This window comes from Shewanella morhuae (assembly GCF_003028295.1).
Taxonomy (GTDB): Bacteria; Pseudomonadota; Gammaproteobacteria; order Enterobacterales; family Shewanellaceae; genus Shewanella; species Shewanella morhuae.
The window spans coordinates 1,326,447-1,384,117 of sequence record NZ_PYSG01000002.1 but is presented as its reverse complement, the minus strand read 5'-3'; the positions used below and the strand labels follow the sequence as shown (position 1 = coordinate 1,384,117).

The following is a 57,671-nucleotide window of genomic DNA, read 5'->3' as shown; positions in this document are numbered from 1 at the left end:
CATTAGTACCCAAGGTAAAGATGAAATCGCTCACCTCGCCCGCGCTTTTAATCTATTTGCCCAAAAAATTGGTGATATGGTGGGCCAGTTACAACCTTTGGGACAAGCATTAGATTCCGATGCCAAGCAATTATTAATTGCAGTTGAAGAGTCAAATCAAAGTACCGACCACATACACAGAGAAACCAGTAGTGTGGCCACCGCAATCAATCAAATGCTCTCAACTACGCATGAAATGGCGAGTAATACACAGCAAGCAGCTGATGCCGCCAATAGCGTGAAAGATCAAGCGCAGCAAAGCCAAATCGTTATCGATAACACAGTTAATAACACTGAAAAGCTGGTGGCAGAATTAAAAGCCTCTGAAGTCATTACTCAAAAATTGGCTGTGGCTTCTCAGCAAATCGGTAACATACTCGATGTGATCCGCAGTATTGCCGAACAAACAAATTTGCTAGCCCTTAACGCCGCGATTGAAGCCGCGCGCGCGGGTACTCATGGCCGAGGTTTTGCGGTGGTGGCCGATGAAGTTCGCGCCCTAGCGACTCGCACACAAGATTCGACGAATGAGATCCAAAAAATCATCAGTGAAATCCAATCGGGTGTAAGTTCCGTGATGAATAGTAATAATCAGACTCAACGTCAATCTGATGAATTACAAGCGCAAGCCTATGAAGCGGGTAAAGCGATGGCAGCGATACTACAATTAATCGCACATATTAGTGATATGAATACTCAACTGGCCAGCGCCACTGAAGAGCAATCCCTTGTTACAGAGGAGATTAATCGCAATATTTGTAATATTTCCGAATTAACGGAAGTTTCTGTTAAAGCGAATGAGACTAACCGCCATGCAGCGCAGTCATTGCAAGACATTAGCCAAGGTATGTCAGGTACCCTAGGGCAGTTTAAAATCTAGCACTCCACCGATACAATTAATCAGGGAGCGATTACAATAAAGCTCCCTGATTATTCACTTTCACCCACCTTTTAAAAATAATGCTGGGATAGCACCAGTAACAGCTCAGAACAAATTCTCTGTCACTCCGGATCAGATATACGGTATGCTTTAGTTACAATACCCTTGCGAGTAACTGCCATGCGAATGACCTTAGCTGTTCATCCCGAACAATATACCATCCATAGCTTTAGCCCGAATGCCGTATTACCCAACGAAGTTTTTGCTCAAGATATTTATTTTATCGGTAAAACGCCTGAAGGCTTATCTTTAGTTATTTCTAGCGATATTATGCTCGATAGCTTAGAGCAAGAACCCGGTTGGCGCTGTTTTGAAGCGCTAGGCCCACTTGGATTTTTGACGACAGGACTTTTATCTAAAGTGTCCAGTACCCTAGCAGATGAAAATATCAGTATTTTTGCCATGTCGACCTTCGATACTGATTACATTTTGGTGAAATATAATCGACTTGACCTTGCTATTGAAGCCTTAAAAAAACAGGGCTACCACATCATAGAATCAAAAGACGAAGCGTAATACCTTCTTTAAATATGAGTTCAATTATTATGTACGAAAAAACGGTCACCATTATTGCTAAACATGGGATTCATACTCGCCCAGCGGCACTATTAGTTAAAGAAGCAAAAACCTTTGATTGCGATGTACTTGTCGAATGCAATGGTAAACAAGCTAGCGCTAAGAGCTTGTTTAAACTACAAACCTTAGGCTTATACTATGGCGTAACGGTTAAAGTATTTGCCGAAGGTGAGCAAGCACAACTTGCGGTAGATAAAGTATCCGAACTCCTTATTACCCTAAGTTAGTCCGATTATTTTCATGCTGTAATGTATTTATCCCTACTCTTTACAAACTCAACTGCACTCAATTAGACTCTCCACCGTAAAAGAGTAGTTAATTCAACGGTTAATTTAGGAATGAATATGTCAATTACGGGGATTATCGTGTCATCGGGAATCGCTTTTGGTCAAGCGCTTCACCTTATTCATGCCGAACACCATCTTGATTATCGTCCTATTCCTCTGTCTAACATTCCTCAGCAACAGGGTAAGTTTGTTAAAGCATTAACCGAGTTACAAGCACAGCTGACATTTATCCAAGCAACATTAAACTGTGACTCAGATAACTATCAATTAATTGAGGCCGACTTACTCCTATTGCAAGATGACGAGTTAATTGAGCAAGTTAATGACGCTATTCGAACACTACAATTATCAGCCAGTGTGGCGGTCGAGCGTATATTCGCTCATCAAGCTAATGAGTTAGCGTCATTAGATGACCCTTATCTTGCTAATAGAGCGCAAGATGTACGCGCATTGGGCCAAAGGGTTGTTGCGGCGATTAATGGCCACTTAGATCAAGGTTTTAAAAAATTCGATACCCCGACGATATTATTAGCCCAAGACTTAACCCCAGCCGAGTTTGCGTTACTTCCCCGAGAAAATCTTTGTGGGATAGTGCTTAAAACCGGTGGCCTAACCAGCCATACCGCCATTTTAGCAAGAGCGGCAGGTATTCCGGCCATGTTAGGTTGCCAATTTGATACCGACCTCATTCCTAACGGCATGCCCTTAGTTCTCGATGCACTTAATGGCGAACTCTGTCTTAACCCAAACCCAGAACAACAAGCAAAACTTACCGTCACCTTTCACCATGAACAGCTGCGCCGCGCTGCACTACAAGCCTATAAAAATGTTCCTGCACAAACTCTAGACGGCCATCAAGTGGGATTAATGGCCAACGTGGGCAACCTCAACGACATCATCCATGTGAGTGATGTCGGTGCAGATGGCATCGGTTTGTTTCGTACCGAATTCATGTTGATGAACGTGAGTACCCTACCCGACGAAAAAGCCCAATACAGTTTATATTGCGAAGCTCTGCACGCGCTAGGCGGTAAAACCTTCACGATTAGAACGTTAGATATCGGTGCAGATAAAAAGCTGCCCTGCCTATATCAAGAACAAGAAGATAATCCCGCTCTAGGTCTGCGCGGTATTCGCTATACCTTGGCCCATACCGACTTATTCAAAACCCAATTAAGAGCTATTTTGCGCGCCGCCAACCATGGTCCTATCCGCTTAATGTTTCCTATGGTGAATCAAGTTGAAGAATTAGATGAGGTGTTTACATTAATCGCCCAGTGCCAAGATGCCTTAGAAGAGGAAGAAAAAGGCTACGGTGAACTCAGTTATGGCATCGTTGTAGAAACCCCAGCAGCTGTATTGAATTTACGCGCTATGCTAGCCAGACTTGATTTTGTCAGCATCGGCACGAATGATTTAACGCAATATGTTATGGCCGCAGATAGAGCTAATCCGCAATTAACCCGTGATTATCCTTCATTATCCCCTGCCGTTTTAGCGTTAATTAATATGACAATACTCCAAGCTAAAAGCGCCAACGTTAAAGTTTCACTTTGCGGTGAACTCGCCAGCTCACCGCACATAACGCCGCTACTTATAGGCATGGGGCTTGATGAGCTCAGTGTTAACTTAAACTCACTCTTGGAGGTAAAAGCCGCGATTTGCCAAGGCAATATGCAACAATTTGCCACACTGGCACACACAGCATTACAACAAGATAGAATTTCAGATCTGCAGCAGTGTATAACAAGCTATAAATAGAGACATTTATTCGTTATGCTGCATCCATAGAAGAAAAACAATGACCAAAACAAGTATAAGAGGCGTGACATTATGGGATTTTTAAGCCGAATTAGGCGCTTGGTATCGGGTCAGTCTCAATTAGCTGGCGGTATCATGGTATATGCTCCTGTATCAGGCGATATTGTGGCAATCGAAAAAGTCCCTGATGTGGTTTTTGCCGAAAAAATTGTTGGTGATGGCATCGCTATCGCTCCCAAAGGTGAATTAATTCTTGCACCTATCGACGGCACTATTGGTAAAATTTTCGAGACTAATCACGCATTCAGCATTGAATCCCCCCAAGGTTTAGAGCTATTTGTCCACTTTGGTGTGGGCACTGTGGAACTTAGGGGCAGAGGTTTTACACGCTTGGCCGAAGAAGGCCAAGAAGTGAAAGTTGGCGATCCTATTTTGTCGTTTGATATTGATTACCTCAAAGATCAGGTCGACAGCTTACTGACGCCAGTTGTGCTTGCGAATATGGAAGACATTAAATATCTCGACAAAGCCCAAGGCAGTGTTGTTGCCGGTAAAGACGTGATTTTTACAGTTCAGCTTTAGCTTAAGCTTAAGCTTAATGATTGCAATACATTCTTTACCAGACGATATGATTTACCGGAAAATATTATTTATCAGACAATATCGTCGGGGCGATTTCTACGAGAAGCTCCCTTTATGTTTTTAGGATAAATAAGCGATATGGTGATAAGTGTCTGAAAAACTGAGAACAAATTGTGCTGTCTTTTGATCGCATATTGCACTGGTTACATGTGATACATATTGCCACAATGTCTACAAAATCAATGCTTGCTAGCCAAGCGTCCATCCACACTGGAGCATCATTTTGACCCTCTACGGTATTAAGAATTGCGATACAGTGCGTAAAGCACGCAAATGGATTGAAAATCATCAACTAGCGGTTAATTTTCACGATTTTAGAGATGATGGTTTACGTCAAGAAGACCTCGAATTCTGGTGCAACACCTTAGGTTGGGAAACCGTATTCAATAAGCGCAGCACCAGCTTTCGCGCACTTAGTGACGCAGATAAAGCCGATATAGATCAAGCCAAAGCCATTAAACTCATGTTAGCGCAGCCAACACTCATCAAACGTCCCGTCCTTGTAGCTGGTGAACACGTATTAGTGGGTTTTAATGAAGCCGATTATAAAAGAGTATTCTCGCTATGATATCAGCTGATAATTACCCCGTGACTGAGCTCACTAAAGCATTAATCGCTCGCCCTTCGGTGACACCACTTGATGAAGGCTGCCAAACCTTAATGGCAGAACGATTAAGTACACTCGGCTTTAATATTGAAGCGATGATATTTGAAGACACCACTAATATGTGGGCACGTCGTGGCAATGAAGGTCCATTATTTTGTTTTGCTGGCCACACAGATGTGGTTCCGACAGGCGATGTAAATCGTTGGCACACGCCGCCTTTTGTGCCCACCATTATCGATGGTTATTTATATGGCCGCGGCGCGGCAGATATGAAAGGTTCATTGGCAGCAATGGTGATTGCCACCGAACGCTTTGTCGTAAAACACCCCGATCATCATGGCTCTATCGCCTTTTTGATTACCAGCGATGAAGAAGGCCCATTTATCAACGGCACAACACGGGTCATTGATACCTTAGAGGCCCGCAACGAGAAGATTACTTGGGCACTTGTCGGTGAACCGTCATCAACCCTAAAACTGGGTGATGTTGTTAAAAATGGGCGCCGTGGTAGCTTAACCGGCAACCTAACCGTTAACGGGATTCAAGGTCACGTGGCCTATCCGCACCTTGCCGATAATCCGATTCATAAAGCGGCGCCTTTTTTAGCTGAACTTAGCCAAATGCACTGGGACAACGGCAATGAGTTTTTTCCGCCTACCAGCTTTCAAATCGCCAATATCAATGGCGGTACTGGCGCATCAAATGTGATCCCTGGCGCACTAGAGGTGATGTTTAACTTTCGCTATTCTACCGAAGTGACCGCCGAAATTTTGATTGAGCGCGTTGAAGCATTATTGAAAGCCCATGAGCTTGATTATAATATCAGCTGGATTTTCAATGGCTTGCCATTTTTAACCGGTGATGGTCCATTACTTGATGCAACCCGTATCGCGATTCGCCAAGTCACAGGCTATGAAACCGACCCTCAGACCACTGGTGGCACATCAGACGGACGCTTTATCGCGCCAACGGGTGCCAAAGTGCTAGAACTGGGCCCCGTTAACGCCACTATTCACAAAGTAAATGAATGCGTTAAAGTGGACGACCTTGAGCAGTTAGCCCTGTGTTATGAAATCATCTTGGAACAACTGCTGTGTTAGCGCATCTTGATATTCGCCCCGAACATGCACGGCTTTATGGCTTAACCTCCTCAGACTTAGTGGAGTATTTAAGCCCACATCACCGTGGGTATCATAGCTTTTGGTTAGAGGCCAACACTGCCATTGCCTTTAATGCGATGGCAGCAAAAGCTAACGAAGCGGGTATAAAACTGGCTATCTGCTCCGCCCACAGACCATTTGAAAGGCAACTCGCTATTTGGAATGCTAAGGCCAGTGGCAAACGTGCGGTGTTGGATATTAATGAACAAACGGTAAATATTCAGGGCTTGAGTGAAGACGCCATTGTCGATTTGATTCTACTTTGGTCGGCGCTTCCGGGTGCATCCCGTCATCACTGGGGCACTGATCTTGATGTATTCGATGCGGCGACAATTGATATCAAAGCGCTGCGTCTTATTGAAGCAGAATATGTCGAAAATGGCCCCTGCGCCAAACTGCATGCTTGGTTGCTGGAAAATGCCTATGATTTTGGCTTTTATTTTCCCTTCCAACGCGGACAAAGTGCGGTGAGCCCAGAACCTTGGCATATCAGCTATTTCCCTGTGTCACAATTATTATTGCCTCAATTTGATCGCTCTGAATTGGCTATCTTGTTAGCCAACAGTGATATGTTGCTCAAACATGCCGTACTCACCCGTTTAGATGCGCTCATAGATGAATACGTGTTGCGTATTGCTCAGCCCTAGTCACGAGTATTAGTCAAGGTTAAGGCCAATGACATCGCTAAGGTTGGGACTTAACATAATGATATATTTGATTAAGTAGGTTTTATGGATTTTTCTTCACACTATCAACAGTGCACGATTGCCGAGCGTAATCTAAGTTATCTCGATATCGGCACTGGCCCTGTATTGTTGTTCGGTCACAGCTATTTATGGGACAGCGCCATGTGGGCGCCACAAATCGCCGCCTTAAGTGGCCATTACCGCTGCATAGTTCCGGAACTTTGGGGCCATGGTCAGTCTGATTTACTCCCCGATAACTGCACGACCCTACTTGATATTGCCGATCATATGTTGGCCTTAATGGATGCCCTCGAAATTGATAACTTTAGCATCATTGGGCTTTCTGTTGGCGCGATGTGGGGTGCTGAACTGGTACTCAAAGCGCCGGCAAGAGTTAACGCTTTAGTCATGCTAAATAGCTTTATTGGTTTTGAACCGGAAGTGACTCGTACTAAATATTATTCCATGCTGGATACTATCGCTGCGGCGAACGCTATACCTGCGGCGCTTATCAGCACCATTTCACCCTTGTTTTTCGCTAATCATACCATCGATAACGCACCTGAGCGTATGACCGCTTTTGAGCGTTCTCTTGCAAATATCACCGTGGAAAAAATTCCGACAATTGTTAAACTAGGACGGATGATTTTTGGTCGCCGCGATACGATGGAATATGCTGAGCAGTTTACGCTACCTTGCCTTATCATGGCGGGGGTTGAGGATAAGATACATAGTGTATTAGAAAGCTATTTGATGAGTGACAGCATTGATGGTAGCCAACTGGTGCATATTCCGTCAGCAGGACACATTTCAACGCTTGAGCAAGCTGAGTTTATCAATCAGCATTTAGTCGCCTTTTTGGCGCGTTATCTATAAAACCGTCCCATTAAGGGACTGCATTATAAAATGTGCACAGAGTCAAAAATAGCAAACATCATTAACATTCAATCCGCTAATGTTGTCACGCATTGGATAGACCAGCACAGAATATTTTACTGTTATACTCTTGTTTAAAGAGTGCTGCCTGCAAGAGCTAGAGCATTAGAAAGTCATTTTACATGTTAACAAAACAATAGGTTACAATGAAACTACTTAAACCTCTATTCGACAATAATCGCCGTTGGGCCGGACGCATACGCCAAGAAACTCCTGATTTCTTTGAACAATTAGCTAAACAGCAACATCCTGAATACCTGTGGATTGGTTGCTCTGATAGTCGCGTACCGTCTAACCAAATCATCGATCTTATGCCTGGTGAAGTCTTTGTTCACCGTAATATCGCTAACATGGTGATTCACACCGATCTTAACTGCTTATCTGTGCTGCAATATGCCGTTGATGTCCTTAAAGTAAAACACATAATGGTTGTCGGCCATTACGGCTGTGGTGGCGTGCGGGCAGCTATGGGTCAGCAACGCTTAGGGCTTATCGATAACTGGCTTGGACATTTACGGGACATCTACCGTATCTATCAAGAAGAATTGTTACAAATGGATGAAGCTAAACGTTTTGATCGCCTGTGCGAACTTAACGTAATTGAGCAAGTTGCTAATGTAACCAGTTCAACCATAGTACAAGAGGCATGGGATCGCGGCCAAGAAGTGGCTGTGCACGGCTGGATTTACGGTATTGATAACGGCTTACTCACAGATTTAGATGTCACGGTTGACCGCGAACATGGATTAGCCCATCCACGCTAATGATTCGCTTTTGGGCGGGTGGCATCATGCTAAGTTCGCGTAAAAATTAAATAAAACCTGCCTCTGTGCAGGTTTTATTCTTACATGGCTGTTTTTAACAATTAAACATCGCAAGGGGCTTTTACCCCAGTTATAATCCGCCTATACGTTATCAACATTAAAGAGACGCACAACATACTCTGCTACCAATGCTAGAGTCATGGGCGTAGGAAATCATCGCTAACATGTTGATGACTTTTTCTGTCGTATCTAACCGCTATTACATATCAACAGTGCTCATAGCGAGCCCTTTTGTAGTCTAAACAGTATGTGCCTGATAAAAATAGGATAATTTGATGAATGTCACTCTTTTAATCCCCGCTCGTTATGCTTCAAGCCGCTTTCCGGGTAAACCCTTAGCACTGATTAATGGCAAACCGATGATCCAGCATGTGTATGAACGCGCATCGTTAGCCAAAGGTCTGACTAACATTTATGTCGCGACCGATGATGATCGCATTAAGGCGGTTGTTGAAGGTTTTGGCGGCAATGTTGTTATGACCAGCCCAGATGCAGCATCAGGTACAGATCGTATCAATGAAGCGATAAGCCTCTTAGGGCTAAAAGATGATGATTTAGTCATCAACCTGCAAGGCGACCAGCCGCTGATTAATCCCACTTCTATTGAACAGTTAATCAATCTATTTAAAGATCACCCAGGTGAGTTTGAAATGGCCACTTTAGGTTTAGTGATTGATAATAAAGCCGAGCTTGATGACCCAATGCATGTGAAGATGGTGTTTGATAACAACAACTTTGCCCTGTATTTCTCCCGTGCTCGCATTCCCTTTGGTCGCGATACGCAAGATTACCCTGTTTATAAGCATTTAGGCGTTTACGCTTATACCCGCAAATTCGTACAAGCTTTTGCCGCGCTGCCATTAGGTCGCCTAGAAGAACTAGAAAAACTTGAACAATTACGCGCCCTAGAACATGGTTATAAGATCAAAATAGCGATTAGTGATTTTGATTCCGTCGAAGTCGATGTGCCAGATGACATTCGTAAATGTGAGCAAAGATTAGCGGCTAAGTAATTGCATTGTTGGTCTTTTTGAAATAGGAGCTGAGTATGTCAACCTTAGAAGTTTGGATCCTGATTATTTTGATCCTTGGTGTCATTGCCAGTAATCTTGCCGCACTAAAATACAGTGCTAAGTTTAAGCTGCCGCAATTTGGTCAGCATGGTAAAGATAAACAGATAAAGACAAGCGATGACGATCCTGATAAAACGCCTAGTGAAGCAGATAATGACACATCATTACAGCCAACCTCAGCAACAGAGACGAGTTCAGAGCCTAATACAAAGGATCGCAAAGAGTAATCAGTGCTTAAGCGTGTTTATTTTATGGTTTTTAAAAAGGCGCTAAATGCGCTTTTTTAATAAAATAATTCAACCTAAACGCTTTAAAGCCAATTGTTAGATTTGTCTTTTCGCGCAAGCACACAATAAATAATGAAAAAATAGCCCGAACAAGTCGGGCCATAATGCACATTATATTAGTGACTCACACTGCATGTTTTATAACACTGGTGATTTTTTCGCGTTATTTTTCTCGGCGGCGAGTCGACGCTGTGCTTCTTTCTGCTCGCGGCGCGCTTCAATCACTTGATTTACATCGCTGCCGATGTGCGCTTCATTACGGGCTTTGGCTAGATTCACTTGGCGTTCACGCTCAACAAAACGTTTGCGCTGCTCGTCAGAAATTTTATCAATACAATGTGGACAGCTCACGCCTTGCACATAGGCTGGGCTCTGTTTTTCAACTTCAGTGATAGGCATACGGCAAGCATTACATTGATCGTATTGGCCTTTCTTTAAATCATGATTTACCGCAACACGATTATCGAATACGAAACACTCGCCTTCCCATAGGCTTTCTTCGGTTTTGACTTCTTCAAGATATTTAAGAATGCCGCCCTCAAGATGGTAGACCTCTTCAAAACCTTGCTCTTTCAAATAGGCGGTTGATTTTTCACAACGAATACCACCAGTGCAGAACATAGCCACTTTTTTATGTTTGGCAGGATCAAGATTCTGCTTCACATATTCAGGGAATTCTCTGAAGGTTTCGGTTACTGGGTTAACCGCATTTTTAAAGGTGCCGATTTGAACCTCATAGTCATTGCGAGTATCGACTAAAATCACATCGGGATCTGAGATTAGCGCGTTCCAATCTTGTGGCTTAACGTAAGTACCAACGACTTTTAAAGGGTCAATCCCTTCAATGCCCATAGTCACGATTTCGTTTTTCAATTTAACTTTAGTGCGATAGAACGGCATTTCATCGTCAAATGACAGTTTATGAACAATATTATCCAGACTATTTTGGCTATTGAGCCAAACTAATAGTGCTTCGATAGCTTGTTCAGTACCTGCGACGGTACCATTAATCCCCTCATTTGCCAGTAGTAAAGTACCTTTGATTTCGGCCTGTTCCATCATTTCGAGCAATGGTGCTCGAATCGATTCAAAATGCGGTAACGACACAAATTTATATAACGCACACACGACAACTTTAGCCATAACACCCTCTTTGCTGGCTGGAACTTCATTTCCAGTGCATAAACACATTAACCATCTGTAGGTTTGCTACAGATCCCAAAATAGCGCAGAATTTTACCTGAGTCACAGCCAGATAAACACAGATAAAATGCTGGGTCTGTTATTCTTTACGTATATGAGTGATAAAAACAATGTGTTGAATACAAATTAAACACAAATATATGTATTAACACGGTACTATCTGCGCCTTTCATAAGCCGCATTCCTGCCAAGGCTTTTTCAAACTAATAACACAAGTGAGGAGTCCTGTATGGCTTTAGCCGTTCTGTATACTTTCCGCCGCTGCCCCTATGCCATACGGGCGCGTCTTGGATTATTACTCGCTCAATGTAATGTAGAAATCCGCGAAATTACACTTAAAGCCAAACCGCTAGAGATGCTGGCCGTGTCACCTAAAGGCACAGTGCCCGTGCTAGTGTTACCGAACGGCGATGTCATAGCCCAGAGCCTTGATATTATGCGCTGGGCACTCATGCAGCGCGATCCATTAGATTTGTTATGCCATAAAAATCCTGCTGCCGATAAAATGGCCTTACTTATCGAACAAAATGATGTGCAATTTAAACCATGGCTTGATCGCTATAAATATAGCGATCGTTACCCTGAGCAAACGCAAGCAGATTATTACCGACAGGCGAGCTGTTTTCTCATACAACTGGAACATTGCCTTAGTGAAACGCCATTTTTAGTGAGCCATACACCTCGCCTCGCCGACTATGCCATCGCACCTTTTATACGCCAATTTGCCGCAGTAGAAACTAAACGTGTGCTGAGTGATGACTTTCCTGCTGTAGCCACATGGTTAGAGCGATTAATGTCTAGCGAAATATTTATTAGCGCCATGCATAAACATGTGATCTGGAATGCTAGTCATGCGCCGATTTACTTGTTAGGAGATTGGTAAGCCAATAAATTAAAAGGATTATTGTGATTTTATGTTATGGATATTAATCCGCCGTTCGAGTAAAGTGCTGATTACTGGGCAACATAGCTAAATAAAAAGCCACCGCTCTTAATGTCTCAAGAGCGTGAATGAGAAAATACAAGGATACGTGCGTTGGAACATATGGATATCAACATCATAATTATGCTGACAGGATTGCTGTTATTACATTGTCTATTCGCCTTTAGAGCCTTCAACAGTAGAGTCAACCTCAGCACAAATAAGAAATGCTTCTGGTGTTTACTCAGCCTGATACTTGGCCCTATGGGTTACTATGCTTACCACGGTTTTATTCCACTAGATAGAATTCTTAAAGACTAAACGGGAACAAAACCTAAGCCCCATTCTATTGATAAGTTACTGGCGAAAAAAATAGCGCAACCTTAGTTACGCTATTTCTAGAATATTTTTTACGAAAGATATCATTATAAAATTAAGCACTACCGCCTATAAACGCCAAGCGTTAACTATAAATGGCTGTGTAGTAATACTGAGTCATCCGGAATCTTTTGAATAACAGGTGCTTGCCCTTCGGCCAAAGCCTGTTTGTAACTCTGATTCATTTTAAGAGCAAGGTATAAATCAGGCCGGATCAAAATCCCTCCTTCACCCGTATGCATACCCGCTTGCTCGAACCATCCCAGCATCTGCCGCTTGCGACCCGCTAACACTAAACGTACTCCACGCTTTTTAAGTAACTGATGTAAATCAGCTAACATCGCCATCACACTTAAATCTAGATGTGTAAAACAAGGTACCGCATCAATAATTATGCAATCAACCGGCTCCGACTCACGTACAAATCGCTCTAACAAACGGCGCTTAAAATAGGCTGCATTGAAGTAGGTTAATGGAGAATTAAAACGGTAGATAAACACACCTGGAACTGACTTTGCTTTATCCGAATCATCAATACTACGAATAACGCCCTTATGATCCAATCCAAGTACTTGATCTGTTGGGCGCATAACCGTCGCCAAGAATTGGAATAAACCCAGTAATACCGCCAAGGTTATCCCTGGGATGACCCCAATAAACAATACCGAGAACAACGTAATTGAGGCTAATAAAAAAGCAGAACGATCCCTTATGCGCAGGTTCCATAACGACTTTAAATCAATAAGTGAAATAGAAGCAATCACCAGTACCACACCCAAGGCGGCACTCGGAATATACTTTAGCGGCTCGGTAAAAAAGAGTGCTACGATGCCAATTAACACCGCAGCAATAATGGATACTAATTGACTTTTACCGCCATTGGCATCGTTAACGGCGGTACGAGAATCGGCACCGCTCACAGCAAAACCTTGGGATAATGCCGAGGCTATATTCGCTAAACCTAGCGCCCTAAATTCTTTATCGGCATCGATATCATAACCATTTTTTGCTGCAAAGCTTCGCGCTGTCAGCATCATACTGACAAAGCTTACCATGGCCAAGTTAAGTGCGGGGATCACAAGCTCACGGGTAATACCTAAATCAAAAGCAGGGACTTGAAAAGTAGGTAACCCTGCGGCAACCTCCCCCACAACGCTAATATCCAGACTTGTTAGGTTAAACATCCAAACCAGAAAAGCCGCCATTGCCATTGCACACATTGAAGCTGGCCATTGGGGACGAAAATGTTTGAGTAAGGCGTAGGTTGCCAGCGTTACAATTCCCATAGACAATGTTGGCCAATGGGTTTTTGATAAATAAGAAGGGGTAAGGCTGAGGCGTTCAATGAGATAACGCTCATCAAAGGTAAAACCAAAAATTTTTGAAAATTGACCAACAATAATGGTAATCGCGACCCCGTTAAGTAATCCCATCAAAATCGGTTTTGAAAGAAAATCAGCAAATACACCGAGCTTAAAACGACTCGCAATAAGGCACCAAAAACCCGTCATAGCCGTCATGGTCATGACTAACTGCCAATGTTTCATACTGTCGCCCGCTGCAAGCGGCGTAACAACAGCTGCAATCACTGCGCAAGTTGCCGCATCAGGCCCTACAATGAGCTGCCTGGAGGTACCAAAAAAGGCGTACACCAACATAGGTAAAACACAAGAATACAAGCCAACAGCAGCATTCACACCGGTCAATTGGGCATAAGCAATTGCAACGGGTAACGCCACCGCAGCAACAGATAAGCCAGCACGGACATCGTCCCTTAACCATTGTTTTTCATACTGCAGCATTTGCGCTAAACCTGGCATAAATGAAACTAAACTGGGAAACTTCACGCGATAACCTCCATATATTCACTCCCAAGTTAACTGACCGAGCTTGGAATAAGCTCTGAGTCTCTACAGCTTATCTTCTCTTTCTCTGCGTTAACCTTACGGCTAATAGCCCGTGATTCGGTATGCAAACTCACCTTGATAACGAAAAAACTACCTCTGTAGAATGAGTTTTGTAAATAACGTAATAAGATTAATCCGTTATAACAGCCACTATACCCAGTTAAGATTAAATAATACTTGAAATACCTTAGGCTGAGTACAACTACCCCAAAAATGATGACCTTTAGACCTCCTTAGTCAAAAAGTCACCAATACTAATATTGCTTATGGCATAAAGCCAATCATTACCCAAGTTTGTTTGGTGCTAACTTTCTATAAACGATAATCTTAGTGGTATTAAACGCCATTAACGCAAAATCATCGGCAGTGATATTAATAGCAAACTGCCCATAAACCAGTTGAAATGGCGTTTACGTCTATCGGTATTAAGCTTTTTACTGATCGCCGCCCCGACAAATACCCAAGTGAATGAGGCGGGAAACCCCACTAAGTTAAACACTAAGACTCCCAGAAAAGCACTTAACCAGAAACTATCACCGCCTAATGTAAAAGCGCTGCACAAAGTAATCGTCGACATCCAAGACTTGGGGTTAATCCATTGGAATAATGCGGCTTCAATCAGCGTCATCGGTTTTCGACCGTCATCTAAATTCGTATTATGTACTGGCAATGTCACTAATTTGTAGGCTAGATAAAGCAAATACACTAAAGCAAAATACTTTAATATTTGATGAAATATAGGCATTGCTTCGAACAAAGCGCCGAGTCCGAATAATACCGAAAGATGTAAAGAGGTTGAACCTAAGCGTATCCCTGCAATATGCGGTACGGTACGTAGCACACCAAAGTGCGCCCCTGAACTGGCCAGTAACACATTATTAGGCCCTGGAGTCATTGTCATCGTGGCGCAAAATAGCGCTGTTGACGCCATCAACGTCCATAGTTGTGGATCGTGGAGTAATGCGGTATTCATAATCGCCCTAGTATTGTATGCATACATTTATTGACATAAACAGATGCAATAAATAATATACAGACAGTATTAGAGATCAATGGATTTATTGTCATGGGTACAATCTGGACACCGGATCTAACCGAATTTTCAGGCCCTAAATATCAGCGCTTAGTCAGCGCCATAGAACAAGGCATATTACACAAGGTGTTACCCCAAGGCAGTAAACTGCCACCACAGCGCCGTTTAGCCGATATTTTAGGAATTACTATTGGCACAGTAACCCGCGCCTATGCGCTGGCTGAGCAACGCGGTTATGTGCAAGCACGTGTCGGAGATGGTACTTATGTTAATACTGCCCCAATACCTGAACTTGGTAACGTACAGCTGAATATGGCAACCTGCCAGCAGCCTCTGACAGATCAAATCAGCACCCTAAGCGATTGCCTCAGCCAATTGGCGAAAGACCCAACTAAACTCAGTCAGTTACTGGGTTATCGTGCTGGCCCATTAGATCAACACCAGCAAGTATTTCATCAATGGCTTAACCAACGCGGTATACAACAAACTCCTGAGCAACTCATTTTCACCCATGGCGGACAGCAAGCCATTTTTGCCTGTTTGAATGCTTTTTTATCGACGGGTGATGTACTGCTACACGAACAATACAGCTATCCTGGGGTGAGAATTTGCGCTAAACAACTCGGCATAACCAGCATTGGCGTACCGCTCACCCATGAAGGGGTCGATCTCACCCGCTTTGAGGTGTTATTACAAACTCACCATCCAAAAATTGTTTATCTCACCCTAAATAACCAAAATCCCACTTGCATTCAATACAGTGAGTCGCAGCGACAAAAAATTCTCGAACTGGCAGAGCAGTACCAGTTCTATATTATTGAAGATGATGTGAATTATTGTTTGCCCGAAGAATGGCATTCTCCCCTGTGGCAATTAGCAAAACAGCTGGCTATTCCACGGGTCATTTATATTTCTAGCTTATCGAAATTATTTTCTGGTGGTTTAAGGCAAGGTTTCATTCTGGTCCCAGAAGCCCTTATCGCCCAAGTACGCCTCGCGATTCATAGCCAATGTTGGATGGTGTCACCACTCAATATTGAAATTGCATGTCAGTTAATTAAGAAAGGACAAATCACTGCAGATAGAGATGCCATTGTGCGCCAGCGCCAAAACCTCTGTGTTGCTATGGGTGAAAGGTTAGAATTAACCCAAACTTGGCGAGGACTCAACGGTTGGTTACAACTACCCGAAGATATTAAGGCGCATCATCTTGTAACCGCTCTGGCCGCAAAAGGTATATTAATTCGTAATGGCGATGATTTTAATTGCCATGATAATTTTATCCGCTTGAGCCTGGGCGGCGCTGAAAATAATGCACAATTTCAGCAAGCAATTGACTGTATTGAAGCTACTATTCATTCTTTGGTGCAAAATGCCTATTCCGTGGTATAAAAAAGACTTAATAGCTTGTAAATAAATTATTTTACTCATCGTGGCTGAGATGAAATTAATTCACACATAATGAGGCGCTGCAGATAATTAATATTGAGGACGACCCCTGTGCACAAGGTTTCTTAAAAAACGCGTAAACACGAGAGACAACTTAGTTACAATTTAATCGACAAAACAATGTAAAAAAATTACCGCAAAGATTGGTTTATTTAGCAGAGCACTTTACTATGCTATGAGTTTGCGCCTAACAATATGGGTGAGTAACACCATTCATTTTTTACTCTAAATTCTACTAATTATCTTAACCATAGCTTTCATATTGATGCAAAGCGCTAGCTGATAGTGATTGTAACAACAGCGTATTGTCATAGAACAATGTTATTAAACTAGCGTCAGTCCGCTAAAACCATTTTCATTTTTTCACAAGAGGTAACCGTGGACCCACAATCACAACCTTCTGCTTATAACAGTAGATCTATACCAAATTTAGCTTTGCTTATTCCTATGCTTGCGGCAATTGTCGCTATCACCCCACTAGCCATCGACATGTACTTACCAGCAATGTCGACATTGGCGCTCAATTTTCAAACTGATGTCACCACGGTGCAACAATCCCTAAGTATTTATCTAGCAGGTTATGCCCTTGGCATGTTGTGTTTTGGCCCTTTAGCTGACCGTATTGGCCGTCGCCCTATGGTGATCATGGGGCTGAGTGGATTTATGTTAACCAGTTTGCTGATTGGTTTTGCTGGTCAGGTCGAAGTCTTTCTAGGACTGCGTTTTTTGCAAGCTTTTATCGGCGCCGCCGCAACTGTGGTAGTACCGGGATACATAAAGGAGGTTTATGGTGACAATACCGCTAAGGGTATGTCATATGTGAGTTTAATCATGATGTTGGCACCATTATTGGCCCCAAGCATTGGCAGTGTGATCCTCGAACTCGGTGATTGGCATTTAATCTTCTTTGTCCAATCAGCCTATGCCGTAACCTTACTGCTACTCGTACTGTTTGCACTGAAAATGCCCAGTGATAAAGATATGGATACTCGCAGCCAAAAGTCATTCTTTGGTGCCTACGCAACGGTATTAACTCGCCAAGGTGTTAAGTTAAATATTGCCAGTGGCGTATTAACCTCCTTTGCTTTTTTCTGTTATCTCACCGCATCACCCTTCGTTTATATGGAGGTTTTTTCCCTAGATAAATCCTATTTCGCCATCTTATTTAGCACTAACGTTGGTGCCTTGATGCTAGCAAATATCATCAATACTCGTATTGTGGGTCTTTACGGCTCGCTGCGTATGTTGCATGTATCGACTTTTTTTGGCGCCATTGCGGGAGTCGGTTTATTAACCGTCAACTTACTCGACTTGAGCTATCATTTTACCGTGATGATGCTTATTCCTTTGATGGGTTGCCTCGGGGTGATGTCAGTGAATGCCGATGCGATCGTGCTGATGAAGTTCAAACAAGAAACAGGCACAGCAACGGCGGTTATTGGGACTTTAAGATTTGGTTGTGGGGCTTTAGCTGGGCCATTATTAGCGATGTTTTATGATGGTACCGCTGTCCCCTTCGCCGCGCTCATGTTAACGGCTATTTTGTTAGTCGGGATTTGTCAGTTGAATCGCCCAAAGCATCAAATACCGCCAACCGTTTAATCATTATCAGCTAACGATAATTTATTCATTTGCGTATCGTATTGCATAGAAAAGTAATTTTCATATGCACACATGTAGCAAATTAATAACATTGGTTAAGAGCCTCCTTATTTAGCACTTCACACCGGAATGGCACTTTATAGTGCCTTTTTATTAATAACACATATAACCAATTGAAAATAAACAATAAAAATATCATTCACTTAACTTCACTTGTCTCTTCCTGCCCATTATCGAGCCATTCAAACATGAAATTGTTTCAAGTTAGTTAATTTTTGGATAAAAGACTTGAGTTGTGGCTATTTTTGAATAAGATGAAATTCTGTTCATTGCAACAGTTGCTGCCCCTAAGGGGGAATCACGGGTCTTCAACGAAGTCAGTGCGGCAATTTGTAGTCTGGATTACCGTTCAGGCTTAATTTTAGAGCGATTACCGTCGCTGTAACAAGATACTGTTTACCGTAACGGTACTATGCAATAGGAGTTTCACATGGAGATGTTATCCGGCGCCAGCATGATAGTGCGTTCTTTGATTGATGAAGGCGTACAACATATATTCGGTTATCCTGGCGGTTCAGTTTTAGATATCTATGATGCCCTGCACGTTATCCCCGGTATTGAACATATTCTCGTCCGTCACGAACAAGCTGCGGTACACATGGCCGATGGCTATGCCCGCGCAACGGGAAAAGTCGGCGTGGTATTAGTCACCTCAGGTCCAGGCGCCACCAACGCAATTACCGGTATTGCTACCGCCTATATGGATTCAGTTCCACTGGTGGTGTTATCGGGCCAAGTCCCAAGTAATCTTATCGGCAATGATGCTTTTCAAGAATGCGATATGATTGGTATTTCACGCCCCGTGGTAAAACACAGTTTTCTAGTCACTGATCCAACTGAAATTCCTGAAATTATTAAAAAAGCCTTTTATATTGCTTCCACGGGGCGTCCTGGTCCTGTCGTTGTCGACCTTCCCAAAGATTGTTTAAATCCGGCATTATTGCATGAATACTGTTACCCCAAGAGCGTCAAAATGCGCTCGTATAATCCAACCACCGTTGGCCATAAAGGCCAAATTCGTCGTGGTCTACAAGCCCTATTAGCGGCTAAAAAACCGGTACTTTATGTTGGTGGTGGTGCAATTATCTCAGGCTGTGATAAACAGATTTTGCAGTTGGCTGAGAGACTGAATATTCCCGTAGTTAGCACGTTAATGGGGCTTGGCGCCTTTCCAAGTACCCACAAAAACAGTTTAGGCATGCTAGGAATGCATGGTCGCTATGAAGCTAACATGGCGATGCATAACTGCGATTTAATTTTTGGTATCGGCGTACGTTTTGATGATAGAACCACCAATAATGTGGAAAAATATTGTCCGAATGCGACCATTTTGCACATCGATATTGACCCATCATCTATTTCTAAAACTATCCAGGTGGATATTCCTATTGTAGGCTCAGCCGACAGCATCTTAGACAGCATGCTAATGCTGTTAAATGAATCGAACGAACACAACGACAGCGAAGCGATTGCGACTTGGTGGACTGACATTGAGCAATGGCGTAGCCGCGATTGCCTGGCATACGACAAAAAAAGCGGACGCATTAAGCCACAACAAGTGATTGAAACCCTATACAAGCTGACCAATGGCGATGCCTATGTTGCCTCTGATGTTGGCCAGCATCAGATGTTTGCCGCTTTGTATTATCCGTTCGATAAGCCGCGTCGCTGGATAAACTCTGGTGGTTTAGGCACGATGGGATTTGGCCTACCCGCGGCAATGGGCGTAAAAATGGCGATGCCCGATGCCACCGTGGTATGTGTCACCGGCGATGGCTCAATCCAGATGAATATTCAAGAATTATCTACTGCGCTGCAATATGATACCCCGGTTAAAATTATCAACTTAAACAATCGCTTTCTTGGTATGGTTAAACAGTGGCAGGACATGATTTACTCAGGTCGTCACTCACATTCCTATATGGATTCAGTGCCAAACTTCGCCAAAATTGCCGAAGCATATGGCCACGTAGGCATGACGATCAGCGATCCAGCCGAACTTGAATCAAAAATGGCTGAAGCACTGGCAATGAAAGACAAATTAGTCTTTATCGACATCATGGTGGATGAAACTGAGCACGTATACCCTATGCTGATCCGCGGTGGTGCGATGAATGAAATGTGGCTAACTAAGACGGAGAAATGCTAATGCGTCGAATTATATCTGTATTATTAGAAAACCAATCCGGCGCCCTTTCACGTGTGGTCGGTTTGTTTTCACAGCGCGGCTATAACATTGAAAGTTTAACCGTAGCACCTACGGATGATATCACCCTATCGCGCCTTAACATCACCGTTGTTGCCGATGAGACGGTACTAGAACAAATCGAAAAGCAGCTACATAAGTTAATTGATGTCTTAAAGGTATCAAATATCACCGAGTCTGCTTATATTGAGCGCGAATTAGCGCTGGTTAAAGTCCGTGCACCAGGTGAATTAAGGGAAGAAGTCAAACGCATGGCGGACATCTTCCGTGGTCAGATTGTTGATGTGACAGCCAATTTATATACCATCCAAATGGTAGGTACCTCAGAAAAACTCGATGCCTTTATTCATGCATTAGCTGAAGTCACAAAATTAGTTGAGGTTTCTCGCTCCGGTGTGGTGGGTCTCGCTCGCGGCGAAAAAGCAATGAAAGCATAACTTTAAAACGTATTTTCTAAAACTATCTTTTTAACGTAAACACTAAAAAATCAAGGGGAGCATAATGCTCCCCTTGATTTTACACGGCTATTACTGCGTCAATTATGACTGACTATCTAATAAGCGCGATGAGCTGATCTCAATCTTGCGTGGTTTTAATGCTTCAGGGATTTCACGTACAAGATCGATATTCAATAAACCATTTTCTAAACTTGCACCTAATACAGTCACATAATCAGCAAGTTGGAAGGTACGCTCAAAACCACGCTCAGCAATACCTTGGTACAAGTATTTACGTTCTGATTGGATTTCGGCTTTATTACCTTTGACTAATAATTTCTCCCCTTCACTACTAATCTCAAGTTCATCCATAGAGAATCCAGCTACGGCCATCGTTATCCTATAACGATTTTCACCTAATAATTCAATATTATATGGAGGATAACCTGTGTTGCCATTATTAGCGGCAGCATGCTCTGCCAATTGTGCTAAACGATCAAAACCAATGGCGCTGCGGTAAAGCGGAGTTAAATCATAGTTACGCATATTCATATCCTTGTCTTAAGCAATATGGAAGTTTGGCGGACAGTTTTCACAATGAAAATATATTAGGTCTCGCCGAGTTAAAGAGTCTGTCCTTGCGGCACAGACTTGATACTAAGATCCTCATAGAGCGATCCTGCAATAGATATAGGGACGGGAAATCACATTTCAAGCTATAAAATTAAAAATTTTCAATAAAAAAGGAGCCTAAAGGCTCCTTTTTTAATCTTAGTGTTAAATTAACGTGTGCGTGGGCACAGTTCTTCAGCACTAAAGAAGTAAGCAATTTCGCGTGCTGCAGATTCAACCGCATCAGAACCGTGAGCAGCGTTTTCGTCAATGCTTTCAGCAAAATCAGCACGGATAGTACCAGGTGCTGCTTGAGCTGGGTTAGTTGCACCTAAAATTTCACGGTGAGCTAAAACAGCATTTTCGCCTTCTAACACTTGGACCATGATTGGACCAGAAGTCATGAATGCAACAAGATCACCAAAGAAACCGCGCTCGCTATGCTCAGCATAGAAACCTTCAGCTTGTTCTTTTGTTAGGTGAAGCATTTTTGCTGCAACGATCTGTAGACCTGCAGTTTCAAAACGATTGTAGATAGCACCAATGTGGTTTTTTGCAACAGCATCTGGCTTAATTATAGAAAATGTGCGTTCGATCGCCATGAAGAGCTTCCTTTAGTGAGCAAGTTTAAAAAATTCGCGCGGATTATACGAAATTTAAACGCTAAATCCTATCTTTATAGCCAATTAGTCTGAGATTTTATGTTCATTTGCCTTATTGATAATCAGTTTACGCATACACATGACCCTCACTAGGATTAAAAAACCTTAGCGAGGAATACAAACTCATTAAAAATAAGCTTATTTTCTATTCTTGGCCCACATACCCGCCCACACAACCAGAGCCACTAAGATGACTGCGGGAGCAAGATCTAGCAAGTGATGGAATAAACCTACACCGCCATGGCCTGGGTGAGCCCAAACCATGGAGGGAGCAAGTGCGCATAACAATATCAGCAAAATTTTCATGTGGACATCCTTGAGTTTGCGACAGCGATAATAACGTAAATAATCTAAAATACTTAACCTAGTTATAACAAGGTACAAGATCCACTGACAGTGAACATGACAGTGATCAAATTATTACTATATATCGATTGCGGCTCCGCAAAATCGTGAGATGCATCACTTCAAATAATCTTCTAAAAGACACTTTGACTCATCTTAAAATATGCCCACCAATGAAGTTAGACTATGTTGCTTCAACCCTATTGGCATAACTGAACAATAAAGCGCTCCATCAGAAAATGCATCAGTGTTGATATGACATAATCAATACTCAAGGACAAAATATCACCCCTGCGCTTGAGTGACTTTTTTCACTTTAATTGCATTTTTTTCCACAAAATCAATGATAGCATCCGCCACATCTTTCGTGGTCGCGCCTTCTATGCCCTCAAGCCCTGGAGATGAGTTAACTTCCATAATCACAGGTCCGTGGTTTGAACGCAGTAAATCAACACCTGCCACATTCAATCCCATGGTCTTAGCCGCACGGATAGCGACTGAGCGTTCTTCTGGGGTTAATTTAACTAAACTTGCCGTGCCACCACGATGCAAATTAGAGCGAAATTCACCGGGCATCGCTTGGCGTTTCATGGCGGCAATGACTTTATCACCAAGCACAAAACAACGAATATCGGCACCATTGGCTTCTTTGATATATTCCTGCACCATGATGTTGGCTTTAAGGCCCATAAAGGCTTCAATAACACTCTCTGCCGCTTTACGTGTCTCAGCTAATACCACACCAATCCCTTGGGTGCCTTCGAGTAGCTTGATGACTAACGGCGCCCCACCCACCATATCAATTAAGTCTGGGATATCACTCGGCTTATTCGCAAAACCTGTGATGGGTAAACCAATGCCGCGACGTGACATCAGCTGCATAGATCGCAATTTGTCACGTGAGCGCGAGATCCCAACCGAATCATTTAGGGCATACACACCCATCATCTCAAACTGGCGCAATACTGCGGAGCCATAAAAAGTAATTGATGCGCCAATACGAGGAATAACCGCATCAAATGCAGGTAGCTCGCGCCCACCGATATGGATACTCGATTGCCGCATGTTGATATTCATATAACATTCTAAGGGATTAATTACATGTACTTCATGACCACGTAATTGAGCAGCTTCAACGAGTCGCTTTGTTGAATATAACTCAGGCCCTTGCGATAAGATCGCTATTCTCATTCAGGTCTCCGGCAACCATTAATTTTGAGCGCATAATACGCCTGCGCAGGGATAAATCAAACATCTATACCCATAGACAAGATTAGTTGCGCAAATGCTCAACGCCAAAAGTAAAAAACCAGTCGCTTGGACTGGTTTTCATCATACTACAACACAATTAATTGCCTTCGCTGACCATATTAACTGTGTATTTAGGAATTTCAATCACCATGTCACTATCAACTACTTTAGCCTGGCAAGATAGACGGCTTTCGGGCTCTAACCCCCATGCTTTATCAAGCATGTCATCTTCAAGTTCATCACTTGGCTCAAGATCGTTAAAACCTTCACGGACGATACAGTGGCAAGTAGTGCAAGCGCAGGACTTTTCACACGCATGCTCGATATTAATGCCGTTACGCAGCGCTACATCGAGAATTGTCTCACCAACGTTTGCCTCAAGTACTGCACCATCAGGGCACAATTCAGCATGGGGAAGAAAGACTAACTGGGGCATCGTATCACCTATATATTGTCGATCGATTGGCCTTTAAATGCCACTCGAATAGAATTGTCCATACGTCTGGCAGCAAAATCTTGGGTTTGCTCATCCAGTGTTTCAATTGCGTGTTTAATCGCATCGGCATCATCACCCGTGGCAACTTGTGCTACATGAGTCATGGTAGCCTCAATCAGCTCACGCTCATCGGCATTAAGCAAATCACCATCTTTGGCTAATGCAGCCTGTAAAGATTCGAGCACTCTGGCTGCTTCAACCTGCTGCTCGGCAAGCATACGACGGCCAATATCATCCTTGGCATACTTCATCGAATCTTTCAGCATTGTGGCGATTTCGGTGTCGGATAAGCCAAAAGACGGCTTAACTTGGATACTAGATTGCACGCCTGTAGATTTTTCCATCGCAGTAACGCTCAGTAAACCATCGGCATCCACTTGAAACGTGACCCGAATATGTGCAGCACCTGCAGCCAATGGCGGAATACCTTTTAGGGTAAAACGCGCTAGCGAGCGGCAATCATCAACGAGTTCACGTTCGCCCTGCACGACATGGAATGCCATCGCGGTTTGACCATCTTTAAAAGTGGTAAACTCCTGCGCGCGTGCAACCGGAATAGTGGTATTACGCGACACCACTTTTTCCACTAAACCGCCCATAGTCTCAATGCCTAACGACAGCGGGATCACATCGAGCAATAGCAAATCAGATTCAGGTTTATTACCAACTAAAATATCAGCTTGAATTGCTGCACCAATCGCCACAACACGATCGGGATCGATTGACGTTAGCGGCGGTTTACCAAAGAAAGCTTCAACTTGTTCACGCACTAATGGCACCCGCGTTGAACCGCCAACCATTACCGTTTCAAGCACTTCATCTGCGCTCACGCCCGCATCACGCAGCGTACGGCGACAGCAGGCGATGGTTTTTTTCACTAACGCCGCAATCAAAGCATCAAACTCAGCTTTAGTGACAGTTTGCGCCAGCACTTTGCCATCGGCGAGCGTCACTTTCGCTTCAGTTTGAGCCGCATCAGTTAAAGCTTCTTTCACTCGGCGCGACTCAATCAACAGTTGACGGCTTAATTGCGGATCTATGTTTTTAAGCTGCCAAACTTGTTGCATATGGGCTTGCAGTAAATGATCAAAATCATCGCCGCCAAGGGCTGAATCGCCGCCAGTGGCCAATACTTCAAACACACCACGATTTAAACGTAAAATCGAAATATCAAAAGTACCACCACCCAAGTCATAGATGGCAATCACACCCTCTTGCTTAGAGTCTAAACCGTAGGCAATGGCAGCAGCGGTTGGCTCATTTAATAGGCGTAACACTTTAACACCCAGTAAAGCTGCAGCATCTTTAGTGCCTTGGCGCTGGGCGTCATCAAAATAAGCCGGTACTGTGATCACCACGCCTTGCAGCTCGCCACCTAAGGTTTTTTCAGCACGGGCGATGAGTGGACGCAGAATTTCCGCAGACACTTGCACCGGATTAACTTGGCCTTGAGGGGTCACAAATAAAGGTAAGCCGTTTTCGCTAGCGGCAAATTCATAGGGGAGTGATTGTTCGCCTGCTTGAATATCCGCAAGGCTACGTCCCATAAAACGCTTAACCGAAACAATCGTATTTTGTGGATCTTGCGCCGAGCTCTGAGCCGCAAGGGCGCCAACTTCAACGGTATCTTGGGTATAACGCACGATAGAAGGTAATGAATGCTGTCCAAATTCGTCCGGCAGGGTTGCCGTCTCACCACTTCGAACCGCTGCCACTAAAGAATTAGTGGTACCTAAGTCGATGCCAACGGCAAGTCTATGTTGGTGCGGCGCGGCACTCTGTCCGGGCTCAGCTATCTGCAAAAGGGCCATATATATCCAACTTAGTAATGCCGACCCAAGCACGCTTGAGTCAGCAAGATAACGTAAACACGTAAAATTAATCTAACAGCGCGTCTTCAACTCTAGTTAATTCATCGTGTAATTTTGCCATAAATTTAAGTTTGCGAACTTGATCCGCCGCTAACAATGCATCTTCAGGCTGCTCGCTGCTTAACAATTGTGTCAATTGCTGAGTCAGTTGCGCGCGGTATTGTGCAAAAGATTGATATAGCTCATCGATGCTGGCTTGAGGATCGGCACTGTCGCGTATGTCTTCTAACGCTTCACGCCATTCCATCTGCTGCATTAAAAAAGCCGTATCTTTCACCGTGGTGGTTTCATGGCTTAATTCAATGCCGCGAAGGGACAACATGTGCTCGGCACGGCGAATAGGATCTTTTAAGGTTTGAAAACCATCATTGACTTGCGCAGTGCGTTGTACTGACAGCAATTTTTGCTGATCAGTATCATTAGCAAACTTATCGGGATGAACCGCCCGTTGCAGTTCGCGATAGCGTTCTGCAAGTAAGGCGGTATCAATATCGAAGGCAGGAGAGAATTTAAATAACTCGAAATAATTCATGCGTTAACTTTAGCAGTTAAACAGTGAAACTTTCACCGCAACCACACTCACCTTTTGCGTTAGGGTTGTTAAATTGAAAGCCTTCGTTCAGCCCTTCTTTAACAAAATCCAGCTCAATCCCTTGAAGATAAATCAGGCTCTTAGCATCAATAATGATTTTCACACCTTCGATATCAAAAACTTCATCGTCATCATTCAAAGAATCAACGAACTCAAGTACATATGCCATACCTGAACAGCCTGATGTTCTTAAGCCGAGACGCAGGCCTACGCCCTTGCCTCGGTTGACTAAGAAAGATCTGACACGATCGGCTGCCGCTGGGGTCATTGTAATCGCCATCTTAACTCCAGATGTTACTTAGCTTGTTTCGATTTATACTCGTCAATAGCTGCTTTAATGGCATCTTCCGCCAAAATTGAACAGTGGATTTTTACCGGTGGCAGTGCTAATTCTTCAGCGATATCAGTGTTCTTAATCGCCGCTGCTTGTTCGATAGTTTTGCCTTTTACCCATTCAGTCACCAGTGAGCTAGACGCAATGGCGCTACCACAACCGTAGGTTTTGAACTTAGCATCTTGAATAATGCCATCGGCACCGATTTTCAACTGCAATTTCATCACATCACCGCAAGCAGGTGCGCCTACCATACCGGTTACGACTGAAGGATCGTTTTTATCGAAAGAACCAACGTTACGTGGGTTCTCATAATGGTCTATCACTTTTTCACTGTAAGCCATGGTACTGCTCCAAAATTATCTATTGTAAAAGCCAGAATTAATGATGTGCCCACTGAACTTGGTTCAGATCGATTCCATCTTTAAACATTTCCCACAAAGGAGACATTTCTCTTAATTTATCAATAGATTGAGTAATAACTTCGATAGCGTGATCGATTTCTTCTTCCGTTGTGAAACGGCCAAGTGAGAAACGAATTGAGCTATGTGCCATTTCATCATTTAAACCAAGTGCACGTAATACGTAGCTAGGCTCTAAGCTGGCTGAAGTACAAGCCGAGCCCGATGAAACCGCTAAATCTTTCAGTGCCATCATTAACGACTCACCTTCAACATAATTGAAACTGACGTTGAGGCTACCGCAATGGCGTTGAGTCAAGTCACCGTTGATATAGGTTTCTTCAATGTGCTTGATGCCATTCCATAATTTGTCACGTAATAAGCCAATACGTGCGTTATCAGAGGCCATTTCTACTTTTGCAATAGCAGCCGCTTCACCTAAACCGACGATTTGATGCGTTGGTAATGTACCACTACGCATACCACGCTCATGACCACCACCGTGCATTTGCGCTTCTAAGCGAATGCGAGGTTTGCGGCGGACATATAGCGCACCAATTCCTTTAGGGCCATACATTTTGTGGCCAGAAATTGAGATCAAATCTACTTTAGTGGCTTGCACATCGATAGGCAGTTTACCTGCACTTTGCGCCGCATCCATATGGAAGATAATGCCTTTTGAACGACATAACTCACCGATGGCATCGATATCGTGGATCACGCCGATTTCATTGTTCACATGCATAATGCTGACAAGAATAGTGTCATCACGCATTGCCGCTTTTAAACGTTCCATTGGAATGATGCCGTTTGGTGCTGGCTCTAAGTAAGTGACTTCAAAACCTTCGCGCTCTAATTGACGGCAGGTATCGAGCACCGCTTTATGTTCAGTCTTGCTGGTAATGATGTGCTTACCTTTCTTGTTATAGAAATGAGCAACACCTTTAATCGCTAAGTTGTTAGATTCAGTCGCGCCAGAAGTAAACACAATTTCACGGTGATCAGCGTTAATTAACTCGGCAACTTGGTTGCGAGCAATATCTACCGCTTCTTCAGCTTGCCAGCCGTAACGGTGCGAACGTGAGGCGGGATTACCAAAAATGCCGTCCATTGTCATACATTGGAACATCTTTTCCGCGACTCTTGGATCAACAGGCGTGGTGGCGGCATAATCTAAATAGATAGGAAGCTTCATAACACACTCCGTACTGAGCAGTCTCTGGTGGAGGCTACATACAACGTACAAAAATTATTTTTATATATAACAAATCGTCTTTACAAACTGACTCTTTGTTCCTTTTGTATACTGTCCTGCTTAAGAGAGATAAATTGTACATCTCGCTTCTGCATCAAGCCGGCAAGACTGATACCATCTAAAAAATCTGAAATTTGTTTGCTTAAATCGCCCCAAAGTGAATGGGTTAAGCAGCGAGTTCCACTTTGACAATTGCCAAGTCCTTGGCAACGAGTCGCATCGACAGACTCATCAACAGCATGGACAACCATACCAACTGAAATATTACTAGCTTCTAAGCCTAAGCGATAACCACCGCCGGGCCCTCGTACACTGGCGACTAAGCCATGTTTTCTAAGCTTAGCAAAGAGTTGTTCAAGATAAGAAAGCGAAATGCCTTGTCTTTCAGAGATATCCGCTAAGGGAACGGGTCCCGATGCTGAGTGGATTGCCACATCTAGCATAGCGGTTACTGCATAACGACCTTTTGATGTCAGTTTCATAACTACTATCATAGCTCCCGAAAAGGTATGCTTCATTTCAAACAAGTATGCATTATTTCAACATACCCGAGTAAATCAGTCAAGTATTAAACCTACTAAAACACTCAGGTATTAAGCTTGTATTAATACCCTTTCATCTTGGTGGGGTATTTAACCTTTTTCCGGCCTAAGATTCAATGCTGAAAAGGCAATTTCTCGACATCCAGCACGATATCAACAACAACAAAAAGCGTGCAGAATGCGATGCAAGCTCTTAAAACACTAATCGAAACTGAGTTGGCTGTTACTTTATCTTGATCGAATCTTAACTAAACTTAGATAAACCTAAGCCAAAACTACGTCAAATTTGAGCTTGATAGCATTAGTTATAAACCCAGCTATATCACTTTAAATACTTGGGTCAAACTCATCTAAAGTATTTTCGCGCTTTTCGGCGGCCGCTTTTTCAGCATCATTAAACTCCCCCATATCAAGCTCAGGCAACCTCTCTGTGCAAACATTGCCACCCAGCCCTTGAATGGCTTGGCACAACTCTTGAACTTTAGAGTCCATTAAATGCATATGATCCAGCATCTGCCCTATCGCATTAGCAACCGGATCTGGGTTATCCGGTGATACTGCATACGCATCAAAGCCGTATTTCTTCGCCATTGCGCTGCGACGTTCAGTTTTCTCTTTCGATTGCGCTGACGGTGTTGCCACCACGCGCCCTGGAATACCGACAACAGTGGTATCTTTAGGCACATCTTTTACGATAACTGAGTTAGAACCGACACGGGCACCATCATGCATAGTAATAGGCCCGAGGATTTTTGCCCCCGCGCCGATGACCACGTTATTGGCTAGTGTTGGGTGGCGTTTACCCGCTTGCCATGTGGTACCGCCAAGCGTTACACCGTGATAAAGCGTGCAATCATCACCAATCTCAGCGGTTTCACCGATGACTACGCCCATACCATGGTCGATAAAAAAGCGATGACCAATGGTTGCACCAGGATGAATTTCAACCCCTGTTAGCCAACGGGAAAAAGTCGATAAACAACGTGCCGTTAAGCGCCAATCACGCTTCCATAGCTTATGGCTTATCCGATGCAACCAAATAGCATGCATGCCTGGATAGTTAACCAAGATCTCAAAGGCGCTGCGCGCCGCAGGATCACGGTGATATATAGATTCAATGTCTTCTTTTAGCCTAGCTATCACGCCCATTATTTATCCTTTGCGGTCATTCTGTACGGTAATTATTGATGATTAGGATTTGGCTATTTATCTTTAGAATTAGTGACCTTCTCAATTGACGTCAAAATACCCCTAAGGATATTCATTTCAGGGCTCTCAATCCGTGCGCGGCTAAATAAACGACGCAGTTTCATCATCACTTGTCCAGGATGATTCTTGATGATAAATCCAGTCGCTAGTAAGGTCGATTCAAGGTGGGCAAAAAAACGTTCCTGATCAGCGGCCAGCGGATACTCTGTTGGCTCCTCTTCTATCACTTCTTTTTGTGCCAGATGGGCAACGCGGGTTTCATAACAAATAATTTGTACCGCTTGCGCCAAATTGAGCGAGCTGTATTCAGGATTGGCCGGAATAGCTACATGATAAGTGCATTGTTGCAATTCTTCATTGCTTAACCCGTGGTTTTCACGGCCAAACACAATAGCAACAGGGCCGCTAAGTGCCTCGGTAGCTAACTTTACGCCCGCTTCTCTTGGCTCTAACATCGGCCAATCTAAGGTGCGGCTGCGCGCGCTGGTTGCAATAACTAAGCTGCAATCGGCTATCGCTTCAGCGAGTGAATCGACTTTTACAAGATGTTTAAGAATATCCGATGCACCCGCGGCTAAAGCGATGGAATGCCCATCAGGTTCAACACGCGGTTCGGCAAGATACAAATTAGACAAACCCATAGTCTTCATCGCTCTGGCGGTGGAACCAATATTGCCGGGGTGCGATGTCCCCACTAAAACCACTCGAATATTACTTAGCATGGAATAACTTAATTTAATTCATAAAACGTTGGGGACGAATATTATCACAGCCATTGCCGAATGCTTATATGAAAATCGGTATTTGATATAACTATCAAATCGAGTATAATGCCGCCCGCTATTTAACGTTCTTTAACATCCAGGGGATTGCAATGCATCCAATGCTGACGATTGCTGTACGCGCTGCCCGCGCGGCCGGCCAAAATATTATGCGCGCCTATACCGAACTTGATCGTATTGAAGTGAGTTCAAAAGGTATCAACGATTTTGTTACCAGTGTAGACAAGGAAGCAGAAGCGACAATTACTTACCAAATTCGTAAATCTTACCCTGATCACACTATTGTGGGTGAAGAGAAAGGCGAAAACCGCGGTAGTAATAACGACTATGTTTGGATAGTTGACCCTCTGGATGGCACTAACAACTTTGTTAGAGGCATTCCCCACTTCGCAATTTCTATCGCTCTGCAACACAAAGGTAAAACTGAAGTTGCGGTTGTTTACGATCCCGTTCGCGAAGAACTCTTTACCGCAGTCCGTGGTAAAGGCGCAAAGCTCAATGATTTCCGTCTGCGTGTGACCAATGTGAATGAACTTACCTCTACCATGATTGGTACAGGCTTCCCATTCAAGGCTCGTCAACACACTGAAACCTATATGGCTATTTTCGGCGAAGTCTTCGGCCAATGTGCCGATTTGCGTCGTGCAGGTTCTGCCGCATTAGATTTAGCCTATGTTGCCGCCGGTCGTTTAGATGGTTTCTTCGAAATTGGCTTAAAGCCATGGGACATCGCAGCTGGCGATCTTATTTGCCGTGAAGCGGGCGGTACTGTGACTGATTTTACTGGCAACCATAATTATTTGGTTTCTGGTAATATCGTTGCTGGCTCACCTAAAGTGACCACAGAATTAGTTAAAATCATGCGTCCATTATTGAACGAAGGTTTAAAGCGTTAATCTCTATCAACGCTTATCTTTAGATATCGCATAGATACTGATTAAACACGAAAAAGGCCAGTGGCAGTCTCTTCTAAGAGTGCTCACTGGCCTTTTTTTTTCTATCGCTTTAATGCCAAATCATTATCCAAACAGGAGGAGTACGTTACCGTAAATCAGCACTCTGATAGCCCCCTAATGATTGCCCCTGATTACACTTTGATTGCACTTTGATTGCACATTGAAAGCTTGTGCACTCAATTTAACACTCGTCTGTTAACAGGAACATTAACTCATTATCTTAAGTGTTACCTACCCGCTAATGCTTGTGCTGGCGCAATTTGACTGGCCTTCCAAGCAGGATAAAGCGTCGCGATTAAACTCATTATAAATGCCATCGCAATGACTAATACCGCATCAGAGCTATGTAACTCTGACGGCAAAAAGTCGACAAAGTACACATCGGCTGATAGTAGTTGAATACCCAATAACTGTTCAATCGTACTGGCAATCACACTTAAATTTAGCGCCACGCTAATCCCGATAATGCCGCCAAGACCGCAACCAAGCAGACCATTTAAGGCACCCTGCACCATAAAAATACCCATCACAGCAACACGGCTTAAGCCCATCGTCATCAAAATCGCAATCTCGGATGCTTTATCGCGCACTGCCATCACTAAGGTGGAGACGATATTAAAGCAGGCAACACCAATCACCAGCACTAACACTAAGTACATTACAGTACGAACTAACTGAATATCCTGATATAAATGCCCTTGGGTACGGGTCCAGTCACTGATATATACCGACTGTTTTTGTGCGTAACCGAGTTCGCGCACTTTAGCTGGCGCATCAAATACCTTATCAACACTAATACGCACGCCCGTGACGCCACTGTTTAAATTTAAAATTTGCGCTGCGTACTGCAGTGGAATATAAGCTGTAGTCAGTTCAAGCTCACCGCCGAGATGATAGGCACCAGACACTACAAAACGATGGCTTTTGGCCGCACGTAAACTGCCTGCAGTTTCTGGATCCATATCCTGCACATATAAAGCCAGCGTATCGCCAATCTCAAGCCCTAACTTAGTCAATAAACTCTGGCCAAGTACAATATTATTGCCATCTTGGCTCAGACTCTGCCAGCTGGTATCGCTCATAAATTGTGACAGAGTTGAAACCTTCATTTCCTCTTTCGGAAAGATCCCCACCACAGCTAAGCCTTGAAACCCACCAGGTTTTTGCACTAAACCTTGCATGCGGATAAAGGGCGCCGCGCCGCGAATACCTTCAATCTGTAGCGCGCCGTCAGCCACCTCTTGCCAGTTAGTAATCGGCTCATTCACCCCAACAATATCCGCCTGTGGCACTACGCCAAGTAATCTTTGCTCTAATTCGCGCTCAAAACCGTTCATCGCCGACAAAACGATGATTAATACCGCTACACCTAAAGCGATACCCGCAGTCGATGCGAAGGAAATAAAGCTGATAAAACTGTTGGCTTGGCGAGCGCGATAAAAACGCCAACCAATGGATAAGGCTAACGGGCCGTTCATACTTGGGTTTCCGCCGCTAATTGCAGAAAACCATTTTTCATCATCAATTGGCGATCCATGCGGGCAGCCAATTTATGATCATGAGTCACCACCACAAAGGCAGTTCCCAGCTGGTCGGCAAGCTCACGGATAAGCTCATACACCGCATCGCCACTATTTGCATCTAAGTTACCCGTTGGTTCATCGGCCAACACTAATTTAGGTTTATTAATCAAGGCTCTTGCAATAGCCACTCGTTGACGTTCGCCGCCCGATAACTCGGCAGGAATGTGCGTCAGGCGATGCCCCAGCCCAACGCGCTCCAGTAAGGCTTTCGCATCGGCAAGTGCCTGTTTGCGATCTTTCCCTTGAATAAACGCTGGCATTGCTACGTTTTCTAACGCGGTAAATTCAGGTAACAAATGGTGGAACTGATAGATAAAACCTAAATCCTGATTACGGATCTGTGCTTGGCGCGCACTCGATACTTGATATAAATCTTCGCCTAACAGCAACACTTTACCCGCGGTTGGCTCATCCAACGTGCCCATAATATGCAGCAGCGTACTTTTACCAGAGCCTGAGCTACCGACAATCGCCAACTGCTCGCCCTTAAACACTTGCAAATCGACATTAGACAACACTTGCGTGGTCACGGCGCCATCATGGTAACTCTTACTGACACTCTGCACTTGCAGTAACACGTCTTGCATTAAAGTTCTCTCTTAAACGGATTTTGGCATCGATAAATATAAATAAAATCAATGCGTAAAATAATTTTAATCTTACTAAACCATCATGCTAAATACCGACGGTTTGCAGATGTTGGCGTAGTTACTCGTATCTCAGCGCGGTTGCTGGTTGCACATTAGCAGCGCGCAGCGCGGGATATAAAGTGGCTAATAAGGTCACCAACAAAGTGCCTACCACAATCACAGACAACTGCATAAACTCCAGTTTCACTGGCAAGCTCTGCCCTACACCTAAAATTGAAATGCCTAAAGTCGTCATAATGCTATTCAGATTCAGGGTTATAAATATGCCTACCGCGAGCCCAAGCACTAAACCAAGTACGGCATTGAGCGTGCCTTGTACCACAAAAATGCCCATCACGGCGGGAGTAGTCACGCCTTGGGTTTTCAATACCGCCACATCGGTCGTTTTATCCACCACCATCATCACTAACGCCGAGACAATATTAAAAGCCGCTACTGCCACAATCAGACTCAGCATCAGCGACATCATATTTTTTTCCATTTTGACCGCGCCAAACAAGTGGCCATAGGTGTCACGCCAGTCACTGGTTGTTGCCTTAACACCTTGTTTAGCTAGAACATCCTGAACTTTAGGCGCTAAAGCTGGCGCGCTAAAGGGATCGGCTAAATAGAGCCTTAATTGATCGATGGCATCACTGGGTTGGCGCATTAAGCGTTTCGCATCTTGATAATGGATATACGCCACGCCAGCATCGACCTGCGATCCCATTTCAAAAATACCCGAGACTAAAAATTTACGTTGGCTCGGCACGGGGCCTAAGGGCGAATACACCACGCCATCGCCACTTAATAGCCGTATTGTATCTCCCGGGGCGACTTTAAGCTGTCTTGCCAGTTCAGCGCCTAAAATCACCTTGTAGTCGCCACTTTTTAGCTGTTCAAAAGCGCCTGAGTAAGTGTGCTGGGCCACAGAAGATAGTTCTTGTGCTAATTCGGGAAACACGCCATAAATTTGTACCGCACGAATATTCGCTGCCGATTGCACCATGGCCTGAGTCGACACGCTCGGCGTTACGCCTAGTACGCCCGGCAAAGCTTTAAGCGCACTCGCTTGCTCAGTCCAATCGACTAAGGGAACTTCGCTATAAATAGTTAATTGCGGCACTGCCCCTAAGATGCGTTGCTTCAGTTGGCCTTCAAGACCATTCATCACAGAGCTCACAACAATAAGCGCGGCAACGCCTAAAAAAATGCCCGAAACGGCAAATAAGGTAATAAACGACGCGAACGCGTTCGCTTTTCTGGCCCGCCAATAGCGGTAACCAATGTAGAAAGGAAATCCTGGATTCATTGAAAGAGGGTTGCGTCCTGTGTGCTGAACTTGCTAAATCATGAAGATGGGCACGATAATAGGGGTATTGGTCCTATAAATAAAGAGGCAAGCCTTGTTCACTGACCCCAATCCGTATTTTAGTGTGCCTCACCACTTCACAGCCTATTTAAGTCAATGGCCTAATTCCCAGCCATTACCCTCAGAAATGGCATTAAGATCAATGCAATCCTTGGGTATTCAGCTATTAAGTGAAGTTAAAACGCTCGAGGCTAACTGCCTGCTACAACTGCGTCATTTAGACAACGACGCAAAAGCCGTGGTGGACTTTCTAAAGCTACAATCACGTAAAGTCGATTTGGTACTACAACATGTATTAGAAAAAGAAACCCAAGAGGGTGAAAAATGCATTGGTAGTCAGTTCGGTGGTAGCGGCTTAAGGTTATTCACGCCATCAGCCTTGGCCATTGGCACCCATTATAAAATCACCCTATTTATTCACGACGAATTAGTGGCTATTTTGTGCTTTGGTAAAGTTGTTGCCACTCAGCCCATCACCGCCGTTCAATCACAGAACAATGAGCATAACATCAGCGCTGAGTCTGCTGCCAAGCCCTGTGATGCACAATGGCAAGCCGATGTTGAATTCAGTCAAATTCTCGAAGCCGATGTTGAACAGTTAGTCAAAGCCAGCCTTAATGTACAACAGAAACAACTCAAATTACGTAAACTCTCCCGAGACGAGCATCAATAGCCGTTGACTTTTCACTGGCACCTACGCTCTCAAGTCTCTACAATGTCAGCAACTTTTTGTGAATGAATCAGTTTATCGTACGCCAATGACTCACATATCAGCCCTAGCGCCGCCAGCCGTTAAAACTGGCACTCAAATTCAAACCTTGTCCACTGTGGGCGGGGTTTGCCAAGCTGTAACACTCGCCAGTTTAGCGCGTAAACATAAGGGGACGACCCTGGTTGTCACCAGTGATACGCCAAGCGCCTTAAGCTTAGAGCTAGAGCTGAGTTATTTGCTCAGTAAAACAGGGATTAAGGTCAGATTATTCCCTGACAGAGAAACCCTGCCCTACGACAGCTTTTCACCCCATCAGGATTTAATTTCCCAACGACTTGAAACACTGGCGCAGCTGTCTCAGATTGAGCAAAATATCGTTATCGTACCGGTTACGACCTTAATGATGCGCCTACCTCCTAAGGCCTATTTAAGTGCCAATGTGTTTGTGCTGAAGAAGGGCGACAACTACAAATTACACGATGTACGCCAGCATTTAACCGACACGGGTTACCATGCGGTTGAGCAAGTCTATGAACACGGTGAGTTTGCTATTCGCGGTTCGATTCTGGATATCTTCCCCACGGGCATGAATATGCCACTGCGTATCGAGTTATTCGACGAAGAAGTCGAAACCATTCGCCGTTTTGACCCAGAAACCCAACGTTCATTGCAACCGGTCGACTCTATTCGGTTATTACCCGCCAAGGAATTCCCCACCGATAGCGCAGCTATCGAAGGTTTTAGGCAACGATACCGTCGCCGTTTTGAGGTTATCGTTAAAGAACCTGAATCGGTTTATCAGTTAGTCAGCCGCAATTTAATGCCAGCAGGGATTGAAAACTACCTGCCACTATTTTTTGATGACACCGCCACCTTATTTGATTATTTGCCCAAGGACACACAATTAGTCACCTTAGGTGATATTGAAAAGTCGGCGCGCGCGCATTTACAAGAAGTCGAGCATCGCTATCAAGACAGACGCGTTGATCCACTGCGGCCATTACTTGCGCCTAAAGAGCTGTATTTACTCATCGAAGAGTTATTTGCCGCCTTTAAACCGCTGCCACGTTACCAAATGCAAGTGCCTACAGCCGATAGCCCTGTCACAAGCAAAGCGGCGATTATTGCCGCTAGCAACCTGCCCGATATCAGCGCCAACCATAAATTAAAGCAACCGCTACTCGCGCTGCAAGATTATGCCAGCAGCGCCAAACGCATGTTATTTAGCGCCGAGTCCGAGGGCCGCCGTGAGGCGTTACTTGAGTTACTCGCGAAAATTCAATTAAAACCTACGCTGTTTAGCCATTTTGATGAATTTATTCAAAGTGATGCCAAACTGGGCCTTATCGTGTCGCCGCTATCCCGCGGTTGTTTGCTGCAGATCAGCGCCAAAGAAAGCATCAGTATCATTTGTGAAACTGAGCTATTTGGCCATCGTATTTCTCAGCAACGCCGCCGTGAAAAACAGCGACAAATTAGCAACGATGCCCTGATTAAAAACTTAGCCGAACTCAAAGTCGGCCAGCCCATAGTGCATTTAGAGCACGGCGTGGCGCTATATAAAGGCTTAGTTACCTTAGACACCGGCGGACTTGTTGCCGAATACCTACAACTCGAATATGCCGGTGGCGATAAGCTCTATGTGCCAGTGTCTTCATTACATCTTATCAGCCGCTACAGTGTTGGCGCCGACGAAGACGCCCACTTAAATAAACTCGGCAACGAGACTTGGGCTAAAGCCAAGAAAAAAGCCATTGAAAAAATTCGCGACGTTGCGGCCGAGCTCCTCGATGTCTATGCTCGTCGCCAAGCGCGCCCTGGCGAAAGCTGCGCGATTGACGAAGAAGAATACGCCCAATTCGCTCGCGGTTTCCCCTTTGAAGAAACCGTCGACCAAGAAAGCGCTATTATTGCGGTGTTAGCCGATATGCAATCACCGACCGCAATGGACCGATTAGTCTGCGGCGATGTGGGCTTTGGTAAAACCGAAGTCGCCATGCGCGCCGCATTTGTGGCCGTCAATGCCGGCAAACAAGTGGTGGTGCTGGTTCCCACTACATTACTTGCACAGCAGCACTATGAAAACTTTAAAGACAGATTTGCCGACTGGCCAGTAGTCACCGAAGTGATGTCACGCTTTCGCACCGCCAAAGAGCAAACTCAAGTGCTACAGCAATTGGAAGAAGGCAAAGTGGATATCGTTATTGGTACCCACAAGTTATTGCAATCTGAGGCCAAATTTGAAAACTTAGGCCTACTGATCATCGACGAAGAACATCGATTTGGCGTGCGCCAAAAAGAGAAAATCAAAGCACTACGCGCTAACGTCGATATCTTAACGCTAACGGCAACGCCCATTCCGCGTACCTTAAACATGGCGATGTCGGGCATGCGCGATTTATCAATTATCGCTACCCCACCCGCCAAACGGTTAGCGGTAAAGACCTTTGTGCGTGAATCAGATCCTGCGACTGTGCGCGAGGCCATTTTGCGGGAGATTCTCCGTGGCGGCCAAGTCTATTACCTGCACAATAATGTTGAAAGTATCGAAGCATGTGCCCAAGGCATTATCGATTTACTGCCCGAGGCGCGAGTCGTCGTCGCCCACGGTCAAATGCGTGAGCGCGATCTTGAACGGGTGATGTCTGACTTTTATCATCAACGATTCAACGTATTAGTTTGTACCACTATTATCGAAACCGGTATCGACATCCCGAGTGCCAATACCATTATTATTGAGCGCGCCGATATGTTTGGTCTGGCGCAGTTACATCAATTACGTGGCCGCGTCGGGCGCTCGCACCACCAAGCCTATGCTTATTTGATGACGCCGCATCCAAAACGTATCACGCCAGATGCGCGTAAACGTTTAGAAGCGATTGGTGCACTTGAAGATCTTGGCGCAGGTTTTATGCTGGCGACCCAAGATTTAGAGATCCGCGGCGCAGGTGAACTCTTAGGTGATGAGCAAAGTGGCCATATTTCTAAAATTGGCTTTAGCTTGTACATGGAAATGCTCGAAGCGGCGGTCAAGGCCTTAAAACAAGGTAAAGAGCCATCGCTAGCGCAAATGTTGAATCAGCAATGCGAGATTGAACTGCGTATCCCCGCCCTGCTACCAGAAGCCTATGTAAGCGATGTCAACATTCGCCTATCGCTTTATAAACGCATTGCGGGCTGCGAAACACAGGCGGCGCTAGATGAGTTAAAAGTCGAATTAATTGACCGTTTTGGCTTATTGCCGGAACCTACACGCAACTTAATGGAAATGACCCTCTATAAACATGAGGCGACTCGCTTAGGGGCGACTAAAATCGAAGTGCACAGCAAAGGTGGTAGCATCGAATTTAGTGATGATCACATCATCGACCCGATGTTTATTATTGGATTACTCCAAAGCCAGCCACAAATCTATCGAATGGAAGGACCGAATAAGTTAAAGTTCAGCTTTGCGGCCGAAACCAGTAAAGACCGCCTCGCTTTAGTGAAACTTTTACTTGAACAATTATCGCAACATCGTCTTGGAGATAAATAGTGTTACGTAAACTCGCGGTCTCTATCGCTACACTCATTGCACTATCACACCATCAAGTCGCCCAAGCACAAGCTTGGTTTGAGGTTGAGGTCTATGTGTTTGAACGCCAAAGTCAGTCAACGGAACAATGGCCCGATGCGCCTATTAAGACTAAAGCCGATAACGCGATAGATTTAATTTCACCCGTCGTCGCGCAAGTGCTCACGCCGAGCGCAAACGTCTCGGCGCCTTGCACTTTGGTATTTGACGCCGATGCGAACAGCCACTGCGCAGAAACCTTAAATGACGTCACGGCATCTGAATCCACTGCCAATGCGCGTGCCCGAGAGTATCGCTACCCGTCAGTTATTCCGTCAGAAATCAGTAGCCCAGAGCCCAATTATGCTAGCGCCAATGGTAATCCAGTATTACTCACACGTAGCCAAGGCCAATTTGCCAGCATTATTAGCAGCATATCTCGTGAGCGAGGCACACGCAGTTTACTACACATGACTTGGCAACAACCTATGAGCGGTAAAAGCGGTTCAACACCAATACGATTATTTGCTGGTAAAGACTTTTCCAACACTTATCACTTTGATGGCCGAAAAATAGTTAAACAAAATCAGAGCGCGTCAACGCTCAGTACTGAAGGAATACCATTGTCTTCATCTGTGGTATCACCGGTATGGGAATTAGATGGCACACTGAATATCTACTTAAGCCATTATTTATATATTGAAACTGCGTTGAATTTACGCAAAGAAGGCCGAAAACTCATGCCCGTCATGCCAAGTGATGGAGCAGATACCAGCGCAGCACTCACAACGCCAAAAGTAATGACACCATTTTTAATGTCGATTCCTTTAGAGCAAAATCGCCGCGTGAAAAGTGAGGAAATCCATTATTTAGATCATCCCGAAATGGGTATGGTGATCCAAATACGTAAAATGGCGCAGCCCAGTGCCCAGCAACAAAGTCCGAATACCGAATCTATCCAAACGGTTGGGCAATACTGAGCGGGCATGTAATAGCGCAAACGCTTAAGTTAACACACTGTATTTTATCCTAAAAATTCATGGAATAAACAGTGCTGTTAACTTAAGACGCTGCGCTGGATAAATCGATAAGATAAATATCATCAGTTTCGCCTTCTTGTACCGTCACGGTTAATACCTCGAAATATGCCTCACAATCAGCCATGTATTAAGCTATTACTCGCAATATCGTCATCCTCACCATCCATGCTGTTTTCGAAACCTTGCCTTGGATTAAACTAAAAATATTAAACTAATCGAATTATATCCATCGTATTAAAAATGAATGCAAAAATACAAAGATCAGTGTTAATCGAGGGGCTTGTAGAAGAGGTGAGTAAATTAGCGGCAAAAAAAACAGCTAACTAGATTGCTGTTAGCTGTGTCGGGCGACATACGCAAAGGGATATCCATTTAATGGACAAATACATTACCAACCTGTATCACTTTGTTACAGGCCATTCAGATATGCCATCTCTACACAAAAAAACAATTACTTTCAAGCTTTTGAAAAATAAACGATTAATTTAACTCGATATCATACTTTTTACTGAAAATTGCCCTATTACCTTTCTATAGTGTTTGTCATGCCGCACTCTGTATACTCAAGAGACGCCACAATATTTCTCTTTAGCTTAGATTGGCAACACGGCCAATCACCTGTTAATAAATGGTCACCAAACTCATCAATTTAATACTTAAGCATCTGATTTTGCTCATCCTCTAAGGAGATAAACATGTATAACCCTAAAGACTTTACACTCAATGGAGACGTTGCCGTCATTACGGGCGCTGGCGCTGGCATTGGCCGCGCGATAGCAGAAACCTTTGCAGCAGCGGGCGCTGCCGTTATGGTCAGCGATCTAAAACAAGAGACGGCAAATGTCGTAGCACAAGCCATTATTGCCCAAGGAGGTAAAGCGGTTGCAATTGACTGTGATATCACTCAGGAAGATGATCTCACTCGCCTCGTGGCACAAACCATTAGCGAATTTGGTAAGCTCACTATTTTAGTGAGTAATGCTGGTGGCGGTGGGCCAAAGCCATTTGATATGCCAATGGCCGATTTCCGTCGCGCATTTGATTTGAATGTGTTTTCTTTATTCCGCCTCGCTCAAATTGCCGCACCAGCAATGGAAAAAGCGGGCGGAGGGTCCATCTTAGGGATTACCTCAATGGCAGGGGAAAATAAAAATGAACATATGGCCTCCTACGCGTCATCCAAAGCCGCAACCAACCATTTGATCCGTAATATTGCCTTTGATCTTGGCCCCAAAAATATTCGCGTGAACGGCATCGCCCCCGGTGCAACCCGCACGACCGCATTAGAATCGGTACTCACCGCTGAAATTGAACAACATATGCTAAAGAAAACCCCAATCCATCGATTAGGTGAGCCGCAAGATATGGCCAATGCGGCCTTATTTTTATCTTCTCCAGCGGCAAGTTGGATCAGTGGTCAAATTCTCACCGTGTCTGGTGGCGGTGTGCAGGAACTGGAGTAAATAACCCGTAAGCATTGTTGGAAAGTTGTTGAAGGGAGTTATTGGGTTTCGCACGTGGCGAGCGAAACCCAATACATTACAGAAACGATTACTATGCGGTTTTAAATTGGCTAATTTTCGGTAAGTGCGCGGCTAATTGTGGAAACTTATGTGGCTGAACAGTATCCCATTCAATCAAATAATACGGACTCAATTCGTTCGCAGACAGAGTGTTATCAGTGACCTCATCGTGCATCGACAAAATACACATGGCTTGATGTTGGTTTTTTAACCTAAACTCAGTTACGCACTTATTGGCAATATCGACATATTCCTCAGGTCGATCGATACAATCTTGCATGGTAAGTTCTGGATGCAAATTAGGATTGATCAACACAGACTTAAGCCCCGTCAAAAAGCCAATCCGCTCCGCCCAGTAGGCACCTAACCCCACTCCGACCATTAACGGCGCGGGATCATCGCTATGCTTCATTTGCTTAGCCACTTCCTTAAGCAATTGCTGCATATCGTGCTTGGGATGCAAAGTGCTGTAACTGACTAAACGTACATCAGGGTCAATAAACTGCAACTGACGCATTTTTTCGTGATTACCTGAGCTAGTGGCATCAAATCCATGAAGATACAAAATCATATCAGGCCTTTTAATCATTTTTAATAACGTGAATTAACTAACCCTAGCAAAAGTATTGTCTGATATCTTGCGCTACATCAAACTTTTACTTGTTGAGCTAAACAAATTTGCTCCGCAAGCTGTTTGGCATTTTCCCAGCGAGCCGTGTTATCAAGTGCTGCTGCCGTTTGGGCGGCATTAGGCTTAAGTAGACTTGCTGGATATTGCGGCGCGTTTGCAGGCCATGTAAAGCCATCGAGCAGTGACATTACGCCAGCATTATCATTACAGACCAAAATCATATCGCAGCCTGCAGCTAAGGCAGCGCTGGCCCTTGCACGGTAATCACCCGCAAAACCCGCACCTTGCATACCTAAATCGTCGGAGAAAATCACCCCGTTAAACCCGAGCTCTTTACGTAACACTTGTTTTAACCAGTACTGCGAAAAGCCTGCAGAGTTGGGGTCGACCTTAGGGTAAACCACGTGCGCTGGCATAACGCCTAATAACTTTTCTTTTGCAATCAGTTCTTTAAACGGCAAAATATCCTTTGAAAAAATCGCCTCGGCATCACGATCATCAATTGGTTTCTCGTAGTGAGAATCGGCCACCACACTGCCGTGTCCAGGGAAATGTTTACCCACAGCGCCCATCCCCGCTGCTGCCATCCCAGCAATAAAGCTTTCTGCCAATGCAATCACCTCGGCAGGCTCAGGGCTAAAACTGCGCTTGCCTATCACTTGGCTAACACCGTTTAAGTCTAATACTGGCGCAAAACTTAAATCGATATCACAGGCCAGTAATTCAATCGCCATTAAAAAGCCGAGTTCACAGGCCCAACGTTTTGCCAGTAGCATATCGCCTTTCGCTGCAGGTAAAATGTCGCCCATGGCTGGAATAAGAGTAAAGCCATCACGAAAACGTTGCACACGGCCGCCCTCGTGATCGACCGCTATCAGTATCTCAGGACGAATTTGGCGTATCTGCTGCACCAGACGACACAGTTGATCACGACTTGAAAAATTACGAGAAAATAAAATTAAACCGCCAACTTGTGGATGACGTAACATCTCAGATTCTGCTTCATTTACGTCTAATGCGAGTAGATCTAACATTAAATAACTCATACTTTCCCCTAATAATATTCATTTATACTCAAAAAATAGGCACTCACGTTATAAGCAGTCTACGCTCACAAAAAAGCTCAAAAAAGCGAAGTACCTACCCTTGTAGCGCCTTAAAAATCGGTATTATTACTCAAAAATGACTCGAGAATACGTTGCCAGTTAAGTTCAGCTTATGCGAACCATAACGAATTAAAAAAACTAATGTGAATTGTCACACTAATCTATGGGATACTGATAGTAGAGTATTACACAGGCACATCTTGCATGAAAGAGCGCCTCAATAGACCAGAGTGTTTGCAGCAGATTAACCCGCTTCAATTTATAGCGCGAGCAATCCTGTACACTCAGACTAAAATAATAATTAAGACACAACAGGACTTCTATCATGATTAGCGTATTTGACATGTTCAAGATTGGCATCGGTCCATCGAGTTCACACACTGTTGGCCCAATGAAAGCGGGCAAAATTTTTATGCAGCGCCTTACGGACTCGGGACTTTATAGCCAAATCGACGAATTAAGAGCTGAACTTTTTGGCTCTCTTGGCCAAACGGGTAAAGGACACGGCACGGGCAAAGCGGTTATTTTAGGATTAATGGGCGAAGATCCTGAATTTGTCGATACCGAAAGCATTGATGGCATTTTAGACAGTGCATCCAAAAATGAAACACTGACGCTCAGTGACGGCAAAATCATTAAATTTACCCGTGAACATGGCATTATCTACCACAGACGTAAATCACTGCCCGCTCATGCCAACGCCATGACCTTATTTGCTTATAGCCAAGGTGAATGCATTTACGAGCGAACTTACTACTCTGTCGGTGGCGGATTTATCTTAGACGAAGATGAAATTAACCAGCGTAATGCTTCGCCCGCATCACCAATTCAATCGGCTCCATTTGAGTTTGATAGCGCGGCGCAACTGCTCGAATTGTGTGGTCAACAGGGTCTGAGCATTTCATCTTTGATGATGGCAAACGAGTTGAGTTTAGCTAGCGAAGATGACGTAAAAGCCAAGCTGTGGAATATTTGGCAAACGATGAAAACCTGTATCGAACGCGGTTATCAAAAAGAAGGTATTTTACCTGGTGGCTTAAAGCTGCGCCGCCGCGCCCCTGCGCTTTATCGTCGTTTAAAAGCTGAAGGCCGTAACAATATCGACCCGTTAACGGCAATGGATTGGGTTGATTTATTCGCCCTGTCGGTGAATGAGCAAAATGCGGCAGGTGATCGCGTTGTTACTGCACCAACAAACGGCGCTGCTGGGATTATTCCTGCCGTATTATGTTATTACGATACTTTCGTACAAGAAGTAGATATTGATGTGTGTGCTCGTTATCTTTTAACGGCGGCAGCGATTGGTATTTTGTATAAGAAAAACGCGTCTATTTCGGGTGCTGAAGTCGGTTGCCAAGGTGAAGTTGGCGTGGCTTGTTCAATGGCCGCTGGCGCACTGACAGAAATCATGGGCGGCACGGTTGAACACGTTGAAAACGCAGCTGAAATTGGTATGGAACATAACTTAGGCTTAACCTGTGATCCCGTTGGCGGCCTAGTGCAAGTGCCTTGTATTGAGCGTAATGCCATGGGCTCAATTAAAGCGATCAACGCCTCTCGTTTGGCACTACGCGGTGATGGTCAGCATAAGGTTTCACTGGATAAAGTGATCAAAACAATGATGGAAACCGGTAGAGATATGCGTAGCAAGTACAAAGAAACTGCTAAAGGCGGCTTAGCGGTCAACATTGTTGAGTGTTAATTTACTCCCGCTAATCGTTTAATCGCAGCATAAAAAATGCCGCAACTGATAAAGTTGCGGCATTTTTGTGTAACTCATTGATACTCACAACCGAACTTACGGCTTAAAGTACAAACTATGGAACTTAAGATGTTCTTCGATAAAGCTCGCAATGAAGTAATAGCTGTGATCGTATCCCGCTTGCATCCGTACATCTAAGGGATAACCCTTAGCTTGAGCAATATCCACTAAGGACTGCGGCATCAATTGGGTATCTAAAAAGTTGTCGGCTTCACCTTGGTCAACCAATACCGGTACTTCGCTAATCGCTAACTTAAGTAATTCACAGGCATCGTACTGGCGCCAATGCTCGCGATTCTCACCTAAATACGCACTAAAAGCCTTAATACCCCAAGGTACATTACTCGGGTTCGAAATCGGACTAAAAGCCGAAATTGAGCTATATCGGTGCGGATTACTCAGTCCAATCACCAAGGCGCCATGGCCGCCCATCGAATGACCCGATATTGCACGCTGCGTGGTCACAGGGAAATGTGCTTCAATCAAAGCTGGCAATTCGTGCACGATATAATCATACATTTTGTAATGACGATTCCACGGTGCTTTTGTCGCATTAAGATAAAAACCCGCGCCTAGGCCTAAATCGTAGGCTTTATCGGTTGCATCGGGTACATCATCTCCACGAGGGCTAGTATCAGGGGCCACAATCGCCATTCCAAGTTCAGCCGCCATGCGCTGCGCGCCAGCCTTTTGCATAAAGTTTTCATCGGTGCAGGTTAGGCCTGAGAGCCAATACAACACAGGCACAGGTTTATTCACCGCTTCTGGCGGCAGATAAATAGCAAAACGCATCTCGCAGTTTAACGATTGAGATTGGTGGCGATATTGCTTATGCCAACCGCCAAAACTCTTGTTACAACTGATATTTTCTATGGTCATACAAGTCCTTTTAAACTCAACGTCACAAAGTTTATCGCCTGCTTAGCTGGCAAAACAACAGACAGATTTAACTCTGTCTGTCCGTTTAATACATCAACCTGAAGCGTCAGTTTGAAATGCAAAACCGCCTATTTATCAAAATGGATCACACTGCGGATACTCTTACCTTCGTGCATCAGCTCAAACGCTTCATTGATTTGCTCGAGCCCCATGGTATGGGTAATAAAGTCATCAAGCTTAAACTCACCAGCTAAGTAACGCTCAACGATGTGTGGTAATTCTGAACGCCCTTTCACGCCGCCAAAGGCGGAGCCGCGCCATACTCGACCCGTTACCAGCTGGAATGGACGAGTTGAAATCTCTTGACCCGCCCCCGCAACACCGATGATCACAGACTCGCCCCAGCCCTTGTGGCAACACTCTAAAGCGCTGCGCATCACGTTGACGTTGCCGATACACTCAAAGGAGTAATCCACACCGCCATCGGTCATCTCAACAATCACATCTTGGATAGGCTTATCGAATAATTTAGGGTTGATACAATCGGTAGCGCCGAGCTTTTTAGCCAACTCAAACTTAGACTCGTTGATATCGATGGCAATAATGCGGCTGGCTTTGGCCATAGTTGCGCCAATAATGGCCGATAAACCGATACCGCCAAGACCGAAAATAGCAACGGTTGCGCCTTCTTCTACTTTAGCTGTGTTCATCACCGCGCCCATACCAGTGGTTACGCCACAACCCAGTAGGCAAATTTCTTCTAATGGCGCACTTTTATTGACTTTAGCCAATGAAATTTCAGGTAGAACAGTATATTCAGAGAAGGTTGAGCAGCCCATGTAATGGAAGATAGGCTTGCCATCAAGGTAAAAACGCGTGGTGCCATCGGGCATTAAACCTTTGCCTTGGGTCGCACGAATCTTTTGACACAGGTTAGTTTTACCCGATAAACAAAACTTACACTCGCCGCACTCAGGCGTATAAAGAGGGATCACATGGTCGCCCACTTGCACGCTCGTCACGCCCTCGCCCACTTGCTCAACAATACCGCCACCTTCATGGCCTAAAATGGCAGGAAATACCCCTTCTGGATCGTCACCGCTCAGGGTAAACGCATCCGTGTGACATACGCCAGTGGCCACAATGCGTACTAACACTTCGCCCGCTTTGGGTAACATCACATCCACTTCTTCAATTTTAAGTGGTTGTCCTGGCCCCCAAGCAACGGCGGCCTTTGACTTAATAAACTGCGGTTTTTCGTTCGACATGGTTACCGTCCCTTCAGAGGTTATTTGAATAAGTTACATTAATAATAAGTAAATGAATAAGTAGATGAGTAAATGATAGCTGTCATCCGTTTCAATCTGATCCCAACATATCATAGGGAGCATTGAATAATGATGATTGTATTTGTTTCTCAACAAGAGACAATCTACTATTTAAGCAATTTATTTTTACTGAGTGACAACAATGTATTTATGGGATGGTATTTCTGAATTTGTCGCAGTGGCCGAGGCCGAAAGTTTCACCCTCGCAGCCCAGCGGCTTAATATTTCCACCGCCCACGTTAGCCGCCAAATCAGTGCGTTAGAAAATCGTCTCGGCACAAAACTGTTTTACCGCACCACTCGCAAAGTGTCGCTAACCGAAGAAGGCACGATTTATTATCGCCATTGCCGCCAGTTACAAACTGGGCTTGAAGAAGCCGAACGCGCTATTTCTAATTTAAAAGATTCGCCCCAAGGCTTAGTTAAACTCACCGCGCCCGTGGCCTATGGCGAGAAATTCATCATGCCGTTACTCAATGATTTTATGGTGCAATATCCCAGTGTGGAGTTTAACGTCGACTTAACCAACCGCACCTTAGACTTGGTTGAAGGCGGTTACGATTTAGCGATTCGTCTCGGCAAACTTGCCGATTCTAGCTTAATGGCAAAACCGCTCAGCAGCCGCACGCATTATGTGGCCGCCTCACCGAGTTATGTGGAAAAGTACGGCCAACCGCATACGCTGTCTGAACTCAATCAACATAATTGCCTGATCGGGAATCATAATTACTGGCGCTTTGTGGAAAACGGCCGTGAGCGCAATATAAAAGTACGCGGTGGCCTGAGTTGTAACAGCGGTTACGCACTAAGAGATGCGGCGCTAAAGGGTATAGGTATTGTGCAACTGCCTGATTATTATATTGAGGATGATATAAATGCAGGAAATTTGCTCTCTTTACTTGACGGTCACCGCGAAGCAAAAGAAGGCATTTGGGCACTTTACCCCCAAAACCGTCATCTGTCGGCCAAGATCCGCGTATTAGTGGATTATCTTGCCGAAAAATTGATTGAATAGACTCCAGCGAAATGGTTCAAGGTTGACCATCACAGCTAAAACGGCGCACACTCGCGCCAGTTTTCACTATCGGTCTTTACCACTCATTTTGAATACCTATTTTTAACTACCTATTTTAACAAAAAATGTAATACAACATCTTAACGCCCATGCTTGATGACCAAACTCTTCATTTTACGGTATGTAGAAATATCCGTTCAATCCAGGGCAGAATTACAGTGGCATAACACCAAAAGAAGCGAAAAATAATATACCTCAACCTTGAGGACGCTAGCGTTTGTGATACACATTGTATAAAGGCGAATGCTCGCGTTATCTTTTAATCTTATTTTTTATGTCAGCTTAAGGTAGGCTTAGAGCCGTTATTATTCTTTTATCTTTTAGCAGCCTAGAGTCCATTATGTCACTATTACCTCTTATCCAAGCGCCCTTTTCCCAAGCCTGCGAGAACAACAAAGCGCCTATACTAGCCGTATTAACACAAGCATTCTCACTCAACCGACATGTACTCGAAATCGGCAGCGGCACGGGCCAACATGCGGTGTATTTTGCTGCCAATCTGCCCCATTTAATCTGGCAAACTAGCGATCAAGCTGAATATATTGGGGGAGTGACTGCGCGCTGTGAGCAAGAAAGCACCACAACCAACCTAGTCTTACCACTTATTCTTGATGTTACCGCGCCATGGCCGGTCGGCGGCTTAACACCCGAGATTGACGCCGTTTTCAGCGCCAATACTTTGCATATTATGAGCAAAAACATGGTAGAAGCGTTTTTTAACGGCCTTGGACTGTATCTACCTCAACTTAACACCCTGTGTATTTACGGCCCGTTTAACTACCAAAGCGAATTTAGCAGTGACAGCAATCGTCAATTTGATGGTTTTTTAAAACAACGCGATCCCGCCAGTGGCATTCGCGATATAGAATGGATTTGCTGTTTAGCTAGCGAGCAAGGGCTAACGCTTCAGCAAGATGTCGCAATGCCAGCAAATAATCGTTTATTACAATTTGTGCGAGACTGACTTTAGTCATTAAGCCCGAATTCAACGCCTCTTTAAATGCATAATTCTAATAATCAGAATTATGCAACGCAGATTAATTCATTAGAATAATAAAACCCTCCGCATCGCCTTAGTCATACTTTTAAACTAAACAATCATTAACTCAGCCATTTTTGATAACGATCAATATTTTATACCTTTAAAAAATTATTATAGCGACGTGAATGGCTTAATTTAAAAACATTAAAGGTAGATATTGACACCTAATTTATTAACCTACAATTAGTTTGCTACATATTAATGCAGCATGAAATAAACATTTCACACAAAAGATATAATTTAAAATAAATAATATACCGGTTTGAGAATGATGATTTAACCTAAAAATAAAAGAAGGAAAATGATATGTTTAAAAAGATGATGCTAGTCGCTGCACTGTGCTTGTCGACAAATATAATGGCGGCATCACTTGCCGATAGCCATTCTGAAAGAGCTGATTGTGAATCTTGTCACAAGGATAAAGCGCCTTCTGCAGATTTAGCGTTTGAAAATCAGCAATGTATTTCATGCCATGGTGAAATGAAAACCCTCACAGGGGAAGCTCATGCTAAGCATGATGGCGTAGTAGAATGCACGACTTGCCATATCGCCCACGAAGAAAAAGCACCTGCTGATTCCTGTAAAGACTGCCATTAATTGACTATCATTGTAAAAACTTATGTTGAACAACATCATTAGGCTAAATGCTGTTTAGCCTAATTTCAACGGGACTTGTCACCTACTGATTGTAAGTGGCAAGTTTCATCTACGCTTTAATGTTATTGATATATAACCAGTAAATATCTGATTAATCCTCAAGATATCCCTCTCAAGAAAGTCAGCGCTTTATCTAAGTCACGGGTGCGCGCCATCGGCGGCAAGGAATTTAAAAAGGCTTGGCCGTAATAGCGATTTACAATGCGATTATCGCAAAGGATCAGCACACCGCGATCTTTCTCATCGCGAATAAGCCGCCCAACTCCTTGTTTAAGCGCAATAATTGCCTGAGGCAAGGATACTTCGGTAAAAGGATCGAGTCCCTGACGACTCACATTATCGGCTCGGGCGCGATACAAAGGCTCATCGGGCGATACAAAAGGTAATTTGTCGATAATCACGCAGCTCAGTAGCTTGCCGCGCATATCCACCCCTTCCCAGAAACTACTGGTGCCGAGCAACACCGCATTGCCGAGTTGGCGAAACTTAGTCAGCAGGCTTTGTTTACCCGCTTGACCTTGTACCAACAGCGGATACTGGGTGCGCGTTCGCAGTGCCAGCGCCGTTTGTTCGAGCATTTTATGGCTGGTAAATAAAATAAAAGTACGGCCCTGCGCCGCATTAATCGCTTGCACGCACACATCTACTAACTGTTTTAATGCTTGCTGTTGATTGGTCACACTACCCAGTTGCCGCGGCACACAAAATACCGCTTGGCGGGGATAATCGAAGGGACTGTCGAGAATGCTTTGCTTTGAATCGACAATGCCCATCTCCCGAGCAAAATGGGCAAGACTACGGTTAACCTGCAAGGTTGCCGAGGTAAATATCCAGCTGGTATCGGGCACAAATAGCTGCTGACACTCACGGGCAATATTAATCGGTGAAATTCGCAGCACCACAAAACGGCTACTAAATTCGATGCTGTAAGCCGCCTGATTATTATCACAGTTAAAAAACACACTGAGCTTATTATTCAGCTCCGCTAATTTAATGGCAATCTCGTCTAATAATTCACTACGACCAATATGGGCCATTAATAATTTTTGTAGCGCGGTTAATTCCGCTAATAAATCCCATGATGCGCTCGCGAGTGCTTTATTAGCCAACACTAAACGCCAATCTGATTCACCGCAGGCATATAACTGATTATGCCAATCACTTAATTTAACAAGGCAGCGCTGGCAAAATTGTTCGAGTTGTCCGGTATCAGTCAATTCAGTTTGATAAATAACCAGTAGCTTTTGAATAAAATCATCGATAGAGCGACTCGAGCATTGCTGGCCAAAATAGTTAACACAAATGTCGGGTAATAAATGCGCTTCATCAAAAATCACCACGTCAGCATCCGGTAATAGCTCAGCAAAGCCGGTATCTTTCAACACGCTATCAGCAAAAAATAAATGATGGTTAACTACAATGATTTTGGCATCCATGGCACGGCTGCGCGCTTTGCGGGTAAAGCAGGCATCATAAAAATCGCAGCGCTTACCAATGCAAGTTTCCTTGGTGCTGACCACTAGCGGCAGCGCCGATGAGTTTTCTGGCACTGAGGTTAAACCACCAATATCGCCATCTTTACAGGTGCTCGCCCATTGATTGATTTTCAATAAATCATCCAACAAGCGCGCCTCGATATGCGTCGCCTCGCTCATTTGTTTATCGAGTCGCCACTGGCACAGATAATTATTACGCCCCTTTAACAGCGCCAATTTGGGCTCAATCCCCAACATGGTGACCAGCGCAGGTAAATCTTTAAAAAACAACTGCTCTTGCAGATTTTTACTGCCCGTACTGACAATAACTTGCTTACCACTCAATATCGCGGGGATCACATACGCAAAGGTTTTACCTACGCCTGTCCCCGCTTCTATCACCACATTGCCTTTTGCTGCTATCGCCTCACTCACCTCCTGCGCCATCTGCATTTGGCTTGCTCTGGCACTAAACCCTTGAATATGCTTAGACAATACTCCATCGGGCAAAAATGCCCGTTGCACTTCGCCCGCAAGTCGACTCACCGCAGCAGCGCCTTTTGCGGCAACGAGTTTAGCGGTTTTCTCTTTGGAGACAGCAGGCTTTGATGTCGGTTGGCGGGAGCGAGTCAAAGGGAAAATAAATCCTTTATCAAGGTGTTAGGAACGTCAGTGAAAATAGTACTGCAAGTCCACACAATAAATTACTGAGCGAGTGCATAGTGATACTTTATAAGCACAAACAATGGTTAGTAACGCAAACCACTGCCGTAAACTGTAGTGTTAAGCTTAACGGCTCGAAGCATTATGCTGATTTAAGATAAGACTACAAGTTAGCTGCGTAACTTACGCCAATTTACATCCACCAAAGCATATGCGCTAGCTGTAACGGTTCGCAAGCTTCTGCCGATTTCAGCCTGCTACTATCACTTGAAATAAATAAGCTACCTCAGCAAAGCAAAACTCTATAGCATTATATACGCTCGATAACAGGATGTTTCAGTGCCCAAGCATCAATACTAAAACGCAGGTAACCAGGATGAATGATGTCAAACGTCAGTCTTATCAATTTAAAAATAAGTGACGCAACAACGTCTACTCCAATTTTATTATTTTGATTCAAAATTTTGGAGTAAAGAAGATATAGGCATTGATGGTTTATATGATGGCTCTACAGCGTCAGATCTTGAATCCTACGTTAACTCACAAGAGGCAAAAGCCTACCTCATTTGGGTAAATGAAGTATTGGTAGGTGAGAGAATATGGCTCGAACTTAATCCATCCAATTTCAGCTAACTATCGGAAAATTAATATAAAACGACCAAAACCTCTCGAAAATGTGACTTTCAACCTCTGTAAAAATACCTTTGGTAAACGCGACTTAGGTGTTGTAGGTTATGTTTCGCATCATGGGCTTGGAAATCTCTTTGACGCCCGTTAGCTTAATTGTTAGGGCCTAACATGAAAGATTTAATCTACTCGGATTCGAAAGCGTTCAGGAAAGTAATGCTTAAGATCTCTCCTGAGCGATTTAGCTTTAGCTTACTATCTAATTTCCCAGTGGGCTGTTGTGAATTTACCTCGTATATGCTCGCAAAATTTTTCACCGAAGAACGTGCAATTTCAGACATTAAAATGGTTCATGGTGAAAACCAGTTTAAGAAGTCACAGCGGCATGTCTGGTTAAAAGTTATGGGCTACGATGTTGATATCACTGCAAATCAGTTTTCATCAACAGACAAAACTGTATTCTGTACAACAGATAGTATTTGGCATTATTCTCGTTTCAAAATATTCGAGTCACATCAACCAAACGTGAAATTTGATCATTTTCACGAAGAGTACCAAGAGCAATTACTTAGCGACTATCAGATGGTACTTAAAGACCTTGAGCCCTAACAATCGCATTAAGTTCTCTCATAACCGCTGGGACATCAAAACTACGCGGCGTTTAGTTTGATGCTTCTAAATTTAAATCAAATGCCGCTACGTTTTGCTGCCATTATGCAAAGTGATAGTTTGTAAATCGGAGTACCAGTGAATAAAGAAGACGGAATCTCAAAGTACAAACTGAATAAAATTGCAACGGAGTCTTTGATAAATACTATCCGCCTTCATTTTGACTCTGTGTTGCTCTATGAAAACGGCTCCTACCCAAGTGCTCTTCAGCTTTCAGTCTTGGCTTTGGAGGAGTTTTCAAAGGCCAACTGGGTAGATCACTATATATGGTCATCTGAAACCAATGAGAGTTACCCTGATGCTGAGTTAGAACAAGAATGGCTAAAGCTCCTGTACTTACATCCAAAAAAGCAGTGGAACTTTGTGGCAAGGGAAACAGATGATTATTCGCCAAAGTTTATTTCTCTGATCCAAAGCAAAAAGCTTGAAGAGAAAAAGCAAAATGCAATCTATGTTGGCTTGTCCCGCTCAAAAGGGAAGATTGATACAACTAGCCGAGTTTCAACTCCTTGTAAAATCAAACAAAAAGATGCAAAGCAGTTTATTTCAATTATCAATGATGAACTGCTCAGAATATGCGCAAGAATCGAAGATGATGAGTCCTATTTCGAGGGAGGCAAAGACATGGATGAGGTGTTCGATTATAAGATCTATAAAAAGCTTTTGAAATGGCCCCACAAAAGTGGAATAAAAAATCACAGTTGGAGAAAGAAGAATCTCCAACGCAATTAACAAGCGCATGTTGTCAGACTGGTTTTCCACTGCATTTAAAACCAGGCGCAAATGCGTGCGTTAATCCATAGAAATATTAATCCGAAACCAACGTGTTAAAGTAATAAATCTAACAAGGTTTTGTCCAAAAGCGTGCTGCGTGTCTCCTTAAAACCTACACGCAAATATGTCAAAAAGGTGAGCAATGGTGATTAACGAGACGACCGTCGCCCCACGGACGGGGCGGCCCTGCATCCAAGGATGGACTGGAACAACATCCCTGTTTAACTGCCAGTTCGCCGTCCATGGCTCTCGTTCATAAGCTCAGAAACCCTAGGTTTCGATTCACCGTGTCGATGAGCGAATACCATGGCAAGCCTGTGTGAGTTGGATATCAATAAAGACCTAATAACTCACAACTCAAGTTTCTATCCACTTGCAACATCCCCCAACAAGCATGCTCGACTTCTTTGCCCAGCGATAATCATCTGCCTTTTCACAGAAACGCATAAATATTCTCATTTAATTCAAATTGGCTGTTGCAAAGGCTGATGAAAGCGGTTAATTTAAATCCACTTAAACGGATAGACGTCCGTAAATACAGAATTAAACATCAAGCCAATACAGAGACAATGATATGAGCCGATTACTGAACGCTATCCACCATCACCACCATATGCGGTAGCCTTCGGACGCTCACTGCCGGAGGACTATATCCTTCTGGCGGACTGATTCAAGATGATCATAAACCCCTGGAAGGAATTCCGGGGGTTTTTTGCATTTAGGCGTTAATTTTGGTTTTAATTTGGATTTTATTTTAAATAGGTAATTTTAGATATTTAATAAATTATCAATACGTTAGCTAGAACACTTGGCTAGATTTATTAGCGAGAGCCATTGAATGGCAAGGCGTATTAAACCGATTAAACAGCACACTTTTGAATCTTTTAATTTTGATACTTTTGAGCGAGATAACACTATGACTGAATCAACCCGTTTACGTATTGCCATCCAGAAATCTGGTCGTCTTTCAACCGAATCGCAACAACTACTAAAAAGCTGCGGTGTTAAATTTACCATTAATGAACAACGACTTATCGCTCACTCTGACAATATGCCTATCGATTTACTGCGCGTTCGTGATGACGATATCCCAGGATTGGTGATGGACGGTGTAGTCGACATGGGGATTATTGGTGAGAACGTACTCGAAGAAGAACAAATCGAGCGTCAAACACTGAATAAACCGGCAGATTGCCTCAAACTGCGTCAGTTAGATTTTGGTTCATGTCGCCTGTCACTCGCCGTGCCAAAAGAGTTCAGCTATAAAGACCCGTCATCGTTAGAGGGGTTGCGTATCGCTACGTCATACCCCAACTTGCTGCGCCGTTTTATGCAAGAAAAAAGCATAACTTATCGCGACTGTTTATTAAAAGGCTCGGTTGAAGTCGCGCCGCGTGCTGGTCTTGCCGATGGTATTTGTGATTTAGTCTCTAGTGGCGCCACCTTAGAAGCCAATGGTTTATACGAAACCGAAGTTATTTACCGCTCTATGGCCTGCATCATTCAATCAACTCAAACCCAAACGCCAGCCAAACAAGCATTAATCGATAAAATTTTATCCCGCGTGAATGGCGTTATTCGTGCCCGTGAAAGTAAATACATTTTATTGCACGCGCCAACCGAAACCTTAGCTCAAATCGTCGCCCTACTGCCCGGTGCCGAAAACCCTACCGTATTGCCATTAAACGACGATACTAACCGCGTGGCTATTCACGCAGTCAGTACCGAAGATTTGTTCTGGGACACGATGGAACAGCTAACTGCACTCGGTGCCAGTTCGATTCTAGTGATGCCAATCGAAAAAATGATGGGGTAATGTATGGATATCCTAACTTGGTCAACCTTATCAATCGCCGAACAGAAAGATGCCCTCAAACGTTCACCCTTAATTGGTGATAGTGGCTTAGAGCAAAGCGTTCGCGCCATTCTCGATGCAGTAGCAAGCCGCGGTGATGCCGCCATTGCAGAATTTAATCAGAAGTTTGATGGCTTTAATAGCGCAAAAGTGGGCGAACTGCGCATGGGCGAAAGCGAGATTGCCGCAGCAAGTGCACGGGTGTCACCGGAGCTAAAAGCTGCCATCGCCAAAGCAATGGCTAATATTGATGTGTTTCACAGCGCCCAGCAATTTAGCCCGATTGATATGGAAACCGAGGCAGGAGTGCGCTGTGAGCTACGTAACGAACCGATAGAAAAAGTGGGCTTATACATTCCAGGTGGCAGTGCGCCGTTAATCTCTACCGTGATG

55 protein-coding genes (2 of these 55 cut by a window edge) are annotated in these 57,671 nt (G+C 44.2%); 31 read left to right on the top strand and 24 right to left on the bottom strand.

The window, feature by feature from the left end:
- From C9I43_RS06595 to C9I43_RS06540, 12 genes are all read left to right on the top strand, one after another.
- A protein-coding gene (locus tag C9I43_RS06595; protein WP_107882828.1) for a methyl-accepting chemotaxis protein crosses the window boundary here: on the top strand, nucleotides 1-919 show its 3' portion. Its footprint begins 719 nt before the window's first position; only the last 919 of its 1,638 coding nucleotides appear in the window; its start codon lies off the left edge, out of view; its stop codon occupies nucleotides 917-919.
- Between the two features lie 180 nt (nucleotides 920-1,099).
- Entirely contained in the window at nucleotides 1,100-1,495 is a 396-nt protein-coding gene (locus C9I43_RS06590; protein ID WP_107882826.1) for an ACT domain-containing protein, read from the top strand.
- Between the two features lie 29 nt (nucleotides 1,496-1,524).
- Nucleotides 1,525-1,782, top strand: coding sequence for an HPr family phosphocarrier protein (locus tag C9I43_RS06585; RefSeq protein ID WP_076500361.1), 258 nt, complete (start codon nucleotides 1,525-1,527; stop codon nucleotides 1,780-1,782).
- A gap of 117 nt (nucleotides 1,783-1,899) precedes the next feature.
- The gene (gene ptsP / locus C9I43_RS06580) at nucleotides 1,900-3,603 is read left to right on the top strand and encodes a phosphoenolpyruvate--protein phosphotransferase (RefSeq protein ID WP_107882824.1); all 1,704 of its coding nucleotides are present in this window, start codon (nucleotides 1,900-1,902) and stop codon (nucleotides 3,601-3,603) included.
- A gap of 72 nt (nucleotides 3,604-3,675) precedes the next feature.
- Complete coding sequence (gene crr, locus C9I43_RS06575; RefSeq protein ID WP_076500357.1) at nucleotides 3,676-4,185, top strand: PTS glucose transporter subunit IIA; 510 nt, start codon at nucleotides 3,676-3,678, stop codon at nucleotides 4,183-4,185.
- A 283-nt stretch (nucleotides 4,186-4,468) separates the two neighbouring features.
- A complete protein-coding gene (locus C9I43_RS06570; RefSeq protein WP_107882823.1) occupies nucleotides 4,469-4,813 on the top strand; it encodes an ArsC family reductase in 345 nt (114 codons plus the stop codon).
- The gene (dapE, locus tag C9I43_RS06565; RefSeq protein ID WP_107882821.1) at nucleotides 4,810-5,952 is read left to right on the top strand and encodes a succinyl-diaminopimelate desuccinylase; all 1,143 of its coding nucleotides are present in this window, start codon (nucleotides 4,810-4,812) and stop codon (nucleotides 5,950-5,952) included. The genes C9I43_RS06570 and dapE overlap by 4 nt, the downstream gene beginning before the upstream one ends.
- Nucleotides 5,946-6,659, top strand: coding sequence for a M15 family metallopeptidase (locus tag C9I43_RS06560; RefSeq protein WP_107882819.1), 714 nt, complete (start codon nucleotides 5,946-5,948; stop codon nucleotides 6,657-6,659). Before dapE ends, C9I43_RS06560 begins: the two co-directional genes overlap by 7 nt.
- An 84-nt stretch (nucleotides 6,660-6,743) precedes the next feature.
- On the top strand, nucleotides 6,744-7,574 hold the full coding sequence (locus C9I43_RS06555) for an alpha/beta fold hydrolase (protein ID WP_107882817.1): 831 nt from the start codon (nucleotides 6,744-6,746) through the stop codon (nucleotides 7,572-7,574).
- Between the two features lie 206 nt (nucleotides 7,575-7,780).
- A complete protein-coding gene (can, locus tag C9I43_RS06550; protein WP_076500346.1) occupies nucleotides 7,781-8,398 on the top strand; it encodes a carbonate dehydratase in 618 nt (205 codons plus the stop codon).
- A gap of 335 nt (nucleotides 8,399-8,733) precedes the next feature.
- Complete coding sequence (gene kdsB, locus C9I43_RS06545) at nucleotides 8,734-9,471, top strand: 8-amino-3,8-dideoxy-manno-octulosonate cytidylyltransferase KdsB (RefSeq protein ID WP_107882815.1); 738 nt, start codon at nucleotides 8,734-8,736, stop codon at nucleotides 9,469-9,471.
- A gap of 35 nt (nucleotides 9,472-9,506) precedes the next feature.
- A complete protein-coding gene (locus C9I43_RS06540) occupies nucleotides 9,507-9,758 on the top strand; it encodes a DUF2897 family protein (protein ID WP_076500342.1) in 252 nt (83 codons plus the stop codon).
- 198 nt (nucleotides 9,759-9,956) lie between these two features.
- Here the strand turns inward: C9I43_RS06540 and trhO are convergent, their stop codons facing one another.
- Nucleotides 9,957-10,961, bottom strand: a complete 1,005-nt coding sequence (trhO, locus tag C9I43_RS06535; RefSeq protein ID WP_107882812.1) for an oxygen-dependent tRNA uridine(34) hydroxylase TrhO — start codon at nucleotides 10,959-10,961, stop codon at nucleotides 9,957-9,959.
- A 289-nt stretch (nucleotides 10,962-11,250) separates the two neighbouring features.
- Here trhO and C9I43_RS06530 point away from each other — a divergent pair, with 289 nt between their 5' ends.
- Both C9I43_RS06530 and C9I43_RS19035 read left to right on the top strand, forming a co-directional pair.
- Nucleotides 11,251-11,904 (top strand): glutathione S-transferase, encoded by a 654-nt coding sequence (locus C9I43_RS06530; RefSeq protein ID WP_107882810.1) that lies wholly within the window; start codon nucleotides 11,251-11,253, stop codon nucleotides 11,902-11,904.
- Between the two features lie 162 nt (nucleotides 11,905-12,066).
- Entirely contained in the window at nucleotides 12,067-12,264 is a 198-nt protein-coding gene (locus C9I43_RS19035) for a hypothetical protein (RefSeq protein WP_076500451.1), read from the top strand.
- A gap of 146 nt (nucleotides 12,265-12,410) precedes the next feature.
- On the opposite strand, the gene C9I43_RS06520 is transcribed toward C9I43_RS19035, so the two are convergent.
- Nucleotides 12,411-14,168, bottom strand: a complete 1,758-nt coding sequence (locus tag C9I43_RS06520; RefSeq protein ID WP_076500334.1) for a SulP family inorganic anion transporter — start codon at nucleotides 14,166-14,168, stop codon at nucleotides 12,411-12,413.
- A 406-nt stretch (nucleotides 14,169-14,574) separates the two neighbouring features.
- Nucleotides 14,575-15,201 carry a LysE family translocator gene (locus tag C9I43_RS06515; protein WP_107882808.1) on the bottom strand — a complete coding sequence of 209 codons (627 nt, stop codon included), beginning with the start codon at nucleotides 15,199-15,201 and terminating at the stop codon, nucleotides 14,575-14,577.
- 93 nt (nucleotides 15,202-15,294) lie between these two features.
- Between C9I43_RS06515 and C9I43_RS06510 the strand changes: the two genes are divergently transcribed.
- The 4 genes from C9I43_RS06510 to ilvN all read left to right on the top strand — a co-directional run bounded on the left by C9I43_RS06510 (nucleotide 15,295) and on the right by ilvN (nucleotide 21,015).
- Nucleotides 15,295-16,653, top strand: coding sequence for an aminotransferase-like domain-containing protein (locus C9I43_RS06510; RefSeq protein WP_076500330.1), 1,359 nt, complete (start codon nucleotides 15,295-15,297; stop codon nucleotides 16,651-16,653).
- 435 nt (nucleotides 16,654-17,088) lie between these two features.
- Nucleotides 17,089-18,312 carry a multidrug effflux MFS transporter gene (locus tag C9I43_RS06505; RefSeq protein WP_107882806.1) on the top strand — a complete coding sequence of 408 codons (1,224 nt, stop codon included), beginning with the start codon at nucleotides 17,089-17,091 and terminating at the stop codon, nucleotides 18,310-18,312.
- Nucleotides 18,313-18,802: 490 nt separating this feature from the next.
- Nucleotides 18,803-20,521: an acetolactate synthase 3 large subunit gene (locus C9I43_RS06500; RefSeq protein WP_076500325.1), complete on the top strand. Its 1,719-nt coding sequence runs from the start codon at nucleotides 18,803-18,805 to the stop codon at nucleotides 20,519-20,521.
- Nucleotides 20,521-21,015, top strand: coding sequence for an acetolactate synthase small subunit (gene ilvN / locus C9I43_RS06495; RefSeq protein WP_076500323.1), 495 nt, complete (start codon nucleotides 20,521-20,523; stop codon nucleotides 21,013-21,015). The genes C9I43_RS06500 and ilvN overlap by 1 nt, the downstream gene beginning before the upstream one ends.
- A 102-nt stretch (nucleotides 21,016-21,117) precedes the next feature.
- Here ilvN and C9I43_RS06490 read toward each other — a convergent pair whose 3' ends face one another.
- The 13 genes from C9I43_RS06490 to trmJ form a co-directional block, all read right to left on the bottom strand.
- Complete coding sequence (locus tag C9I43_RS06490) at nucleotides 21,118-21,561, bottom strand: Hsp20 family protein (RefSeq protein WP_076500321.1); 444 nt, start codon at nucleotides 21,559-21,561, stop codon at nucleotides 21,118-21,120.
- Nucleotides 21,562-21,797: 236 nt separating this feature from the next.
- Nucleotides 21,798-22,229 (bottom strand): nucleoside-diphosphate kinase, encoded by a 432-nt coding sequence (gene ndk, locus C9I43_RS06485; protein ID WP_076500319.1) that lies wholly within the window; start codon nucleotides 22,227-22,229, stop codon nucleotides 21,798-21,800.
- A 198-nt stretch (nucleotides 22,230-22,427) separates the two neighbouring features.
- The gene (locus tag C9I43_RS18880; protein ID WP_181317859.1) at nucleotides 22,428-22,595 is read right to left on the bottom strand and encodes a hypothetical protein; all 168 of its coding nucleotides are present in this window, start codon (nucleotides 22,593-22,595) and stop codon (nucleotides 22,428-22,430) included.
- Between the two features lie 324 nt (nucleotides 22,596-22,919).
- Entirely contained in the window at nucleotides 22,920-23,825 is a 906-nt protein-coding gene (gene rimK / locus C9I43_RS06480; RefSeq protein WP_107882804.1) for a 30S ribosomal protein S6--L-glutamate ligase, read from the bottom strand.
- A 157-nt stretch (nucleotides 23,826-23,982) separates the two neighbouring features.
- Nucleotides 23,983-24,321 (bottom strand): ISC system 2Fe-2S type ferredoxin, encoded by a 339-nt coding sequence (gene fdx, locus C9I43_RS06475; protein ID WP_076500317.1) that lies wholly within the window; start codon nucleotides 24,319-24,321, stop codon nucleotides 23,983-23,985.
- An 8-nt stretch (nucleotides 24,322-24,329) separates the two neighbouring features.
- On the bottom strand, nucleotides 24,330-26,192 hold the full coding sequence (gene hscA, locus C9I43_RS06470; RefSeq protein WP_107882802.1) for a Fe-S protein assembly chaperone HscA: 1,863 nt from the start codon (nucleotides 26,190-26,192) through the stop codon (nucleotides 24,330-24,332).
- 67 nt (nucleotides 26,193-26,259) lie between these two features.
- Nucleotides 26,260-26,784 (bottom strand): co-chaperone HscB, encoded by a 525-nt coding sequence (gene hscB / locus C9I43_RS06465; RefSeq protein WP_076500313.1) that lies wholly within the window; start codon nucleotides 26,782-26,784, stop codon nucleotides 26,260-26,262.
- A 16-nt stretch (nucleotides 26,785-26,800) separates the two neighbouring features.
- Nucleotides 26,801-27,124: an iron-sulfur cluster assembly protein IscA gene (iscA, locus tag C9I43_RS06460; RefSeq protein WP_076500311.1), complete on the bottom strand. Its 324-nt coding sequence runs from the start codon at nucleotides 27,122-27,124 to the stop codon at nucleotides 26,801-26,803.
- Between the two features lie 14 nt (nucleotides 27,125-27,138).
- Nucleotides 27,139-27,522, bottom strand: a complete 384-nt coding sequence (gene iscU / locus C9I43_RS06455; protein WP_006081856.1) for a Fe-S cluster assembly scaffold IscU — start codon at nucleotides 27,520-27,522, stop codon at nucleotides 27,139-27,141.
- A 37-nt stretch (nucleotides 27,523-27,559) separates the two neighbouring features.
- On the bottom strand, nucleotides 27,560-28,774 hold the full coding sequence (locus C9I43_RS06450) for an IscS subfamily cysteine desulfurase (RefSeq protein ID WP_107882800.1): 1,215 nt from the start codon (nucleotides 28,772-28,774) through the stop codon (nucleotides 27,560-27,562).
- 80 nt (nucleotides 28,775-28,854) lie between these two features.
- A complete protein-coding gene (gene iscR, locus C9I43_RS06445) occupies nucleotides 28,855-29,316 on the bottom strand; it encodes a Fe-S cluster assembly transcriptional regulator IscR (RefSeq protein ID WP_076500307.1) in 462 nt (153 codons plus the stop codon).
- A gap of 387 nt (nucleotides 29,317-29,703) precedes the next feature.
- Nucleotides 29,704-30,525, bottom strand: a complete 822-nt coding sequence (cysE, locus tag C9I43_RS06440; RefSeq protein WP_076500305.1) for a serine O-acetyltransferase — start codon at nucleotides 30,523-30,525, stop codon at nucleotides 29,704-29,706.
- A 53-nt stretch (nucleotides 30,526-30,578) separates the two neighbouring features.
- Nucleotides 30,579-31,307, bottom strand: a complete 729-nt coding sequence (gene trmJ, locus C9I43_RS06435) for a tRNA (cytosine(32)/uridine(32)-2'-O)-methyltransferase TrmJ (protein WP_107882798.1) — start codon at nucleotides 31,305-31,307, stop codon at nucleotides 30,579-30,581.
- A 152-nt stretch (nucleotides 31,308-31,459) separates the two neighbouring features.
- Between trmJ and suhB the strand changes: the two genes are divergently transcribed.
- Entirely contained in the window at nucleotides 31,460-32,263 is an 804-nt protein-coding gene (gene suhB / locus C9I43_RS06430; RefSeq protein WP_076500301.1) for an inositol-1-monophosphatase, read from the top strand.
- A gap of 287 nt (nucleotides 32,264-32,550) precedes the next feature.
- On the opposite strand, the gene lolE is transcribed toward suhB, so the two are convergent.
- The 3 genes from lolE to C9I43_RS06415 form a co-directional block, all read right to left on the bottom strand.
- Entirely contained in the window at nucleotides 32,551-33,801 is a 1,251-nt protein-coding gene (lolE, locus tag C9I43_RS06425; protein ID WP_107882796.1) for a lipoprotein-releasing ABC transporter permease subunit LolE, read from the bottom strand.
- Nucleotides 33,798-34,493: a lipoprotein-releasing ABC transporter ATP-binding protein LolD gene (gene lolD / locus C9I43_RS06420; protein WP_107882794.1), complete on the bottom strand. Its 696-nt coding sequence runs from the start codon at nucleotides 34,491-34,493 to the stop codon at nucleotides 33,798-33,800. Before lolD ends, lolE begins: the two co-directional genes overlap by 4 nt.
- 121 nt (nucleotides 34,494-34,614) lie before the next feature.
- A complete protein-coding gene (locus C9I43_RS06415; protein ID WP_107882792.1) occupies nucleotides 34,615-35,847 on the bottom strand; it encodes a lipoprotein-releasing ABC transporter permease subunit in 1,233 nt (410 codons plus the stop codon).
- A gap of 94 nt (nucleotides 35,848-35,941) precedes the next feature.
- On the opposite strand from C9I43_RS06415, the gene C9I43_RS06410 reads away from it, so the two are divergent.
- From C9I43_RS06410 to hdhA, 4 genes are all read left to right on the top strand, one after another.
- Nucleotides 35,942-36,580, top strand: coding sequence for a hypothetical protein (locus C9I43_RS06410; protein WP_107882790.1), 639 nt, complete (start codon nucleotides 35,942-35,944; stop codon nucleotides 36,578-36,580).
- An 85-nt stretch (nucleotides 36,581-36,665) separates the two neighbouring features.
- Nucleotides 36,666-40,154: a transcription-repair coupling factor gene (gene mfd / locus C9I43_RS06405; protein ID WP_107882788.1), complete on the top strand. Its 3,489-nt coding sequence runs from the start codon at nucleotides 36,666-36,668 to the stop codon at nucleotides 40,152-40,154.
- Nucleotides 40,154-41,152, top strand: a complete 999-nt coding sequence (locus C9I43_RS06400) for a peptidoglycan binding protein CsiV (protein ID WP_107882786.1) — start codon at nucleotides 40,154-40,156, stop codon at nucleotides 41,150-41,152. The genes mfd and C9I43_RS06400 overlap by 1 nt, the downstream gene beginning before the upstream one ends.
- Nucleotides 41,153-41,907: 755 nt before the next feature.
- Nucleotides 41,908-42,675, top strand: coding sequence for a 7-alpha-hydroxysteroid dehydrogenase (hdhA, locus tag C9I43_RS06395; protein ID WP_076500293.1), 768 nt, complete (start codon nucleotides 41,908-41,910; stop codon nucleotides 42,673-42,675).
- 91 nt (nucleotides 42,676-42,766) lie between these two features.
- Here hdhA and ycfP read toward each other — a convergent pair whose 3' ends face one another.
- Both ycfP and nagZ read right to left on the bottom strand, forming a co-directional pair.
- Nucleotides 42,767-43,306, bottom strand: a complete 540-nt coding sequence (gene ycfP / locus C9I43_RS06390) for an alpha/beta hydrolase YcfP (RefSeq protein ID WP_076500292.1) — start codon at nucleotides 43,304-43,306, stop codon at nucleotides 42,767-42,769.
- Nucleotides 43,307-43,383: 77 nt separating this feature from the next.
- Nucleotides 43,384-44,412 carry a beta-N-acetylhexosaminidase gene (gene nagZ, locus C9I43_RS06385; protein ID WP_107882784.1) on the bottom strand — a complete coding sequence of 343 codons (1,029 nt, stop codon included), beginning with the start codon at nucleotides 44,410-44,412 and terminating at the stop codon, nucleotides 43,384-43,386.
- A gap of 385 nt (nucleotides 44,413-44,797) precedes the next feature.
- Between nagZ and C9I43_RS06380 the strand changes: the two genes are divergently transcribed.
- The gene (locus C9I43_RS06380) at nucleotides 44,798-46,174 is read left to right on the top strand and encodes an L-serine ammonia-lyase (RefSeq protein WP_076500290.1); all 1,377 of its coding nucleotides are present in this window, start codon (nucleotides 44,798-44,800) and stop codon (nucleotides 46,172-46,174) included.
- A gap of 96 nt (nucleotides 46,175-46,270) precedes the next feature.
- Here the strand turns inward: C9I43_RS06380 and fghA are convergent, their stop codons facing one another.
- Nucleotides 46,271-47,113, bottom strand: a complete 843-nt coding sequence (fghA, locus tag C9I43_RS06375) for an S-formylglutathione hydrolase (protein WP_107882782.1) — start codon at nucleotides 47,111-47,113, stop codon at nucleotides 46,271-46,273.
- Nucleotides 47,114-47,241: 128 nt separating this feature from the next.
- Nucleotides 47,242-48,381 (bottom strand): S-(hydroxymethyl)glutathione dehydrogenase/class III alcohol dehydrogenase, encoded by a 1,140-nt coding sequence (locus C9I43_RS06370; RefSeq protein ID WP_076500287.1) that lies wholly within the window; start codon nucleotides 48,379-48,381, stop codon nucleotides 47,242-47,244.
- 202 nt (nucleotides 48,382-48,583) lie between these two features.
- Between C9I43_RS06370 and C9I43_RS06365 the strand changes: the two genes are divergently transcribed.
- The 3 genes from C9I43_RS06365 (at nucleotide 48,584) to C9I43_RS06355 (ending at nucleotide 51,155) form a co-directional block, all read left to right on the top strand.
- Nucleotides 48,584-49,456, top strand: coding sequence for a LysR family transcriptional regulator (locus C9I43_RS06365; RefSeq protein WP_076500285.1), 873 nt, complete (start codon nucleotides 48,584-48,586; stop codon nucleotides 49,454-49,456).
- A 400-nt stretch (nucleotides 49,457-49,856) separates the two neighbouring features.
- Nucleotides 49,857-50,480: a DUF938 domain-containing protein gene (locus C9I43_RS06360; protein ID WP_107882780.1), complete on the top strand. Its 624-nt coding sequence runs from the start codon at nucleotides 49,857-49,859 to the stop codon at nucleotides 50,478-50,480.
- 384 nt (nucleotides 50,481-50,864) lie between these two features.
- Nucleotides 50,865-51,155 carry a cytochrome c3 family protein gene (locus C9I43_RS06355; RefSeq protein ID WP_076500281.1) on the top strand — a complete coding sequence of 97 codons (291 nt, stop codon included), beginning with the start codon at nucleotides 50,865-50,867 and terminating at the stop codon, nucleotides 51,153-51,155.
- A 158-nt stretch (nucleotides 51,156-51,313) separates the two neighbouring features.
- Here C9I43_RS06355 and yoaA read toward each other — a convergent pair whose 3' ends face one another.
- The gene (gene yoaA / locus C9I43_RS06350) at nucleotides 51,314-53,323 is read right to left on the bottom strand and encodes a DNA repair helicase YoaA (protein WP_181317858.1); all 2,010 of its coding nucleotides are present in this window, start codon (nucleotides 53,321-53,323) and stop codon (nucleotides 51,314-51,316) included.
- Between the two features lie 873 nt (nucleotides 53,324-54,196).
- Here yoaA and C9I43_RS06340 point away from each other — a divergent pair.
- The 4 genes from C9I43_RS06340 to hisD form a co-directional block, all read left to right on the top strand.
- Complete coding sequence (locus C9I43_RS06340) at nucleotides 54,197-54,589, top strand: hypothetical protein (protein ID WP_107882776.1); 393 nt, start codon at nucleotides 54,197-54,199, stop codon at nucleotides 54,587-54,589.
- Between the two features lie 138 nt (nucleotides 54,590-54,727).
- Nucleotides 54,728-55,381, top strand: coding sequence for an AbiV family abortive infection protein (locus C9I43_RS06335; protein WP_107882774.1), 654 nt, complete (start codon nucleotides 54,728-54,730; stop codon nucleotides 55,379-55,381).
- A 958-nt stretch (nucleotides 55,382-56,339) separates the two neighbouring features.
- Nucleotides 56,340-57,239 carry an ATP phosphoribosyltransferase gene (hisG, locus tag C9I43_RS06330; protein WP_076502215.1) on the top strand — a complete coding sequence of 300 codons (900 nt, stop codon included), beginning with the start codon at nucleotides 56,340-56,342 and terminating at the stop codon, nucleotides 57,237-57,239.
- A 3-nt stretch (nucleotides 57,240-57,242) separates the two neighbouring features.
- Nucleotides 57,243-57,671, top strand: the start of a protein-coding gene (gene hisD / locus C9I43_RS06325) for a histidinol dehydrogenase (RefSeq protein ID WP_107882772.1). It continues 873 nt past the right edge of the window; 429 of the gene's 1,302 nt are visible here — the first part of the coding sequence; its start codon is at nucleotides 57,243-57,245; its stop codon lies beyond the right edge, outside the window.

Coding starts and splice junctions, on each gene's coding strand:
- C9I43_RS06590 (WP_107882826.1), top strand. CDS start 1,100: ATGCGAATGACCTTAGCTGTTCATCCCGAACAATATACCATCCATAGC.
- C9I43_RS06585 (WP_076500361.1), top strand. CDS start 1,525: ATGTACGAAAAAACGGTCACCATTATTGCTAAACATGGGATTCATACT.
- ptsP (WP_107882824.1), top strand. CDS start 1,900: ATGTCAATTACGGGGATTATCGTGTCATCGGGAATCGCTTTTGGTCAA.
- crr (WP_076500357.1), top strand. CDS start 3,676: ATGGGATTTTTAAGCCGAATTAGGCGCTTGGTATCGGGTCAGTCTCAA.
- dapE (WP_107882821.1), top strand. CDS start 4,810: ATGATATCAGCTGATAATTACCCCGTGACTGAGCTCACTAAAGCATTA.
- C9I43_RS06555 (WP_107882817.1), top strand. CDS start 6,744: ATGGATTTTTCTTCACACTATCAACAGTGCACGATTGCCGAGCGTAAT.
- can (WP_076500346.1), top strand. CDS start 7,781: ATGAAACTACTTAAACCTCTATTCGACAATAATCGCCGTTGGGCCGGA.
- kdsB (WP_107882815.1), top strand. CDS start 8,734: ATGAATGTCACTCTTTTAATCCCCGCTCGTTATGCTTCAAGCCGCTTT.
- C9I43_RS06540 (WP_076500342.1), top strand. CDS start 9,507: ATGTCAACCTTAGAAGTTTGGATCCTGATTATTTTGATCCTTGGTGTC.
- trhO (WP_107882812.1), bottom strand. CDS start 10,961: ATGGCTAAAGTTGTCGTGTGTGCGTTATATAAATTTGTGTCGTTACCG.
- C9I43_RS06530 (WP_107882810.1), top strand. CDS start 11,251: ATGGCTTTAGCCGTTCTGTATACTTTCCGCCGCTGCCCCTATGCCATA.
- C9I43_RS19035 (WP_076500451.1), top strand. CDS start 12,067: ATGGATATCAACATCATAATTATGCTGACAGGATTGCTGTTATTACAT.
- C9I43_RS06515 (WP_107882808.1), bottom strand. CDS start 15,201: ATGAATACCGCATTACTCCACGATCCACAACTATGGACGTTGATGGCG.
- C9I43_RS06510 (WP_076500330.1), top strand. CDS start 15,295: ATGGGTACAATCTGGACACCGGATCTAACCGAATTTTCAGGCCCTAAA.
- C9I43_RS06500 (WP_076500325.1), top strand. CDS start 18,803: ATGGAGATGTTATCCGGCGCCAGCATGATAGTGCGTTCTTTGATTGAT.
- ilvN (WP_076500323.1), top strand. CDS start 20,521: ATGCGTCGAATTATATCTGTATTATTAGAAAACCAATCCGGCGCCCTT.
- C9I43_RS06490 (WP_076500321.1), bottom strand. CDS start 21,561: ATGCGTAACTATGATTTAACTCCGCTTTACCGCAGCGCCATTGGTTTT.
- ndk (WP_076500319.1), bottom strand. CDS start 22,229: ATGGCGATCGAACGCACATTTTCTATAATTAAGCCAGATGCTGTTGCA.
- C9I43_RS18880 (WP_181317859.1), bottom strand. CDS start 22,595: ATGAAAATTTTGCTGATATTGTTATGCGCACTTGCTCCCTCCATGGTT.
- rimK (WP_107882804.1), bottom strand. CDS start 23,825: ATGAGAATAGCGATCTTATCGCAAGGGCCTGAGTTATATTCAACAAAG.
- fdx (WP_076500317.1), bottom strand. CDS start 24,321: ATGCCCCAGTTAGTCTTTCTTCCCCATGCTGAATTGTGCCCTGATGGT.
- hscA (WP_107882802.1), bottom strand. CDS start 26,192: ATGGCCCTTTTGCAGATAGCTGAGCCCGGACAGAGTGCCGCGCCGCAC.
- hscB (WP_076500313.1), bottom strand. CDS start 26,784: ATGAATTATTTCGAGTTATTTAAATTCTCTCCTGCCTTCGATATTGAT.
- iscA (WP_076500311.1), bottom strand. CDS start 27,124: ATGGCGATTACAATGACCCCAGCGGCAGCCGATCGTGTCAGATCTTTC.
- iscU (WP_006081856.1), bottom strand. CDS start 27,522: ATGGCTTACAGTGAAAAAGTGATAGACCATTATGAGAACCCACGTAAC.
- C9I43_RS06450 (WP_107882800.1), bottom strand. CDS start 28,774: ATGAAGCTTCCTATCTATTTAGATTATGCCGCCACCACGCCTGTTGAT.
- iscR (WP_076500307.1), bottom strand. CDS start 29,316: ATGAAACTGACATCAAAAGGTCGTTATGCAGTAACCGCTATGCTAGAT.
- cysE (WP_076500305.1), bottom strand. CDS start 30,525: ATGGGCGTGATAGCTAGGCTAAAAGAAGACATTGAATCTATATATCAC.
- trmJ (WP_107882798.1), bottom strand. CDS start 31,307: ATGCTAAGTAATATTCGAGTGGTTTTAGTGGGGACATCGCACCCCGGC.
- suhB (WP_076500301.1), top strand. CDS start 31,460: ATGCATCCAATGCTGACGATTGCTGTACGCGCTGCCCGCGCGGCCGGC.
- lolE (WP_107882796.1), bottom strand. CDS start 33,801: ATGAACGGCCCGTTAGCCTTATCCATTGGTTGGCGTTTTTATCGCGCT.
- lolD (WP_107882794.1), bottom strand. CDS start 34,493: ATGCAAGACGTGTTACTGCAAGTGCAGAGTGTCAGTAAGAGTTACCAT.
- C9I43_RS06415 (WP_107882792.1), bottom strand. CDS start 35,847: ATGAATCCAGGATTTCCTTTCTACATTGGTTACCGCTATTGGCGGGCC.
- mfd (WP_107882788.1), top strand. CDS start 36,666: ATGACTCACATATCAGCCCTAGCGCCGCCAGCCGTTAAAACTGGCACT.
- hdhA (WP_076500293.1), top strand. CDS start 41,908: ATGTATAACCCTAAAGACTTTACACTCAATGGAGACGTTGCCGTCATT.
- ycfP (WP_076500292.1), bottom strand. CDS start 43,306: ATGATTTTGTATCTTCATGGATTTGATGCCACTAGCTCAGGTAATCAC.
- nagZ (WP_107882784.1), bottom strand. CDS start 44,412: ATGAGTTATTTAATGTTAGATCTACTCGCATTAGACGTAAATGAAGCA.
- C9I43_RS06380 (WP_076500290.1), top strand. CDS start 44,798: ATGATTAGCGTATTTGACATGTTCAAGATTGGCATCGGTCCATCGAGT.
- fghA (WP_107882782.1), bottom strand. CDS start 47,113: ATGACCATAGAAAATATCAGTTGTAACAAGAGTTTTGGCGGTTGGCAT.
- C9I43_RS06370 (WP_076500287.1), bottom strand. CDS start 48,381: ATGTCGAACGAAAAACCGCAGTTTATTAAGTCAAAGGCCGCCGTTGCT.
- C9I43_RS06365 (WP_076500285.1), top strand. CDS start 48,584: ATGTATTTATGGGATGGTATTTCTGAATTTGTCGCAGTGGCCGAGGCC.
- C9I43_RS06360 (WP_107882780.1), top strand. CDS start 49,857: ATGTCACTATTACCTCTTATCCAAGCGCCCTTTTCCCAAGCCTGCGAG.
- C9I43_RS06355 (WP_076500281.1), top strand. CDS start 50,865: ATGTTTAAAAAGATGATGCTAGTCGCTGCACTGTGCTTGTCGACAAAT.
- C9I43_RS06340 (WP_107882776.1), top strand. CDS start 54,197: ATGCTTAAGATCTCTCCTGAGCGATTTAGCTTTAGCTTACTATCTAAT.
- hisG (WP_076502215.1), top strand. CDS start 56,340: ATGACTGAATCAACCCGTTTACGTATTGCCATCCAGAAATCTGGTCGT.